The sequence below is a fragment of the Frankia alni ACN14a genome (genome assembly GCF_000058485.1).
Taxonomy (GTDB): domain Bacteria; phylum Actinomycetota; class Actinomycetes; order Frankiales; family Frankiaceae; genus Frankia; species Frankia alni.
Window position 1 is genome coordinate 5223823 of record NC_008278.1, and the last position, 57671, is coordinate 5281493.

45 protein-coding genes (1 of these 45 running past the window's edge) are annotated in these 57671 nt (G+C 73.3%); 16 read left to right on the forward strand and 29 right to left on the reverse strand.

All coding sequences use genetic code 11. The annotated features are described in order from the left end of the window. Positions 1-470: 470 nt before the first annotated feature. Positions 471-779 (forward strand): cupin domain-containing protein, encoded by a 309-nt coding sequence (locus tag FRAAL_RS21065; RefSeq protein WP_050997203.1) that lies wholly within the window; start codon positions 471-473, stop codon positions 777-779. Positions 780-807: 28 nt separating this feature from the next. On the opposite strand, the gene FRAAL_RS21070 is transcribed toward FRAAL_RS21065, so the two are convergent. Further along, complete coding sequence (locus tag FRAAL_RS21070) at positions 808-1344, reverse strand: pyridoxamine 5'-phosphate oxidase family protein (protein WP_011605942.1); 537 nt, start codon at positions 1342-1344, stop codon at positions 808-810. 165 nt (positions 1345-1509) lie between these two features. Here FRAAL_RS21070 and FRAAL_RS21075 point away from each other — a divergent pair, with 165 nt between their 5' ends. The 3 genes from FRAAL_RS21075 to FRAAL_RS21085 all read left to right on the forward strand — a co-directional run bounded on the left by FRAAL_RS21075 (position 1510) and on the right by FRAAL_RS21085 (position 5196). After that, on the forward strand, positions 1510-2550 hold the full coding sequence (locus FRAAL_RS21075; RefSeq protein ID WP_011605943.1) for a zinc-dependent alcohol dehydrogenase family protein: 1041 nt from the start codon (positions 1510-1512) through the stop codon (positions 2548-2550). A gap of 378 nt (positions 2551-2928) precedes the next feature. Continuing rightward, positions 2929-4062: an LLM class flavin-dependent oxidoreductase gene (locus FRAAL_RS21080; RefSeq protein ID WP_011605945.1), complete on the forward strand. Its 1134-nt coding sequence runs from the start codon at positions 2929-2931 to the stop codon at positions 4060-4062. A 225-nt stretch (positions 4063-4287) separates the two neighbouring features. After that, positions 4288-5196, forward strand: coding sequence for an SAM-dependent methyltransferase (locus FRAAL_RS21085; RefSeq protein WP_011605946.1), 909 nt, complete (start codon positions 4288-4290; stop codon positions 5194-5196). Positions 5197-5271: 75 nt separating this feature from the next. On the opposite strand, the gene FRAAL_RS21090 is transcribed toward FRAAL_RS21085, so the two are convergent. The 8 genes from FRAAL_RS21090 to FRAAL_RS21125 are packed head-to-tail and all read right to left on the reverse strand — an operon-like array spanning position 5272 to position 14678. Further along, the gene (locus FRAAL_RS21090) at positions 5272-6633 is read right to left on the reverse strand and encodes an LLM class flavin-dependent oxidoreductase (protein WP_011605947.1); all 1362 of its coding nucleotides are present in this window, start codon (positions 6631-6633) and stop codon (positions 5272-5274) included. Beyond that, complete coding sequence (locus FRAAL_RS21095; protein ID WP_011605948.1) at positions 6630-8132, reverse strand: LLM class flavin-dependent oxidoreductase; 1503 nt, start codon at positions 8130-8132, stop codon at positions 6630-6632. Before FRAAL_RS21095 ends, FRAAL_RS21090 begins: the two co-directional genes overlap by 4 nt. Then, complete coding sequence (locus FRAAL_RS21100; protein WP_231861154.1) at positions 8129-9274, reverse strand: LLM class flavin-dependent oxidoreductase; 1146 nt, start codon at positions 9272-9274, stop codon at positions 8129-8131. The genes FRAAL_RS21095 and FRAAL_RS21100 overlap by 4 nt, the downstream gene beginning before the upstream one ends. A 60-nt stretch (positions 9275-9334) precedes the next feature. Next, a complete protein-coding gene (locus tag FRAAL_RS21105) occupies positions 9335-10234 on the reverse strand; it encodes an ABC transporter ATP-binding protein (RefSeq protein ID WP_011605950.1) in 900 nt (299 codons plus the stop codon). Further along, a complete protein-coding gene (locus FRAAL_RS21110) occupies positions 10231-11115 on the reverse strand; it encodes an ATP-binding cassette domain-containing protein (RefSeq protein WP_011605951.1) in 885 nt (294 codons plus the stop codon). Before FRAAL_RS21110 ends, FRAAL_RS21105 begins: the two co-directional genes overlap by 4 nt. Further along, entirely contained in the window at positions 11112-12164 is a 1053-nt protein-coding gene (locus tag FRAAL_RS21115; protein ID WP_011605952.1) for an ABC transporter permease, read from the reverse strand. The genes FRAAL_RS21110 and FRAAL_RS21115 overlap by 4 nt, the downstream gene beginning before the upstream one ends. Further along, the gene (locus FRAAL_RS21120) at positions 12161-13111 is read right to left on the reverse strand and encodes an ABC transporter permease (protein WP_011605953.1); all 951 of its coding nucleotides are present in this window, start codon (positions 13109-13111) and stop codon (positions 12161-12163) included. The genes FRAAL_RS21115 and FRAAL_RS21120 overlap by 4 nt, the downstream gene beginning before the upstream one ends. A 46-nt stretch (positions 13112-13157) precedes the next feature. Continuing rightward, complete coding sequence (locus FRAAL_RS21125) at positions 13158-14678, reverse strand: ABC transporter substrate-binding protein (protein ID WP_011605954.1); 1521 nt, start codon at positions 14676-14678, stop codon at positions 13158-13160. A gap of 716 nt (positions 14679-15394) precedes the next feature. On the opposite strand from FRAAL_RS21125, the gene FRAAL_RS21130 reads away from it, so the two are divergent. The 3 genes from FRAAL_RS21130 to mscL all read left to right on the forward strand — a co-directional run bounded on the left by FRAAL_RS21130 (position 15395) and on the right by mscL (position 18581). After that, on the forward strand, positions 15395-16504 hold the full coding sequence (locus FRAAL_RS21130; protein WP_011605956.1) for an isopenicillin N synthase family dioxygenase: 1110 nt from the start codon (positions 15395-15397) through the stop codon (positions 16502-16504). Beyond that, positions 16504-17826, forward strand: a complete 1323-nt coding sequence (locus FRAAL_RS21135; RefSeq protein WP_050997204.1) for a bifunctional o-acetylhomoserine/o-acetylserine sulfhydrylase — start codon at positions 16504-16506, stop codon at positions 17824-17826. The genes FRAAL_RS21130 and FRAAL_RS21135 overlap by 1 nt, the downstream gene beginning before the upstream one ends. 221 nt (positions 17827-18047) lie before the next feature. After that, a complete protein-coding gene (gene mscL / locus FRAAL_RS21140) occupies positions 18048-18581 on the forward strand; it encodes a large conductance mechanosensitive channel protein MscL (RefSeq protein WP_050997205.1) in 534 nt (177 codons plus the stop codon). Between the two features lie 22 nt (positions 18582-18603). On the opposite strand, the gene FRAAL_RS21145 is transcribed toward mscL, so the two are convergent. Then, positions 18604-19440, reverse strand: a complete 837-nt coding sequence (locus tag FRAAL_RS21145; protein WP_041939577.1) for an SAM-dependent methyltransferase — start codon at positions 19438-19440, stop codon at positions 18604-18606. A gap of 1180 nt (positions 19441-20620) precedes the next feature. Here FRAAL_RS21145 and FRAAL_RS21150 point away from each other — a divergent pair. The 5 genes from FRAAL_RS21150 to FRAAL_RS21170 all read left to right on the forward strand — a co-directional run bounded on the left by FRAAL_RS21150 (position 20621) and on the right by FRAAL_RS21170 (position 25815). Beyond that, positions 20621-21925 (forward strand): LLM class flavin-dependent oxidoreductase, encoded by a 1305-nt coding sequence (locus tag FRAAL_RS21150; protein ID WP_011605960.1) that lies wholly within the window; start codon positions 20621-20623, stop codon positions 21923-21925. A gap of 182 nt (positions 21926-22107) precedes the next feature. After that, positions 22108-23055, forward strand: a complete 948-nt coding sequence (locus tag FRAAL_RS21155) for an NADP-dependent oxidoreductase (protein WP_041939578.1) — start codon at positions 22108-22110, stop codon at positions 23053-23055. Continuing rightward, positions 23052-23822 (forward strand): GNAT family N-acetyltransferase, encoded by a 771-nt coding sequence (locus FRAAL_RS21160; protein WP_011605962.1) that lies wholly within the window; start codon positions 23052-23054, stop codon positions 23820-23822. The genes FRAAL_RS21155 and FRAAL_RS21160 overlap by 4 nt, the downstream gene beginning before the upstream one ends. Then, positions 23819-25165: a M20/M25/M40 family metallo-hydrolase gene (locus FRAAL_RS21165; protein WP_011605963.1), complete on the forward strand. Its 1347-nt coding sequence runs from the start codon at positions 23819-23821 to the stop codon at positions 25163-25165. The genes FRAAL_RS21160 and FRAAL_RS21165 overlap by 4 nt, the downstream gene beginning before the upstream one ends. 176 nt (positions 25166-25341) lie before the next feature. After that, a complete protein-coding gene (locus FRAAL_RS21170) occupies positions 25342-25815 on the forward strand; it encodes a pyridoxamine 5'-phosphate oxidase family protein (RefSeq protein WP_041939579.1) in 474 nt (157 codons plus the stop codon). An 89-nt stretch (positions 25816-25904) separates the two neighbouring features. Here FRAAL_RS21170 and FRAAL_RS21175 read toward each other — a convergent pair whose 3' ends face one another. From FRAAL_RS21175 to FRAAL_RS21195, 5 genes are all read right to left on the reverse strand, one after another. Continuing rightward, positions 25905-27704, reverse strand: coding sequence for a SpoIIE family protein phosphatase (locus FRAAL_RS21175; protein WP_011605965.1), 1800 nt, complete (start codon positions 27702-27704; stop codon positions 25905-25907). 194 nt (positions 27705-27898) lie between these two features. Next, the gene (locus tag FRAAL_RS21180; RefSeq protein ID WP_011605966.1) at positions 27899-28696 is read right to left on the reverse strand and encodes a FadR/GntR family transcriptional regulator; all 798 of its coding nucleotides are present in this window, start codon (positions 28694-28696) and stop codon (positions 27899-27901) included. Between the two features lie 221 nt (positions 28697-28917). Beyond that, positions 28918-29703: an enoyl-CoA hydratase/isomerase family protein gene (locus tag FRAAL_RS21185; protein WP_085949684.1), complete on the reverse strand. Its 786-nt coding sequence runs from the start codon at positions 29701-29703 to the stop codon at positions 28918-28920. A gap of 534 nt (positions 29704-30237) precedes the next feature. Next, the gene (locus FRAAL_RS21190) at positions 30238-31443 is read right to left on the reverse strand and encodes a bifunctional glycosyltransferase family 2/GtrA family protein (RefSeq protein ID WP_011605970.1); all 1206 of its coding nucleotides are present in this window, start codon (positions 31441-31443) and stop codon (positions 30238-30240) included. Between the two features lie 149 nt (positions 31444-31592). Beyond that, complete coding sequence (locus FRAAL_RS21195) at positions 31593-33749, reverse strand: ArnT family glycosyltransferase (RefSeq protein ID WP_011605971.1); 2157 nt, start codon at positions 33747-33749, stop codon at positions 31593-31595. A 574-nt stretch (positions 33750-34323) separates the two neighbouring features. Here FRAAL_RS21195 and FRAAL_RS21200 point away from each other — a divergent pair. Beyond that, entirely contained in the window at positions 34324-34791 is a 468-nt protein-coding gene (locus FRAAL_RS21200) for a helix-turn-helix transcriptional regulator (protein ID WP_041939581.1), read from the forward strand. A 302-nt stretch (positions 34792-35093) separates the two neighbouring features. Here the strand turns inward: FRAAL_RS21200 and FRAAL_RS21205 are convergent, their stop codons facing one another. From FRAAL_RS21205 to FRAAL_RS21220, 4 genes are all read right to left on the reverse strand, one after another. Beyond that, positions 35094-36338 (reverse strand): ABC transporter substrate-binding protein, encoded by a 1245-nt coding sequence (locus FRAAL_RS21205; protein ID WP_041939582.1) that lies wholly within the window; start codon positions 36336-36338, stop codon positions 35094-35096. Positions 36339-36825: 487 nt separating this feature from the next. Continuing rightward, entirely contained in the window at positions 36826-37554 is a 729-nt protein-coding gene (locus FRAAL_RS21210) for an ABC transporter ATP-binding protein (protein WP_011605976.1), read from the reverse strand. Then, complete coding sequence (locus FRAAL_RS21215) at positions 37551-40724, reverse strand: branched-chain amino acid ABC transporter permease/ATP-binding protein (protein WP_011605977.1); 3174 nt, start codon at positions 40722-40724, stop codon at positions 37551-37553. Before FRAAL_RS21215 ends, FRAAL_RS21210 begins: the two co-directional genes overlap by 4 nt. Before the next feature lie 396 nt (positions 40725-41120). Beyond that, positions 41121-42395, reverse strand: coding sequence for an FAS1-like dehydratase domain-containing protein (locus tag FRAAL_RS21220; protein ID WP_041940830.1), 1275 nt, complete (start codon positions 42393-42395; stop codon positions 41121-41123). A gap of 392 nt (positions 42396-42787) precedes the next feature. On the opposite strand from FRAAL_RS21220, the gene FRAAL_RS21225 reads away from it, so the two are divergent. Then, complete coding sequence (locus FRAAL_RS21225) at positions 42788-43975, forward strand: ABC transporter substrate-binding protein (protein ID WP_041939583.1); 1188 nt, start codon at positions 42788-42790, stop codon at positions 43973-43975. Positions 43976-44312: 337 nt separating this feature from the next. Beyond that, on the forward strand, positions 44313-44975 hold the full coding sequence (locus tag FRAAL_RS21230; RefSeq protein ID WP_083866870.1) for an SDR family NAD(P)-dependent oxidoreductase: 663 nt from the start codon (positions 44313-44315) through the stop codon (positions 44973-44975). A gap of 58 nt (positions 44976-45033) precedes the next feature. Here FRAAL_RS21230 and FRAAL_RS21235 read toward each other — a convergent pair whose 3' ends face one another. From FRAAL_RS21235 to FRAAL_RS21260, 6 genes are all read right to left on the reverse strand, one after another. Beyond that, entirely contained in the window at positions 45034-46095 is a 1062-nt protein-coding gene (locus FRAAL_RS21235; RefSeq protein WP_011605982.1) for an acyl-CoA dehydrogenase family protein, read from the reverse strand. 99 nt (positions 46096-46194) lie between these two features. Next, positions 46195-47382 (reverse strand): acyl-CoA dehydrogenase family protein, encoded by a 1188-nt coding sequence (locus FRAAL_RS21240; RefSeq protein ID WP_011605983.1) that lies wholly within the window; start codon positions 47380-47382, stop codon positions 46195-46197. Positions 47383-47448: 66 nt separating this feature from the next. Then, positions 47449-48591, reverse strand: a complete 1143-nt coding sequence (locus FRAAL_RS21245) for an acyl-CoA dehydrogenase family protein (protein WP_011605984.1) — start codon at positions 48589-48591, stop codon at positions 47449-47451. Next, positions 48566-50110, reverse strand: a complete 1545-nt coding sequence (locus FRAAL_RS21250) for a class I adenylate-forming enzyme family protein (protein WP_011605985.1) — start codon at positions 50108-50110, stop codon at positions 48566-48568. Before FRAAL_RS21250 ends, FRAAL_RS21245 begins: the two co-directional genes overlap by 26 nt. A 250-nt stretch (positions 50111-50360) precedes the next feature. Then, positions 50361-51650 carry an acyl-CoA dehydrogenase family protein gene (locus FRAAL_RS21255; RefSeq protein WP_011605986.1) on the reverse strand — a complete coding sequence of 430 codons (1290 nt, stop codon included), beginning with the start codon at positions 51648-51650 and terminating at the stop codon, positions 50361-50363. 22 nt (positions 51651-51672) lie between these two features. Continuing rightward, on the reverse strand, positions 51673-52908 hold the full coding sequence (locus tag FRAAL_RS21260) for an acyl-CoA dehydrogenase family protein (RefSeq protein WP_011605987.1): 1236 nt from the start codon (positions 52906-52908) through the stop codon (positions 51673-51675). A 296-nt stretch (positions 52909-53204) separates the two neighbouring features. Here FRAAL_RS21260 and FRAAL_RS21265 point away from each other — a divergent pair, with 296 nt between their 5' ends. After that, positions 53205-54203 carry an LLM class flavin-dependent oxidoreductase gene (locus tag FRAAL_RS21265; protein ID WP_011605989.1) on the forward strand — a complete coding sequence of 333 codons (999 nt, stop codon included), beginning with the start codon at positions 53205-53207 and terminating at the stop codon, positions 54201-54203. Between the two features lie 69 nt (positions 54204-54272). Here FRAAL_RS21265 and FRAAL_RS21270 read toward each other — a convergent pair whose 3' ends face one another. The 4 genes in view from FRAAL_RS21270 to FRAAL_RS21285 are tightly spaced (at most 40 nt apart) and all read right to left on the reverse strand, a layout consistent with a single transcriptional unit that may run on beyond the window. Continuing rightward, on the reverse strand, positions 54273-54977 hold the full coding sequence (locus FRAAL_RS21270) for a FadR/GntR family transcriptional regulator (protein ID WP_041939584.1): 705 nt from the start codon (positions 54975-54977) through the stop codon (positions 54273-54275). 40 nt (positions 54978-55017) lie between these two features. Next, positions 55018-55473, reverse strand: coding sequence for a Zn-ribbon domain-containing OB-fold protein (locus tag FRAAL_RS21275; RefSeq protein ID WP_011605991.1), 456 nt, complete (start codon positions 55471-55473; stop codon positions 55018-55020). After that, positions 55470-56666, reverse strand: coding sequence for a thiolase C-terminal domain-containing protein (locus tag FRAAL_RS21280; RefSeq protein ID WP_011605992.1), 1197 nt, complete (start codon positions 56664-56666; stop codon positions 55470-55472). Before FRAAL_RS21280 ends, FRAAL_RS21275 begins: the two co-directional genes overlap by 4 nt. Next, a protein-coding gene (locus FRAAL_RS21285; RefSeq protein WP_041939585.1) for an amidohydrolase family protein crosses the window boundary here: on the reverse strand, positions 56663-57671 show its 3' portion. It continues 119 nt past the right edge of the window; the window shows 1009 of its 1128 coding nt (coding positions 120-1128); the start codon falls outside the window, past its right edge; the stop codon is at positions 56663-56665. Before FRAAL_RS21285 ends, FRAAL_RS21280 begins: the two co-directional genes overlap by 4 nt.

Sequence of the window (57671 nt, forward strand, 5' to 3'; positions counted from 1 at the left end):
TCGAACCGTGGGTGAACGGAGTCCGCGTGCGGGATCTCGCCCGCACAATCGAGCGTCCGTTTGCCGAAGCGAAGGGGCACCGAATCGGGCGGGCGCCTACGCGGGTCTGGGCACCGACCGCGACGTGCGTTGGCCAAGCCGGCACTTCCTCGGCGAACCGCGGATCTCGTGGTTCGGCGACGGCGATACCGTCCTGCTCGGCTGTCGCTGCGGAGAACCAGGTTGCTGGCCGCTGACCGCCGACATTGTGGTGACCCCCGAGACGGTCGGTTGGCAGCATTTCCGAAACGGCCATCGATCCTGGGACCTCCATGCTCTCGGGCCGTTCCGATTCGCCGCCTCGGACTACCTGGCCGCCCTCGAGCGGACCGGCGACGGGCCCGGTTCGACCCGGTGACGGACCTCCCGTCCGTCAGGGTCGACGAGGTCGCCGCGTGGCACGACGCCCCCTGCGGTACTACCGTTCAGGCATGGTGCGGCCGGCTTCCGTAATCGTGGCGAACGGTGCGGTGGCGCCCGCGGAGGCGGAGGCGGCGCTGCGCGGGCAGGGCCTCGACCCGCAGCGCTGGTCGGCCGGCCCCGGCACCTGGTTCGCCGCCCATGCACACCCGGAGCACAAGGTGCTCGTCTGCACAGCCGGGGAGATCACGTTCTTCGTGGGCGACGAGCGGTGGCCGATGGCCCCGGGCGACCGGCTCGACCTGCCCGCCGGGACGCGCCACGAGGCGTCGGCCGGGCCGGCCGGCGTGACCTGCGTCGAAGCGTACCGACCCGAATAGCCGCGCCGTCGAGAGCGCCCGGTCGGCGTCAGGGAGCGCGGTCGGGCGGCGTCGGCGTCCAGACTCCGGCGTGGCGCTCGACGACGACGGGAAGGAGGCCAAACGGATCCGGGTGCAGGCGGCGGGTGAAGTCCATCAGCTCCAGCCGCAGGGGGTCGAGCCGCAGCAGCACGAAGTCGTCCCCGAGCGGGCCGGCGGGGAAGAAGGCGGCCAGACCGTCCTCCCATTTCGCGGCGCGCTCGCGCTCGTCGTCGACCACGCTGACGGTCGCCGCGACACTCAGGTAGGCGAAGGCCGCCCGGTCCTCGACCGCGTAGATCACCTGGATGTCGGGGTTCGCGGCGATGTCGGCAACCTTGCGGGAGCGCGGGCTGGTGCCGATCCACACGACGAGGTCGTCGGTCACGGCGAGGTGTTGGACGAGCCGGACGTGGGGGGCAACCCCGTGGGAGCCCAGGGTGGCGAGGAAGCCGTAGGCATTGCTGCGCAGCAGGGCCCGCGCCGCCGCCAGGGCCTCCTCGACGGGCCCCGCCCCCGGCGCGGGGTCGGCAACGACATCGGCCATGGAACGGACGATAGCGACCGGCCGGGGCAACCGCCGCGGCGCCCCGATCGTCCCGGATCGGATAGCGTCCTGATGGCAGGTACGGTTCCGTCCGGGCCACGGTCGGAGTGCACCGCGACCGCGGCGGGTCATCGCCGCGACGATGCGTCAGGGAGGCATGGGGCTGTGCGAGCGACCCTGCTGGAGGACGTCGGGAAGATCGCGCTGCGGGAGTTCCCCGACCCGGTCGTCCAGCGCCCCACCGACGCGGTGGTGCGCGTGACCGCGAGCTGCATCTGCGGCTCCGACCTGCACCCCTACCGCGGTAAGACGCCCAGCGTGTTCCCGAAGCGCATCGGGCACGAGTTCGTCGGCGTCGTCGAGGACATCGGCGACGAGGTCACGACCGTGCGGCCGGGCGACGTGGTCGTCGCCCCCTTCCTGATCAGCGACGGCACCTGCCGGTACTGCCGCGCCGGCCTGCACACCTCCTGCGAGAACGGCTCGGTCTGGGGAACCGACGACGGGTCCGGCGCCCGCTCCGACGCCTGCCAGGGCGACCGGATCCGCGCGCCGTTGGCCGACGGGACCCTGGTCCGGGTCGGCACCGAGCTGCCCGAGGCGTTGCTGCCCGACGTCCTGGCGCTGTCCGACGTCATGGGCACCGGTCATCACGCCGCGGTCTGCGCGGGGGTGGGTCCGGGTTCCACCGTCGTGGTCGTCGGCGACGGCGCGGTGGGCCTGTGCGCGGTGCTCGCGGCCCGCCGCCTCGGGGCGGAACGCGTCGTGGCGATGTCGCGGACGCCGAGCCGGCAGAAGCTGGCGGCCGAGTTCGGCGCCACCGACATCGTCGCCGGTCGGGGCGCCGAGGGCATCGCGCAGGTGGGCGAGCTGCTCGGCGACGGGGCCGACGCCGTCCTGGAGTGCGTCGGCTCGCAGGAGTCCCTGGAGCAGGCCGCCGCGGTCGCCCACCCCGGTGGACGGCTGGGTTGCGTCGGCGCCCCCCTGGGCAACCTGCCCCTGGGCCCGTTGTTCATGAAGAACGTGCGGCTGGCGGGCGGGGTGGCGCCGGCGCGCGCCTACCTGCCCGAGCTGCTCGACGACGTGCTTGCCGGCCGGGTGCGACCCGGGCGCATCTTCGATCTGGAACTGCCGTTGGACGAGGTCGCCGAGGGCTATCGGGCGATGGACGAGCGCCGGGCGATCAAGGTGCTGCTGCGTCCCTGAGGGCTGCGGCGTTCTCACTTCTCAGCGTGCCTCAGGCCGCACCGTCCGTGCGGCGTTTCACCGGGCGTGGCGATGGACTGGACCCCGGCAGGGGCATACCGTTGGTTCATGCGCGGGGATCCCACTCTGGTCTGCCGCCTGCACGTCGATTTCGCCCGGGTGGCCAGCGCGCTGTGTCGCGCCCCGCGCCGCTCGGTGTCCCCCTGACCGGTGCCGCGGCTGGCCCGTCGAGCGGCTGATTCACCGACAGGATCGCGGGACACACGTCCACCGGTCCGGACGCACCGCCGATGCGCACCTCAGGCCGCCGATTCCTGGCTCAGGCCCGCCGATCCGCCCCTCGCCCGCCCCTCGCCTCCGGCCATCCGGGAGACTCGCGTGAGCGTGCACGCCCACTGGTTCCTGCCCACCTCGGGGGACAGCCGCAACCTCGACGCCGCCGCGGTGAGCGCCAAGGAAACCCCCCACCTGCAACCGGCCGCCCAGCGGCCGCCCAGCATCGGCTACCTCGCCCAGATCGCCGCCGCGGCGGAGTATCTCGGGTACGAGGCCGTGCTCACCCCGACCGGGACCTGGTGTGAGGACGCCTGGCTCACCACCGCGGCCCTGCTGCGCGAGACCACCCGGCTGCGTTTCCTCGTGGCGCTGCGGCCCGGTTTCCTCAGCCCCACCCTCGCCGCGCAGATGGCGGCGACCTACCAGCGCATCTCCGGCGGACGGCTGCTGCTCAACGTGGTCACCGGCGGCGACGCCGACGAGCAGCAGCGCTTCGGCGACTGGCTGAACCACGACGCCCGCTACCGGCGTACCGAGGAGTTCCTGCAGGTCGTCCGGGGGGCGTGGACGGGCCGGCCGTTCACCTACGACGGCGAGCACTACGCGGTGCGGGGCGCCACCGTCCGCGAGCGTCCCGAGCCGACGCCACCGATCTTCTTTGGCGGCGCCTCCCCCGCGGCCGAACTCGTCGCCGCCCGGCAGGCCGACACCTACCTGCTCTGGGGTGAGCCGCCGGCCGCCGTCGCCGAACGGCTCGACCGGATGCGGGCCCTGGCCAAGGACCAGGACCGGGAGCTGCAGTTCGGCATCCGGCTGCACGTCATCACCCGGGACACCGCCGACGCCGCCTGGGCGGTCGCCGACGAGTTGCTCGCCCAGCTCGACCCGGCGGCGATCGCGGCGGCGCAGCGGCGCTTCGCCGGGACCGAGTCCGTCGGGCAGCAGCGGATGGCGGCCCTGCACCGCGGCAGCCTCGACGCGCTGGAGATCTCCCCGAACCTCTGGGCGGGATTCGGCCTCGTCCGCGGCGGCGCCGGCACCGCGCTCGTCGGCAGCCACGCCGAGGTCGCGGACCGCATCGCCGAGTACCACGATCTGGGCATCGAGCACGTCATCCTCTCCGGCCATCCCCATCTCGAGGAGGCCTACTGGTTCGCCGAGGGCGTCCTGCCCCTGCTGCGACACCGGGGACTGCTCGCGCCCGTCCCGGGGCCGGCCGCCGCACTCTCGTCCTGACGACCAGGGCCGCGCGCGCCCCTCCCGACCACGAACCTTCACCGGTGGCGGCCGGTGCGGCGCACGCGACAGGCACTGCGGTGCGTCGGGCCCGCTGCGCAGGCCCTGACCGTGCACAACGCACCGCATCCGGCCCTGGCCCGGTTTCGGCCGCGGGGACGGGATACGTACCGGATGCACCCGCTCCCCCACCGCAGGCGCGCGGTCACCCACTAAGGTGATTCCGTGACAATCCGCCAAGAAGACGGGCATGACGCGACTGAGGGCACCGGCTTCGACCTGAAGGTCGACGTGCCGCATCCCGCCCGCATGTACGACTACTTCCTCGGCGGCAAGGACAACTTCCCCGCCGACCGGAAGACCGCGGAACAGGTCCTCGGCGTGTTTCCGAACTCCCGGATCGTGGTCCGGCAGAACCGCCTGTTCATGACCCGGACGACCCGCTACCTGGCCGCCGAACTCGGCGTGCGGCAGTTCCTCGACATCGGCACGGGCATCCCGACCTCGCCGAACCTGCACGAGGTCGCCCAGGCTGTGGCCCCCGACGCGCGGATCGTCTACACCGACAACGATCCGATCGTGCTCGCCCACGCCCGCGCCCTGCTGGCCAGCACCCCACAGGGACGCACCGCCTACATCGACGCGGACCTGCGCGACACCCGCCGCATCCTCACCGCCCCCGAGCTGCACCAGACCCTCGACCTGACCAGCCCGGTCGCGCTGTCCCTCATCGCGATCTTCCATTTCATCCCGGACGGCGACGACCCGTACGGGATCATGCGCCACCTCGTCGACCTGCTCCCGTCGGGCAGCTACGTCTCGCTGACCCACCTGACCGCCGACCACGACCCGGCGATGCGCGAAGTCGAGCGGGCCTACCTGGCCAGCGGAGTCCCCATGCACCTGCGCACCCGCGCCCAGGTCGAGCGCTTCTTCGACGGCCTGGAGCTCGTCGAGCCCGGACTGCAGGTCGTGCACCGCTGGCGGCCCGAGCTCGCCGACCCGGCCGAGACCGACCCGGCCGGCGACGGCGCGACCGCGACAGACCCGGCCGCCCGGGTGAAGGCCATCCCGCTGTCGGAGCTGACCGACGCCCAGGTGAGCATCTACGGCGCAGTCGCCTACAAGCCCTGAGGGCGGGCCCAGCGCCGGGCGCCGGCGGGATCGACGGGGACCGGGTCGACGGGGACGAGGTCGACGGGGACGAGGTCAGGTCGACGCTACGGAGCGGGAGGCGTAACGGCTCGGTGGGCGCGGGAGGCCTAGGTGCTCGCGCAGGGTGCGGCCGGTGTAGGCGGTGCGGAACAGGCCGCGGCGGCGCAGCTCGGGGATGACCAGATCCACGAAGTCGTTCAACGCGTCCGGCAGATACGGGAAGATCACGTTGAAGCCGTCGGCGGCGCGCTGGTCGAACCACTCCTCGATGTGGTCGGCCACGGTCGTCGGCGTGCCGACCAGCGTCCGGTCGTCCCGGGCGATCTGGTCGGCGAGCTGGCGGATGGTCAGGTTGTTCGCCCGCGCCTGGTCCACGATCTGCCGCTGGCCGCTGAGGCTCTGGTTGGACGGCGGCAGCTCGGGCAGCGGGCCGTCGAGCGGGAACGCGGTGAGATCGAACCCGCCGAGCCGGTAGCTCAGGTCGGCGAGCGCGACCCGCGGGTCGAGCAGCGAGCGCAGCGCGGCGATCTTGTCCTCGGCCTCGGCCTGGGTCCGCCCCACGATCGTGGACAGCGCGGGCAGCACGATCACGTGGTCGGGGTCGCGTCCCGCGGCCGCGGCCCGTGTCTTGATGTCGGCGTAGTACGCCTGCGCCCCCGGCAGGGTCGGATGCGCGGTGAAGATCACCTCGCCGACCCGGGCCGCGAGGTCCCGGCCCGTCTCGGACGCGCCGGCCTGGACGACGACCGGGCGGCCCTGCGGCGGCCGGGCGATGTTCAGCGGCCCGCTGACCCGGAAGTGCGTCCCGGCGTGGTTCAGCCAGTGGATCTTCTCGGGGTCGAAGTAGACCCCGGCGGTCTGGTCGTGCCGGAAGGCGTCGTCGTCGAAGCTGTCCCACAGCCCGGTCACCACGTCGTGGAACTCGGCGGCCCGGGCGTAGCGCAGCTCGTGCTCGACGTGGCTGTCCAGCCCGAAGTTCTGCGCCTCCGCGTCGTTGAGGGAGGTGACGAGGTTCCAGCCGGCCCGTCCACCGGACAGGTGGTCCAGCGAGGCGAACGTCCGGGCCAGGTGGTAGGGCTCGTTGTAGGTCGTCGACGCCGTCGCGACGAGACCGATGCGGGTGGTGGCGGTGGCGAGCGCGGCGAGCAGGGTCGTCGGTTCGAAGGAGTCGTTGACGACGGAGACGCGGGAGAGCACCTCCTGGCTGGTCAGGGGGACGCCGACCAGGTCGGCCAGGAAGATCGCGTCGAAGGTCCCCCGCTCGGCGGTGCGGGCCAGCTCGATCACGTGCCGGATGTTCACCCCGGCGTCGGCGACGGCGTGGGGGTGCCGCCAGGCGGCGAGGAACTCCCCCGGCGGCTTGAGGAAGGCGTTGAGATGGACCTGACCGCTGCGGCGAGGCTGCGTCGACGTCATCGGATTCCCGCCCCGCTCGTCTCGACGCCGGACGCGGCGCCCGATGGGGTGCCTGGCGGGGTGCTGCCTGGCGGGGTGCTGCCTGGCGGGGTGCCGGGTGCCGTGCCTGGTGGAGCGCTCGGCGCGGCCGGGAGGGAGCCGTCGCGGTGGGCGGGGTCGTCCCGCCGCGGGGCGGCGACCGGGCGCGGCAGCCCGAGATGCCCGCGCAACGTGGTCTCGGTGTAGGACTCGCGGAACAGGCCGCGGCGGCGCAGCTCCGGCACGACCTGGTCGACGAAGTCCTCGGCGGCGCCGGGCAGGTAGGGGAAGCCGACGTTGAAGCCGTCCGCGCCGCGCCCGGTGAACCATTCCTCGACGTGGTCGGCGATCGTCTCCGGCGTGCCGGTGATCATGCCGCCGCCGGAGGACCGCCGGGCGAGCCCACGGATCGTCAGGTTCTCGCGGCGGGCGAGGTCGAGCATCTGCTCGGAGCGGCTACGGCTGCGGTTCGTCTCGCCGACCTCGGGCAGCGGCCCGTCCAGCGGATACCCGGAGAGATCCACGTCGCCGACGGTGTCCTGGACGAGGCGACGGGCGACGTCGTCGTGGATGAGCTCCAGCAGCTCGTCGCGCCGCGCGCGGGCGGCGGCCTCGGTGTCCCCGACGATCGGCGCGAGGACCGGCCAGACCAGCAGGTGGTCCGGGTTGCGCCCGTGCGCCGCGGCCCGCGCCTTGACGTCGGCGTAGAACCGCTGGGCACCGGCGAGGGTGCCCTGCCCGGTGAACACCACCTCGCCGTGACGGGCGGCGAAGTCCTTGCCCGCCTCCGACGAACCGGCCTGGAAGATGACCGGGTGGCCCTGTGGGGGTCGGGAGATGCTCAGCGGACCGCGCACGGCGAAGTGCTCGCCGCGGTGGTGCGGGGTGCGCAGGCCGGCGGGGTCGTAGTAGCGACCCGCGGCGGTGTCGCGCCGCACGGCGCCGTCGTCGAAGCTGTCCCACAGCGCGCGGACGACCTCGACGAACTCCTCGGCGCGCCGGTAACGCAGCCCGTGTTCGAGGTGGGCGTCGCGGCCGAAGTTCGCGGCCTCCTGCGGCAGCACCGAGGTCACCGCGTTCCAGCCGGCGCGCCCGGCGGACAGGTGGTCGAGCGAGGCGAACTTGCGGGCGACGTGGAACGGCTCGCCGTAGGTCGTGCTGGCCGTGCCGACCAGGCCGATCCGCTCGGTCACCGTCGACAGCGCGGCCAGCAGGGTCAGGGGCTCGAACCGGACCGACCGGGCTGTGCGGTGCAGCGCGTCCAGGTCCGTCCCCGAGATCGCGACGACGTCGGCGATGAACAGGGCGTCGAAGGTGCCGCGTTCCAGCGTCTGGGCGACCCGGAGGTGATGGTCGAGGTCGAGTTCGCCGTCGGGCGGGGACAGCGGGTGGCGCCAGCCGGCGATGTGACCGCCGGCGCCCTGCAGCACGGCGCCGAGCGTCAGCATCCGCCGCGAACGCCCGTCGGAGGTGGTGGTCATCGTTTCCTCCCAGGTCCGGCGGAGGTCCCCAGGCCGGCCGGTGCCGGCGGGCCGGGCGGGGGCGGGGACGGTGGCGGGTCGGGCACGCGCGGCGCGGCGGGCACGGGTCCGGCCGCGGGTCGCCAGCCCAGCGCCGGGGCGATCTCGGTGGCGATGAGCTCCATGCGGCGCAGGGTCGCGTCGAGGTCGGCCGCCGCGCCGGCCTCGCCCTGCACCGCGGCGATGAAGTAGGACACGGCGGCGGGGCCGACCGGGTTCGTCGCGAGGCTGTGGATCACCACGCCGACCGGGCCGTGGTGGACGTTCATCGCGTCGAGCGCGGCGCCGTCGTCGAGGTCGGCGGGGAACCCGAAGTTCTCCAGCCAGGGGCGAAACCGGGCGATGTCGGGAGCCAGGTCCACCCGGGCGGCCAGGCGGTCCGGCCCCGGGAACACCCCGTGCGAGACGGCGAGGCGCGCGCCCGCGGGATCCCCGCCGACGGCGTGGTGGGCGGCCTGGTGGGCCGCGAGGTAGACGTCGGCGAGGGGACGCTGCGCGGACCCCGCCGGGCCGATGCCCAGCAGCAGCCCGTCGCCGGCCCGCGCCGCCGCCCGCGCCCCGTCGGCGCTCGTCGTCGAGTCCCAGAACCGGCTGGCGAGGGTCGGCGCGGGCGGGTGCAGCCGCAGCCCGTCGGTCCCGGCGATCGGCTGCCCGGCCAGCAGCTCCCGCAGCCGGCCGCGCGCGGCGTCGAACAGCTCCCGGCGGCGGGCGACGTCCCGGTCGAAGGCGCCGAAGGCGGGCGCGCTCGGGCCGCCGGTGCCGAGCCCGAGCTGCAGGCGTCCGCCGCTGAGCGCGTCGAGGACGGCGGCGTCCTCGGCGAGTCGGACCGGATCCTCCAGCGGCAGGACCACGACGGCGGTGCCCAGCTCGATGCGCCGGGTCGCCTGGGCGGCCGCGGCGAGCAGCAGCAGCGGCGACGGCAGCCGGCCGTAGTCGGGAGAGAAGTGGTGCTGGGCGAGCCAGCCGCCGTCGAACCCGAGTTCCTCCCCGGCGACGAACAGCTCCACCACCTCGCGGTAGACGGCGCCGGCCGGGCGGCCACGGCCGTGCACATGGGTGAGGAAGCCCAGCCTGAACGGGCCGGGGCCGCCGGGTGCGGGCATCGCATCCTCCTGGTCGAACCTCATCGGACTGCGGCGAACCTCATCCCCTGCATGCGCCGGTCAGGGCGGCGGCAGCCGTGGCACGGCGGCGAGCAACGCCCTCGTGTACGGGTGGGCCGGCCGGGACAGCACGTCGCCGGTCGCACCCTGCTCGACCAGCGTGCCGCCGCGCATGACGGCGATCTGGTCGCAGAGCCGGGATACCACGCCGAGATCGTGGGAGACCAGCACGAGGCCGAGGCGGTGCCGCGCGGCGAGCTGGCCGAGCAGGTCGAGGATCTGGGCGCGGACGGCGACGTCCAGGGCGCTGACCGGTTCGTCGCCGACGAGGACCCGCGGCCGGGGCGCCAGCGCCCGGGCGATGGCGATGCGTTGGCGCTGGCCGCCGGAGAACTCGTGCGGGTAACGCCCGCGGACGCCGGGGTCGAGGTCGACGGCCCGCAGCACCTCGTCGACCCGCTCGTCATGGTCGCCGGGAACGCCGAGGCAGACCAGCGGTTCCGCGACGGCCGCGCCGACGGTCATGCGCGGGTCGAGCGAACCGGCCGGATCCTGGAACACGACCTGGACCTCGCGGCGAAACCAGCGCAGCGCCCGGGGACGACCGGGGACGACCGGCCGGCCCCGGTAGCGGACGGTGCCGGCGTCGGGCCGGTCCAGCCCGAGAAGCAGGCGGACGAGGGTCGACTTGCCCGACCCGGACTCGCCGACGATGCCGAGCGCCGCCCCGTCGGCGAGGCGCAGGGTCACGTCGCGCACGGCGTGGCGGACGCCGGGTGGGCCGAACGGCGACGTGCGTGGCAGGCGGTAGCTCCGCCGGAGCCCGGTGGCCTCGAACAACGGCCCGGCGGCGTCCAACGACGGATCGGCGGCGTCCAACGACGGCCCGGTGGCGTCCAACGACGGATCGGCGGCGTCCAACGACGGATCGGCGGCGTCGAACAGCGGATCGGCGGTCACGCGATCGTCCCCGTTGTCGTCGCCTCGGACGCCGGGGTGGGGACATCCGACCCGCGCGCGGTCGGCGCCACCGCGCCGCCGCCGGCGGCGGGGAGATCCCCCTGAGTCAGCCGCGCCGCCGCCAGCAGCGCGCGGGTGTACGGATCCGCGGGGGCCCGCAGCACGTCGTCGGTCGCACCGGTCTCCACCACCCGCCCACGGCGCAGCACGGCGAGCCGGTCGGTGCCGGCCGCGACCACCGCGAGGTCGTGCGTGATGAACAGCAGGGCGGTGCCGGTGTCGTCGACGAGCCGGCCGAGCAGGGCGAGGATCTCGGCCTGGACGGTGACGTCGAGTGCCGTCGTCGGCTCGTCCGCGAGCAGCATCGCCGGTCGGCACGCCAGCGCCGCGGCGATGCAGACCCGCTGGCGCTGGCCGCCGGAGAGCTCGTGCGGATAGGAGCGGACGAGCCGCTGCGGGTCCGGCAGCCCGACCGCCGCGGCGAGTTCGACCGCGGCCCGCGCCGCCGCCTGGCGGGAGTACCCGCGGTGCAGCCGCAGTGGTTCGGAGATCTGGCGGCCGACCCGCATCAGCGGGTTCAACGCGGTCGACGGCTCCTGGAAAATCATCGCCAGGTCGCGTCCACGCAGCCGGGACAGCTCCCGGTCCGAGCCGCCGAGCAGTTCGCGGCCGTGCAGGCGAACGCTGCCGGTGACGCTCGCGCCCGGTGGCAGCAGGCCGAGCACGGCGAGCGCGGTCAGCGACTTGCCCGACCCGGACTCGCCGATGAGCCCCACCCGCTCACCCGCGGCCAGGGCGAAGCTGACGCCGTCCACCACGTCGACGCCACCGAGCCGCACCCGCAGATCGGTGACCTCCAGCACCGCCGCGCCGGTCGTCATGTCCGGCCCTCCCCGCGGACCCGGTGCCAGCGCGCTCGCGGAACGGCCCCGGCCATGAGCCCCGCCGAGGCCGAGGCCGCGGGCGCTGCCGGCGCCGGGGGCACGTGCGCCGCAGGGGGAGCGGGCGCCGCGGGGGGAGCGGGCGCCGCGGGGGGAGCGGGCGCCGCGGGGGCCGCGTGCGGGGCGCCGTCGGAGTCCGCGGCCGGGCGCTCGCGCAGCCGCGGGTCGCCGGCCTCGCGCAGGCCGTCCCCGAGCAGGTTGAAGCCGAGGACCGTCAGCACGACCGCGAGGCCGGGCCACAGCAGCGTCAGCGGTCGCAGGGTGAGGTACGGCTGGAGTTCGGCGAGCATCCGTCCCCAGGACGGCGTGGGCGGCGGGGTGCCGAACCCCAGGTAGGACAGCGCCGCCTCGGTCAGCACGGACAGACCGAGGATGAGCGAGAGCTGGACCCACACCGTCGGCGCGATGTTCGCCAGCACGTGCCGGCGCACGATCCGACCGGTGCCGGCGCCGGCGGCCCGCGCGGCGAGCACGTAGTCGGCGCCGAGCACCCGGCGGACCTCGCCGCGGGTGACCCGGCCCAGCCCGATGCCCGCCCCGACGCCGATGGCGACGATCGCGGTCCAGCGCGAGCCGCCGTACACGGCCGCGAGCACCATGGCGAGCAGCAGCACCGGGAACGCCAGCAGCACGTCGACGAGGTGCGCGACCCCCTCGGAGACCGGGCGCGGCGGCAGGGTCGCCAGCAGCGCGAGCCCCACCCCGACGACCGCGGCGATCGCCGTGGCCGCCACGGCGACGACCAGGGTGGTGCGCGCGCCGACGAGAACCTGGCTGAACAGGTCCCGGCCGAGCCGGTCCGCGCCGAACCAGTGCGCGGTCCCGACCGGTGCCCAGGACGCCGCCGGATCCACCCGGGACGGGTCGTACGGCGTCCAGACCAGCGACACGACGGCCGCGACGACGACGAGCCCGGACAGGACCGCGCCGAGGCGCCCGGACCGGCTGCCCCACACGCCGCGGGCCAGCGCCCGCACCGAGCCGGTCACCGGGCGCCGCGCAGCCGCGGATCGAGCAGCCGGTGCGCCAGGTCGACGCCGAAACCGACGACGAGCACGGCCGTGGTGACCAGCAGCACCGTGCCCTGCACCTTGACCAGGTCACGGTTGCCGATGTCGGCGACGAGCATCCCGCCCAGCCCGGGCAGCGCGAACACGTTCTCGACCACCACGGCACCGAGCAGCAACGTCGCGAACTCCAGGCCGAGAATCGACACCACCGGCAGGGCCGCGTTGCGGATCCCGTGCCGGCGCAGCGCCTGCCCGCGGGTCAGGCCCTTCGCCCGGGCGGTCCGGATGAAGTCGGCGTGCAGCACCTCCAGGGTCGCCGAGCGGACGAAACGCAGCAGCACCGCGGCCTCCACCACCGCCAGGGTGACCACCGGCAGCACGAGGGCGCGTACGGCCGCGACCGGATCGGCCCAGCCGTCCGCGGGGAACCCGCCGGCGGGCAGCAGCCGCCAGTCGACCGCGAACACCGTGACCAGCATCAGCCCCACCCAGAACGTCGGGACCGCGAGGCCGAGCTGGCTCAGCGCCGACAGGGCGACCCCGGAGGTCCGCCGGTGGCGGGCGGCCGCCAGGACACCGAGCGGCGCGGCGACCGCGAGCGCCAGCACGGTGGCGGCGCCGACGAGCGGGGCGGTCACGGTCAGCTTCTCGGCGAGCTCCCCCGACACCGTGGCCCCGTTGAGCGCCGAGACCCCGAAGTCCCCGGTCAGCACGCCGCCGATCCAGTCCAGGTACTGCGCGGGCAGGGACCGGTCGGCGCCGATCTCGTGGCGGATCCGCAGCACCTGGTCGGGCGAGGCGGACGTCCCGGCCAACACGTCGGCGGCGTCACCGGGCAGCAGCCGCAGCAGCGCGAACACGAGCAGGCTGGCGACGACCAGGGAGACCGCCAGCAGGCCCAGCCGCCGCAGGAGGATCATCGCCATCGGCGCGCCGCCCCACCCCCACGGCCGCGACCACCACCCGGGCAGGTCACGATTTCACAACCTCGATCTTCGACAGGTCGTAGGTCGCGGAGACGTTGTCGGTCGGGTAACCGGTGACGCCGACCCGGGCGACCTGCCGCGCCTTGGCGAGCAGGAGCCAGTCGGCGATGGCGTCCTCGGAGTAGCGGCGGGCGAGGCCACGCAGGGCCGTGTCGCGCTCGGCGTCGGAGGCGGCGGTGGCACCGGCCTTCGCGAGGTCGCGGGCCTGCGGGGAGCGGTCGCCGAAGTAGTAGCCGGGCTTGACGTAGAAGGCGAGGTCACGCGCCTCGGCGTGGTCGACGATGCTCAGGTCGTAGTCGTGCTTGGTGTAGACGCCGGTGAGCCAGGCGGGGAACTCGACGCGGTGCAGGTCGACGGTGACGCCGATCTCGCGTAGCTGGGAGGTGACGTAGTCGCCGATGCTCGGCGGGTAGATGTTCGGGACGGTGAGGCCGAGGCGCAGCCCGCCGCCGTGCCCCGCCTGCGCGAGCAGCCGGCGCGCGCTCGCCGGGTCGTAGCGGTCGATGCTCGTGAGGTCGGAGTACCACGGGTCCAACGGCGGCACGGGCGAGCCGATCCGGGTCCCGGCGCCGAGCACCTTGATCAGCCCGTCCTTGTCGATGCCCTGGCGGATCGCGTGCCGGACCCGGGCGTCGGCCAGCGGCCCACGGTCCTGGTTGAACGCCAGGGTGAACTTGTCGGTGGTCGTGCCCTCCGCGATGGTGAACTTCGGGTTGCCCCGGTAGGCCTCGATCAGGTCGTTGTCGGAGATCACCCCGACGTCGACCTGACCGGTGCGCACCGCGTTGTTCTGCGCGTTCGCGTCGGTGAGGTAGCGGAAGACCACCCGGGCGACCTTGGCCTTCGGCCCCCGGTAGGCGTCGTTGCGCACGAGGGTGATGCTGTCGCCGCGCCGCCAGGAGTCGAACCGGAACGGCCCGGTGCCGTCGGGATGACCGTCGAGGCCGGTGGCGCCCTCGCGCACGACGACGCCGGCCGGGCCGGTCAGGTTGAACAGCAGCCCGCTGTCACGTTCTTTCAGCGTCAGGACCACCGTGCGCGGGTCGGGGCTGGTGACCGCGGAGAGGGAGGCCAGGTCGCTGGCGTGCGGGTTCGTCGAGTTCGGCCCGATCACCTTGGTCAGCGACGACACCACGTCCGCGGCGCGCACCGGGGCGCCGTCCTGGAAGGCGGCGTTGCCCGCGAGGGTGAACGTGTACGTGAGGCCGTCCGGGGAGATCGTGTAGGACGTCGCGAGCGCCGGGCTCACCACCCCCTTCTGGTCCCGTTTCACCAGCCCCTCGTACACGTTGCCGAGCAGGATCTGGCCGACCGCGACCCCGCTGGTGCGGGTGATGTCGAGGCTCGTCGGTTCGAGGACGGCGCCGATGGTCACGGTGGCGTCGGGATGGGCGCGACCGCCGGTCGACGCCGGGCCGCCGGTCGGGCCGTCCTCGCCGTCCGACCCGCAGGCCGCCAGCGCCAGGCCGGCGACGGCGACAGCGGCGGCAAAGGTTCTGATTCTCATCACGCGCCCCTTTCGAGGCAACAATGACGCCGTCGGGCGCACGGAAATCCCGCGCCCGGCGGCCGGAAGGATGACGGCGGCGGGCCGCGCGACGGCCGCGCCGAGAATGCGCCCCCGCCCGCGGCGGCGCTCCGCATCGGCGACGATCCGCCGACGGAGCACGCCACGAGAACGGGGCACGTAACGAGGAGCGGGGTGACGAGATCAGCCTTGCGTGTCGGCCGCGCGCGGCGGCGTCGACACGCCCAGCCGAACGCACGGCCGCCGGCCGGCCGGCCTGGCGTCGTCAGACGACGATCAACAACAGACCTGGTCGAAGTGGTGCGCGCGACGGGAATTCCAGAACGCGTCCAGAATCACGAACCGTGGCGGCCGTCCAGTTCCCACGGCCTGACTGTAACCAGGTGCGCGCCGATCGGTCCAGAGGCGCGCAGAACACCCCGCAACGCCCCGGGCGGTGGTGGGCGGACGCCGCACGGACCGCTCCGCCGCCTGGCACAGTGGCGGGGTGGCTTTGGTGGCTTCGCGCAATCGACTCACCCGGCGTCGCCCGGTCGATCACATGCTGGTGGCCAGCCGGCTCTGTCCCTGACCGCGCCGTCCCCGACCGCGCCGTTCATGACCGCGCCGTTCATGACCGTGCCGTCCCGACGGCGCCGTCCCCGACGGCGCCGCTCCCCCACCCGTGACACCGACGCGCCGGAAGGCTCACCGCTGTGACCAGCGCCCGCACACTGCCCACGCTCGACATCGGCCCGTTTCTGGCCGGCACCGCCGACCGCGCGCGGTTTCTCGCCGACCTGCGCGCGGCCTGCCACGGGCCGGGCTTCTTCTACCTGACCGGGCACGGGATCCCCGCCGCGCGGACCGCGGCCGTGCTCGACGTCAGCCGCCGCTTCTTCCATCTCGCCGAGGCGGCGAAGCTGGCGATCGAAAACGTGCATTCGCCGCATTTCCGCGGCTACACCCGGCTGGGCCACGAGATCACCCGCGGGAATCCCGACATCCGCGAGCAGATAGACATCTCCGACGAACGCCCGGCCCGGGCACTCGGCCCCGACGACCCGGCGTACCTGCGCCTCGACGGTCCCAACCAGTGGCCGGCCCAGGTTCCCGAGCTGCGCGCGAGCGTGCTGGCCTACATGGACGAGCTCGGCGGGCTGTCCCGGCTGCTGGTCCGGGCCTTCGCCGAGTCGCTGGGGCTGCCGGCCGACCACCTCGACCGGACCTTCGCCGACGAACCCCGCTCGCACCTGAAGCTGATCCGCTACCTGGCCGCACCCCCGGCCCACCCCGCCGGCTACGACCAGGGCGTCGGCTCCCACAAGGACGGTGGCTTCCTCACCTTCGTCCTCCAGGACGACGTCCGGGCGCTGCGCGGAGGGGAGGCGGTCGAGCCGGCCGCGGGGCTGCAGGTCGCCGACGACAGCGGCGGCTGGATCGACGCGGCGCCGCGGCCCGGGACCTTCGTCGTCAACATCGGGGAGATGTTCGAACTGGCCACCCGCGGCTACTACCGTGCCACGGTGCACCGGGTCGTCAGTCCACCGCCGGGCCACGAACGGCTGTCCGTGGCGTTCTTCTTCGGCCCGCGGCTGTCGGCGACCCTCGAACCCGTCCCCCTGCCCGCGGAGCTCCTGCGCGAGATCGGCGACGCTCCCCCGCCCGACCCGCACAACCCGATCTTCGCGCAGCACGGCGTGAACACGCTGAAGAGCTGGCTGCGCAGCCATCCCGAGGTGGCCCGCCGCCACTATGCGGACGTCGCCCAGCCCACCGCCGCCCAGACCCCCGCCGACCAGCCCACCGGTCACGGCGCCTACTGATGTCACAAGAGAGGGATCCCGTCGTGACGACCTCCCCGACCGGCTGGAGCTTCGAGACCCGGCAGATCCACGCCGGAGCGGCGCCCGACGCGGCGACCGGCGCCCGCGCGGTGCCGATCTACCAGACCACGTCGTTCGTGTTCGACGACACCCGGCACGCGGCCGACCTGTTCTCGCTCGCCGAGGTCGGCTTCACCTACACCCGGGTCGTCAATCCCACCTCCGACGCCCTGGAGCAGCGCGTCGCGGACCTGGAGGGCGGGGTCGCGGCGCTGGCGACCGCGAGCGGCCAGGCGGCGCAGACCCTGGCGGTGCTCAACCTGGCCGGCGCCGGCAGCCACCTGGTGTCGTCGACGTCGCTGTACGGGGGGACGTACGCGCTGTTCAAGCACACGCTGGCCGAGCTCGGCATCACGACGACGTTCGTCGACGACCCGGACGACCTGGACGCCTGGCAAGCCGCGATCCGCCCGAACACCGTCGCGCTGTACGGCGAGACGATCGGCAACCCGCGGGGCAACGTCCTGGACATCGCCGGCGTCGCCGAGGTCGGGCACGCCGCCGGGCTGCCGCTGATCGTCGACAACACGCTCGCCTCGCCGTACCTGAACCGTCCCCTGGAGCACGGCGCCGACATCGTGCTGCACTCGGCGACCAAGTTCATCGGCGGGCACGGGACGTCGATCGGCGGCGTCATCGTCGACGGCGGGCGGTTCGACTGGACGGCCGGGCGCCATCCCCGTTTCACCACCCCCGACCCCGCCTACCACGGCCTGGTCTTCCACGAGGCGTTCGCCGAGACCGCCTTCATCGTGCGGGCCCGCGCCCGGCTGCTGCGCGACCTGGGCCCGGCGCTGTCCCCGGTGAACGCGTTCCTGCTGCTGCAGGGGCTGGAGACGCTGTCGCTGCGGATGGAGCGCCACAGCGCCAACGCGGCCCGGGTGGCCGCCTGGCTCGCCGAGCGTCCCGAGGTCAGCTGGGTGGCCTACCCGGGCCTGGCGGACAGCCGCTGGTACCCGGCGGCCCAGCGCTACCTGCCCCGCGGGGCCGGGGCGGTGCTGGCGTTCGGGATCCGCGGCGGCGCGGCGGCCGGCCGGGCCTTCATCGAGGGCCTGGAGCTGCACAGCCACCTCGCCAACGTCGGCGACGTCCGCTCGCTGGCGATCCACCCGGCGTCCACGACCCACGCCCAGCTCACCCCCGACGAGCAGGTCGACAGCGGGGTGAGCGAGGAACTCGTCCGGCTGTCGGTGGGCATCGAGGGCATCGAGGACATCCTCGCCGACCTGGACCGGGGCTTCCGCGCCGCCAAGCAACGCTGAGCCCGGCGGGCCCGCAGGGTTCCCCTTCCGTGCTGGCGACGACCCGCCGGTTCCTCGGGGTTGCCCGACAGAGGCGCTGCCGCCCGACCGGCGGGATTGAATCCGCTTTCGCCGGGCGATAACGGACTCGCGTCGGGCGGGCCGAACGCTCTCCTGGGCGCCGCCCGCCCGCCCCGGGGGGTGTGCCCGACGGGTCCGTACAGAGCTGGCGAGGAGATGGCGTGTTCGGCATCAGGAAGGTGATCGGGCGGGGTCGGGAGGTGGTCGAGCCGTCCGTGCGGCTGATCAAGCCGGGCCTCGGGGGCTTCAAGCAGTTCCTCATGCGCGGGAACATCGTCGACCTGGCCGTCGCGGTGATCATCGGTACCGCGTTCACCGCCGTCGTCAAGGCGATGGTGGACGACCTGCTCACGCCGCTGATCGCCGCGGTCGGCGGAAAGCCGGACTTCGCCGGGTTGTCCTTCAGCATCAACCACAGCGTGTTCCGCTACGGACTGTTCCTCAACACCGTGGTGACCTTCCTGCTCGTCGCCTCGGTCGTCTACTTCGTGGTCGTCCTGCCGCTGGCGAAGGCCAACGAACTGCGCAGGCGCGGCCATCCCGTACCCGACTCCGAGCCGGCGATCAGCGACGAGACGCGCCTGCTCACCGAGATCCGCGACCTGCTCGCCGGCGACGGCCGGCGTCTGCCCGAGCAGCCGAGCGAGGCGACGCAGGCGGGCGCGGTGATCGCCGCCGAGGAGACCCAGCACTGACCCCCACCCCAGCGGGCGGCGCCTACGACTTGCGGGCGATCAGGGCGTAGGCGCTGATGTCGGCGTCGGCGATGAGGTCCGGGTCGCTGCCGGGCTCGGGGCGCCAGCGGTGCAGGACCTCGACGCCGGGCTCGACCAGCTCCCACCCGGCGGGCAGCAGGGCGGTGAGCTCGGCGCGGTCGCGGGTCTGGAACGGGATGCCGCGGCCGTTGTAGACCTCGGCGACCCGCGCCGCGGCCTGCGGCGCGAGCTCGGCCGTGCCATGGCTGACGACGAGGAAGCTGCCGGCGGGCAGCCGCTCGCACAGCCGGGCGACGATGTCCGCGGGCCGGTCGGCGTCGGGGAAGAAGTGCAGGATCGCGATCAGCGACAGCGCGATCGGATGCGCCGGGTCGAGGGTGGCGGCGAACTCCGGCACGGCGATCATCTCGTCGGGGCGGCGCAGATCCGCGTCGACGTAGGCGGTCCGGCCCTGTGGCGTTCCGGTCAGCAACGCCCGCGCATGGACGAGCACGATCGGGTCGTTGTCGACATAGACGATGCGTGCGTCCGGGGCGACCCGCTGCGCGATCTCGTGCAGGTTCGGCGAGGTCGGGATGCCCGTGCCCACGTCGACGAACTGCCGCACCCCGGCCTCGGCCGCCAGGTACCGCACGGCCCGGTGCAGGAAGGCCCGGTTCTGCCGGGCGTAGGTGCGCAGGTGGGGAAAGACCGCCAGCGCCTGCTCGGCCGCCTCCCGGTCCGCCGCGTAGTTGTCCTTGCCGCCGAGGTAGTAGTCGTACATGCGGGCCGAGTGAGGGATGTCCTCCCGCAGGTCGACCGATCGCGCACGTCCGCTCGTCCCCGCGTCTGCCTGCACGTCCCGCCCCGCCCCTCTGCTCCCCGGCACGTGGCCGTGGCGGCCACGCCCCGGCGCGTCGTCCGCCCAGACCGGATCTTTCCATCCCTGCGGGCGGCGCGGTCCACCGGGCAGGACCGGCGCAGACGCGACGTCCGTGGGAGCGATGTCCCTCATCCGGGCGCGCCCTGGAGGGGAGGGTGATCCCTTCCAGGGCCTCCGCGGCCCGCCGGCCGGCCGGCGGTAGACGCCTCGGCCTGCCGGCGCTCCGCCACCTGCGAATGGGGCGCCACGTCCAGACCGGCCGCCACGTCCAGACCGGCCGCCGCGTCCGAGTCGGGCGTCAGGTCCGAGTCGGGCGTCCCCCTCGCCAGGGAGGCCCCATCCGCCCAGGGACATCATTCGCAACAACCCAGGGACATCATTCGCAACAATGAGTGTCAGTGCTGGTGTAGCCCACCCCGCCGAACCCCGGTAGGCGGCCGTCGTACCCGGAAGGGCCGCTGGAGCCGGAAGGGCCGCGGGACCCCAGTAGGCCTATGGACATAGTCGACTTTCGCGATTAGGTTCACCCTGGTCAGGCCTCTGCGCCGGGCCCCAGGGGGGTGCCTCGGGCGGACCGCTCGGTTCCCGGTCGCGGCCGGTCGATCGCCGGCGGTCCTGCGGCGGCTTGGCCGCGTTCCCCAGCGCCCCACGCACGAGCCGGATCCGTGGCCCGGGTCGAGCGCGGGCCCGAGTCGAGGGAGTGGTGAGATGCCGGCGGCATCCGATCGGCGTCCCGCGGACGCACGGTGGGGCCTGCCGCGCAGCCGGTCCACCCGGTGGCGGCTCACCCGGCGGCTCGTGATCGATCTGCGGCGTTCGTCCAGCAGCCGCTGTCCCGGTCCCTGACCGGCCCGGCGACGGTCCGGACCGCCGCGCCGCATCACCCGACCGTCCCCAGAGCCGGGCCGCCCACCGGTGGAAGCCTCCGCGACAAGACCGGCCGCACGGCCGCGCGGGGCCCGGCGCGTCGCGGCGGCCAGCGGCTGGACCGCAGGGCTGGCCGGGGCCGCGCCGATCTCCCGCCCGCAGTCCATGCCGCCGCGATCGGCACCCCGTGCCCGGACGACCGTCGGAGCGACGCCCACGCCCTCGGTCGCACCGCGGCGGCGGCCCGGCACCGGCACCAGCCCCACCCGCCTCGACCGAAAGGCCAGACATGGCAGACATCCCGTTGGCCGTCCTCGATCTCGTTCCGGTCAGCGCCGGTGACAGCCCGAACGACGCGCTGCGCAACACCGTCGACCTGGCCCGGCAGGCCGAGGCGTTCGGGTACCGGCGGTACTGGTTCGCCGAGCATCACCTCAACCCCGGCCTGCTCGGCGTGTCCCCCGCGGTGGCGATCGCGCTGGTGGCCGGGGCGACGTCGACGATCCGGCTCGGCTCGGCGGGCGTGCAGAGCGGGCACCGCACGCCGCTGGCCGTCGTCGAGGAGTTCGGGCTGATCGACGCGCTGCACCCCGGCCGCCTGGACCTCGGCATCGGCCGCTCACCGGGCCGGCCGGCCCCGAAGAACGGCGCGACGCCCAACGGCGCGACCCCCAACGGCGCGGCCCCGGCCGGCGCGGACGGCGGACCCGGCGACGGCGGACCCGGCGACGGCGGACCTGATGGCGGCGGACCCGGGGACGGCGCGGCGACTCCCACCCCGGCGCCGGCCCTCGTCTCGGCCGCGGCGGCCGCCTATCAGGCCAGCCTCGGCGGGGTCGACCACAGCACCGACCAGCGGGCCGCCAACGGCCTGCTGATCCCCCGCCGGTTCGACTTCAGCAGGCTGCTCGGCTCGCCCCGGCTGGGGGTGACCCTGTCGCTGCTGCAGCAGCCGGGCGCCTACACCCCCGAGTACGCCGACCAGGTCGACGACATCCTCGCCCTGCTGCGCGACACCTACCACACCGCCGACGGCCAGACGGCCCGCGCCTGGCCGGGGACCGGCGCGGCGCTGGAGGTGTGGATCCTCGGGGCGTCCGGCGGGTCGAGCGCCTCCGTGGCGGGTTCGCGGGGGCTGCGCTTCGCCGCCTCCTACCATCACAGCCCCAGCACGGTGCTCGACGCGGTCGAGGCGTACCGGGCGGCGTTCGAGCCGTCGGCGGATCTCGCCGCGCCCTACGTCTCGGTCTCCGCCGACGTCGTCGTCGGTGAGGACGACGCCAGCGCGGCCCGACTGGCCGCCGGCTACGGGCTGTGGGTCCGCAGCATCCGCAGCGGTGCGGGGGCGATCCCGTTCCCGACTCCCGAGCAGGCCGCCGCGCACACCTGGAGCGACGCCGATCGGGACCTGGTCGCCGACCGGGTCGCCACCCAGCTGGTCGGCTCCCCGTCGACCGTCGCCGACCGGCTCGAACAGCTCGCGGCGGCGACCGGCGCGGACGAGCTGGCCGTCACCACGATCACCCACCAGCACGCCGACCGGGTGCGCTCCTACGAGCTGCTGGCCGCGGAGTGGACCCGCCGGCACGGCTGAGGCCTCCCCCGGGGCGAACGGGACCGAACCGGGTGACGCGGTGACGGGTCCGGCGCCCCGGCCGACGATGCGGAAGGTGACGGCGACGACCGTTGTTGAAGCGGACCGTCGACGCGGACCGTTGGACCGGACCGCGGGCAGCGGTCCGTTGACGTGGACCAGTGACGAAGGGAAGGACTACGGTGCCGAAGGCATACGTCTATACCGCGAACGGCGGCCCCGAGGTGGAGACGTTCACCGATCTGCCGGCGCCCGAGCCCGGCCCCGGTCAGCTGGCGATCGCGGTGCGCGCGGTGGGCGTCAACCCCGCGGACTGGAAGCTGCGCGACGGGCTGTCGATCCCCGGACTGCCCGACCCGGTGTTCCCCGTCGTGCTGGGGCTGGAGGCGGCCGGCGTGGTCACCGGCCTGGGCCCCCAGGTAACCGGGTTCGCGGTGGGCGACGAGGTCCTCGGGATCACCGTCGGCGGCGCCTACGCCGAGCACGCCCTGCTCGCGGCGGCGCTGGCCACGCACAAGCCGGCCGCGGTGAGCTTCCGCGACGCGGCCGCCCTGCCGGTCGCGGCGGCAACCGCGTACGACGGCGTGCACCAGTTCGCGCTGCCGCCCGGCGCGACCCTGCTGATCACCGGCGTCGGCGGCGGGGTGGGCGTGGCCGCCGCGCAGATCGCCCGGCACGCCGGGCTCACCGTCGTCGGCACGGCCAGTGCCGGGAAGAAGGACCTCGTCGAGTCCCTCGGGGTCGCCTGGGTCGAGCCGGGACCCGGCGTCGTCGACCGGGTCCGCGCGGTCGCGCCGCAGGGCGTCGACGCGATCTACGATCTCGTCGGCGGTGCGGCGCTCGAGGAGATCGCCGGGGTGCTCCCCCCGGCGGCCGGGGACGCCGCCGCCGACGCCCCGCCGCGGCTGGTCACGGCCGCGGACACGGCGACGGTCACCCGCCTCGGCGGGGTGGCCGTGCAACGGGCCCGCAACGCGGACGTGCTCGACGCCGTCGCCGGCCTCGTCGCGGCCGGCGTGCTGGACCCCCACGTCAGCGACGTCTACCCGCTGGACCGGGCGGACGCGGCCCTGCGGGCGGTGGAGACCGGTCACGCCCGCGGCAAGATCGTGATCGAGGTCGCCGGGTGACGAACCGGCACGTCCTGGACAATCCTGCCCGCTCGGCCCTGCTCGGCCCGCAGGCGCACCTCGCCGAGCGGCGCGGGGAGGTGCTGCGCTACCCGGCGGATGTGTGCCCGTTCATCGCCCTGCCCGACGAGCCGGACGAGAACACCTGGCGGGACCTGGCGACGCTGCTCGGTCCGGGCGCCCTGGTGCCGTTCACCGGCGTCGACGCGGACCTTCCGCCCGGCTGGGAGGAGGTCGGCTTCGGTCCGGGGGTCCAGATGATCGACGCCGGCGTCGACGCGGTCGGCGACGACGACGCGGTGCGCCTCGGCCCGGCGGACGTCCCGGAAATGCTCGACCTGGTGGCCCGCACGCGCCCCGGCCCGTTCCTGCCCCGCACCATCGCGCTGGGCACCTACCTCGGCATCCGCCGCGGCGGGGCGCTGGTCGCCATGGCCGGGGAACGGCTGCACCCACCGGGCTGGACCGAGATCAGCGCCGTCTGCACCGATCCGGATCAGCAGGGGACGGGGCTGGCGTCCCGGCTCGTGCGGGCGGTCGCCGCCGGGATCCGCGCCCGCGGCGAGATCCCCTTCCTGCACGCCGCCGCGACGAACACGAACGCGATCCGCCTCTACGAGGCCCTCGGTTTCCGGCTGCGGCGCACGGTGACCTTCCGCGCCGCCCGGGTCCCTGGCGCCGCGGGCGTGCCCGTGCCCGCCCAGGCCGACGCCAACGCCGACGAGCCGTTCGCCGCGCGCCCGGGCGCCGGGGAGCCGGCGGTGTGAGCGCTGCCGACCTGTCGGCGGGGCGGCGGGTCGCCGCCCGCGAGGCGGTGGCGATGGCCAGCGACCTCATCGCGTTCGACACCAGCAACCACGGCGACCCGCACGTCCGGGGCACGGAGCGGCCCGCGGCCGAGTACGTGGCCGGCCGGCTCGCCGACGTCGGCTACGACGTCACCTACCTGGAGTCCGGCGCACCCGGGCGCGGCAACGTCGTCGCCCGGCTGCCCGGCGCCGACCCGTCGCGGGGCGCCCTGCTTCTGCACGGTCACCTCGACGTCGTCCCGGCGGACGCGGCCGACTGGTCGGTGCACCCGTTCTCCGGCGAGGTGCGCGACGGCTACGTGTGGGGACGCGGCGCCGTCGACATGAAGGGCGCGGTGGCGATCATGCTGGCGGTGGCTCGCCGGCTGCGCCGCGAGGGAGCCATCCCGCCGCGGGACCTGATCTTCGCGTTCGTCGCCGACGAGGAGGCCGGCGGCTGGCACGGCGCCCGCTGGCTGGTGGACAACCGCCCCGACCTGTTCGAGGGCGCCACCGAGGCGATCGGCGAGGTCGGCGGCTTCTCCGTCACCCTGGGCTCCGCCACCGGCGGCGAGGACGTGCGCGCCTACCTGGTCCAGACGGCGGAGAAGGGCAGCATGTGGCTGCGGCTGGCGGCTCGCGGCCGCGGCGGGCACGGTTCGATGCTGCACGACGACAACGCGATCGCGACCCTGGCGGCGGCCGTCGCCCGCCTCGACGTCCACCGCTTCCCGCTGGTGCTCACCGAGCCGATCCGGGCGCTGCTCACCGGGATCGCGGACATCACCGGAATCCCGTTCGACGAGGCCGATCCGCAGTCGGCCGTCGACCGCCTCGGCCCGCTGGCGCGCCTGATCGGGGCGGCGCTGCGGGACACCGCGAACGTGACCCTGTTCGACGCCGGCTACCGCTCCAACGTCGTTCCCGTCACGGCCCACGCCACCGTGGACGGCCGGTTCCTGCCCGGGCGGGAGGAGGCGTTCGGCCGCGAACTGGTCGAGGTGCTCGGCCCGGGGGTGCGGGCCGCGTGGGACACCCTGCCGCCCGTCCGGACGGACGTCGACGGCGCCCTGATGGCGGCGATCGCCGCGGCGATCGAGGCGGAGGACCCGGGCGCGCGGGTCCTGCCGTACCTGCTGGCCGCGGGGACGGACGCGAAGTCGTTCCAGCGGCTGGGGATCCGCCACCTCGGGTTCACGCCGCTGCGCCTGCCGCCGGAGCTGGATTTCAGCGCCCTGTTCCACGGGGTCGACGAACGGGTTCCCGTCGCGGCCCTGGAGTTCGGCACCCGCGTGCTGGATCGGCTGCTGCGAACCTGCTGACGCACCGCGTGCGGCACCGACCGGACGGGCACACCCGTGCCGGAGGGCCCGGCAGGCGGACGACGATCGGCCCTGAACTCCCGATGCGCACCGACCTACCGTCGAACCGGGCATCGCCGAAGCGGTCCGGGCGCCCCGTCGGTCCGGACGCCCACCAGCGGACGAGGGGAAGACACATGACATCGACGAGTGTGGGCGCGCCAGGTTTCACCGCCAGCGCCAGCGACAAGACCACCGTCACCCTCGACCATGCCGGAGGTGGTGTCCTGCCCGCGGCCACCTGCCTGTGGCTGCTCGCCGGCGAGCAGGTGGGCCGGGTCGCGTTCCGCGCGGACGGGGAGATCCTCGTCCTGCCGGTGAACTACGTGCTGGACGGGGACGCGATCGCGTTCCGCACGGCCACCGGCTCCAAGCTGGCCGCGGCGCTCGAGGAGGACGCCGTCGGATTCGAGGTCGACGGCCACGACCCGGTGGCCCGGGCGGGCTGGAGCGTCCTGATCAACGGCAGGGCGGTGGCGGTCACCGACCGGCAGACCCTGGCCCGGCTGGAGAAGACCGGGCTCGCCCCGTGGGCGGACCGCATCGAGCACCCGCACTGGGTGCGCATCCTGCCCGAGTCGATGACCGGCCGGGTCGTCGCCCACTCCTGACCCGCCCACACCTGACCCCCACGCGCCCGCGCCGGGCGGCCGGCCGGACGGGCGGACGAGCGGCCGGGCGGACGGCAGCCGAGCGGGTGTCAGTCCAGGCCGACGGCGAGCAGGCAGACGTCGTCGTCGCGCCCGGCGGGGGTGGTGATCTCGGTGAGGATCCCGTCGCACAGGTCCTCCAGGCCACCGCCGCGCCCGGGCTGGCCGTCCGCGCCGGGGCCGGATGCGGCCCCGGCGCTGGCAGCGGCGGCGAACGCGTCGAGGCCCAGCGACAGCGACGCCCCCCGCCGCTCCACCAGCCCGTCGCTGTAGAGCAGCAGCCGGCAGCCGGGCGGCAGCGACAACTCGCTCTGTCCGTACTGGTGACCCGGCACTGCGCCGAGAATCGGACCGTGCACCTGTTCGAGGTAGCGCGTGGACGATCCGGCGATCAGCAGCGGCGGCGGGTGGCCCGCGCAGGACCAGGTCAACCACCGCTCGCCCGGCGTGAGGTGGGCGACGACGGCGGTGGCCAGCGTCTCGTCGCCCTGACCGGCGAGGTTCGCGGCGAGCTGGGTGGTGATCTCGGCCGGGCTCCGGCCCTGCAGCGCGTATGCCCGGGTGGCCTGGTGGAGCTCCGCCATGATCGCGATCGCGCCGAGGCCGTGGCCCCCGACGTCGCCGACGACGACCATGAGCGCGCCGTCCGGCAGCACGATGGCGTCGTACCAGTCGCCGCCGATGCCGACGTCCCGACTCGCCGGCAGGTACCGGGCGCTGAGTCGCACTCCGACCGGATCGGGCAGCCGCTGCGGCAGGATCGCCCGTTGCAGGACGGCGACCAGTGTCGTCTGGCGCTCGTACAGCCGGGCCCGTTCGAGGGCGTGGGCGCAGATCCCGGCGAGGGTCTGCAGGAAAGCCTGATCACCCGGGTCGAAGTCGCGGGGCAGGTTCCAGACGAGCACGAGGACGCCGATGAGCCGGCCGGAGACGACCAGCGGCAGGTGGGCGCTGGCGTTCAGCCCGAGGACCCGCACCGTCTGGACCCGGTCCGGGTAGTCGGCGAGGTACTCGGCCCGGCTGCGGTGATAGCGGGGCCGCCGGTCGCGCACGACGTCGGCGGCGGCGGCCGGCCCGCGGATCGGCAGGGCCTGCCACATCGCGAGGACCGGCGAGGTCTCCGGGTGCACGATGCTGCGGTAGAGCTCGCCGTCCTCACCGTGGAGCATGACCGCGGCGAAGACGATCCCGAGGTCGGCGGCGGCGGTGTGCACGACCACGTCGCCGAGTTCGTCGACGGTCAGGGCCTGCCCGATCGCGTGGGTGAGGTCGAGCAGGCGGGCGGCACGCCACAGCGCGGTGGAGCCGGGGCCCCCGCCGTCGCGGTCCGTCTGCACCGAGCTGACGTCGCCGACCAGCCCGACCATCCGCGCCGCGCCGTCCGTGCCGTCCCGTACCACGGCCCCGCGGGCCTGGATCCAGCGGATCGAGCCGTCCGGGCGCAGGATCCGGTACTCCTCCAGGACGGCGCCGGCGGTGCGGGCGGCGTCGGACAGCGTCGTGCGCACGTCCGCCACGTCCTCCGGGTGGACCGTGGCGAGGGCGGCGTCGATGGTCCCGTCGAACTCGCCCGGGGCGAGACCGCACAGCGCGGCCGCCTGTTCGTCGCAGACGAGCCGACCACTGGCCGGCTCCCAGCTCCACACGCCGATCCCGGCGCCGGCCAGGGTCAGCGACAGATCGGCGACCTCGGCGGTGGGACGCACCACCGCCGGGCCCGCCGGGGCGGTGTGTCCGGCGGTGGTGCGTCCGGCGACGGCGTCGGCCAGATACCGCGGGTCGCCCGGGCGGCTTCGTCCCGGCCAGCGGCCCCGCAGTGCACGGACCGCGCGACCTGCCCGCAGTCCCACCTCCGCGCCGCCCTCTCCCCTCGCAACGACGCCCGGCCCGTGGCCGCGACCTGGGCGGGCCGGAACCGATGCTCCGGCCTGCCCGGTAATCCTCCCCCGGCGCACCCCTGGGCACACTGTGGGGCCCGTAGCCGACCGACCCGGCAGCGACGCTCGCGTCGGCGGAACCGAGCGTGGGCCCGCTGCGCGCGGGACTATTCGAGAATGTCGATGACACCGGCCGCGTCGAAGCCCCGCAGCAGCGACTCGTTGGCGGAGATCAGGTGGCGACGCCAGAACCGCTCGGCCTCGTCCGCCTCGCCGGCGCGGACCAGGCTGATCAGCTTCTCGTAGGCCCGGACCGCCCGGCGGTACTGCAACTGCACCTCGTCCGGCTCGGACTCGAAGTGCGACCTCGTCGCGGTCGCCATGTGCCGGGCGAGGATCTCCTGGATCATGCCGGCCGTGACCACGAGCGCCCGGTTGCCGGACTGCTCGACGACGACCTCGTGGAACCGGGCGAAGCCGGCTCCGACGGCGCCACCGCTGTCGTCCTGGGCCAGGTTGGCGGTCAGGTCGTCGAGCGCCGCGACGAGCGCCGCGATCGCGTCGTCGGAACCCCGGTCGGCGACCAGCCATGCGGCCAGCGGTTCGATCCCGAGGCGCGCGACGAGCACCTCACCGAGGGTGGTGCCCGCGACGGCGAGCAGCAGCCCGGCCGGGCGGGCGACCATCTCGGGGCCCGGTACCCGGATGCGGGCGCCGGTGCGGGAGCCACGACGGACCTCGACGAGGGACTCGGCCTCCAGCACCCGCACGGCCTCGCGCAACGTCGGGCGGGAGACGCCGAAGTGAGCCATGAGCTCCGCCTCGCGGGGCAGGTAGTCGCCGTCGCGCAGCTCGCCCGTGACGATCATGCGGCGCAGTCTGCGGGTGAGCAGTTCGGCCGTCTTCGGGGACCGCACGTCCGCCCCGGACCGGCCCTCCGGCAGAGAGAAGACCGGCGCGGCCATGGGATCGACTCCTCGCATTGCACAGAACGTCGGACGCCGCGGATGACCGCCGCACTTCCGGTCAGGGCCGCGGGATCGCGGCAACACAGCCATGCTACTACAGAGTAAACCTAGTTAGCTTTGAGGCGATTGCGACCCCGGTGACCCGTGATGCGTGCCCGGTCGCAAAACGATACCTGCCGGATCGGACCGGGCGGCGGGCGCGCCCGACGACGTGACCATCACCGCACCTCGTACCCGCCGCGGGTCGTCGGCTGGGTGCGTGACGTGCCCGGCGGGGTCGCGACCTGCACGTAGAGCAGGCCGGTGCGCAGGGCCTGCGTCCGTGTGGAGTCCAGGGACTCCCAGATCGCCCGCACGGTCTGCTGGACCGCCACGGTCGGATGGCGGGCGATGCGCTCCGCGATGTCCTGCGCCCGCGACCACAGCTGGTCACGGGGGACGACCTCACTGACGAAACCGATCTCGTGGGCCCGCCTGGCCGACATCCGCTCGTCGTTACCGAGCAGCGCCATGCGCAGCACCTCGCCGATCGGGATGCGCCGCGCCAGCCCGATCGGCTCCAGCGCCGCGGTCATGCCGAAGGTGACGTGCGGGTCGAAGAAGGTCGCACCCTCGCCGGCGATGATGATGTCGGCCTCGTTCAGCCAGTACAGCGCCCCGCCCGCGGCCATGCCCTGCACCGCGCACACGAGCGGCTTCCAGCACTGGTTGAACTTCGGGGAGAGGTAGGCGGCCGGGTCGACCTGCTTGAGGGGCTCCTTCGCGAGGTCGTAGCCCTCGACCACGTCGACGCCGGTGCTGAAGGCGCGCTCCCCCTGCGCCCGCAGGACGACGACGTGCACGTCGTCGGTGACGGCGGCGAAGTCCCAGATCGCCCGGAAGTCGTCCAGCACCTCCTGGTTGAACGCGTTGAGCCGGTCAGGCCGGTTGAGGGTCAGGGTGAGGACATGATCATCACCGAGCGTGACGAGGACGCTCTTCAACACGGGTACCTCGGCCGGCATGGCGTTGCCTCCTCGTATCGGCGATCCGCCGGCGCCTCGGCGGGCCAGACGGCGCACAGGGCGCGGCCCCTACGGCGACGCACTCGAGGAACATATATAACTCAGTAGGCGAAGACGGTTCAACCCTTCCGGGTCGGTGCCCTCACGGCGACCTGCGCCCGCCGCCGCAATCGTCCTCCCTACGGGCTTCCAGGTAACCTTTCCCGCCAGCCCGCCGAATGTCCTGCCGGACGGACGGACGGACGGGCGGGCGGCCCGGCCGGCCAGGCGGCTCTGATATGCGAAGTTCTCGGCGGGCCCACCGCGCGACGCAACTCGCCGGATCAGTACGTACCTCCGTGATCAGCGAAACCGACCGGGCCCGTCGGGATGAATCACACAGGCCGGACAACTCGCCACACTCTGTGCCACCGCCACACCGGCGAGAGGTCCCGATTTGCCGCCGCAGTCGGCGTCGCGCACCACCGACGGGCTCGGAACCGCCTCGCCGGCACCACATTCTCGACAGCAGCCCACCCAAACCTCGACGGACGGTCAGCCACGATCCGGATGGAACACCCACGCCCGCAGGAGCATAAACCGGACGATAGTGGCCAGAACGCCGCTGGCCAGCACGGTGACTATCTCCGAGAGCACCCCCGAGGTCTGCCACAGCAGATGCAGAATGGCCAGCGCCGCACTGGAGATGATCAGGCCCACCCCGAAGACCATCGCGGACTCCACGAACTGGCGTGCCCACCGCTGACGGCCGGTGCGACGGAACGTGAAGCGGCGATTCGCCCAGGTGTTTCCCACCACCGTGACGCACAGGGCGAGGAGGTTGGCGTCGAATGCCGACAGGACTGCCCTGAGTAGGGCGTAGAGGACGACGTACGACAGGGTCGAGATGGTTCCGATGATCGCGAACGGGCCGAGCTGGGCCCTCATCCGGGCCGGCAGCCGCGCCGAGGCCAGCTCGGCCGGCAGCTCGACGCGCCCCCGACCAGCGAGGATGCGCAGCCCCACCCCCCACATCCCACGCAGGTCCTCCAGTGCGGTGGCGACGACGTCGACCCGCGAGTCCGGGTCGTCCACCCAGTCGACGGGCACCTCGTGAATCCGCAACCGATTACGGTCGGCCAGCAACAGCAGCTCGGTGTCGAAGAACCAGTTATCGTTGCGGACCGCGGGCAGCAGTATCCGGGCCACGTCTGACCGCATTGCCTTGAAACCACACTGGGCATCCCGGAACGAGCTCCGGAAGAATACCCGAAGCAGACTGTTGTAGCAGCGGGAGATGATTTCCCGCTTCGGGCCGCGGACGACTCGGGCGCCGCGCCGAAGTCGGGATCCTATGGCAATCTCGGAATGCCCGGACAACAACGGTGCCGTCAGCGGGAGGAACGCATCGAGATCGGTGGAAAGGTCAACGTCCATGTAACAGACAATATCGGCGTCCGATGCCGACCACGCCTCGCGCAGCGCCAGACCCCGACCTTTGACATCGAGATGACGAACCTGGACTCGAGGCAGTTCCTCTGCCAACCGGTCGGCGACGATCAGTGTTCGATCCGTACTGGCGTTGTCGACGATCGTGATGCGCCACTCATAGGGATACCGGTCGGTCAGATAGGTGTGCAGGCGACGCACACTTTTTTCCAGCACCGCCTCCTCGTTGTAGACCGGAATCATCACCTCGACGAGGTTCAGGGCGGGGGGTTTCGACGTGCGCGGCGCAACCGCGCCAGTCAGCGACTGCATGGTTCCTCCTTGGGCGGCCAGATGGCCGGGGCCGGCATTTACGGCCGGCGAAGGCGGGCGGCGAAGGCGGGCGGCCCGGGACGGCCGATGGGGACGGCTGGGATCACCAGCCGAACGAACGCGGGCGAGGCCGGTCGATCCGGGTCGGCCTAGGCCGTCGGCGCCTGGCAGTCGTAGAGGTTCAGCGAGAAGGCGTCCGCGAGAATGCGGAAGTCCTGCAGGAGTTCCACCGGCGAAATGTCGATGGCGGGCTTCGGGATCCCGCCGGCACCGAACGGCGAGGCCGGCGCACCACCCGTTGCGGCACCCCCGACGCCAGGGACACCCGGCGCACCACCCGGTGCCGCCTGGCCGAGCAGCGACACCAGGCCACTGCCCCCGCCGTACTTCGCCGCGGGCACGAGGGTGCAGGAGTGCCGCACCCAGGCGTCCCGCTCCCCGGCGATCGGCGCGGCCAACGCGCTTATCAGGCTCCCGCCGGAGGCACCCCCGCCGAGCAGCAGCACGTGGCGCAGGGCATGGGAACGGACGAGGGCGGCGAGACCAGAGACGGTCGGCGCCGGGTCGCTGCCGAGGAAGCCGCCCATCGGCATCACCGCCTCGCCGGTGTGGGCGATGGTCGGCGCGGCCAGCGGATCGGTGTCGACCGCGACCAGGAACTTCGCGCCCTCTCGGTGGGCCCGCAGGTAGGCGAGCAACGAGGGGGTGACCAGGTCGACGGACAATCCCCTCGTCACCGGCTGCGCCGACCGGGTGAGCTGGGGGAACGCCTCGGTGAGCTGACGCAGCGCACGGAGGGCCGGGTTGTCCGCCAGCTGCGCCGGAAGCGCGAGGTCGAGTGGGCTGGACGTGGTCCTCGGCGGGCCGACGACGGGGTCGCTGCCCTGGCTCGGATGGCGCAGCGGGGTGAGTGCGAACGCCGTGGGCGCGGCCAGCACGACGGCCAGGGCGAGCACGCCGGCGAGGGCCGCGGTGGCCGGTGCCGCGCGCCCGCGCGCCGGTTCGCCCGGGCCCCCCGCGCGCCGGGCGGCCCAGGCGGCGAGCGCCAGCATCCCGGCGCTGATCACCGCGGCGACGATCAGAGTGGGCCGCAACCAGGCGTTCCACGTCGGGGTGCGCCGCAGGACCAGCACGGCGACGGCCACGGTCGAGACCAGGCCGGCGACGGCGGCCAGGGTGGTGGGCACCCGCCCGCCGGCACCCACGCCCCCGGCCGACCAGGCCGCCGCGGCCAGGGCGAAGCCCACGCCGACCAGAGCGGCGAACGCCGGGGCCGCCTCCCCGACGTAGTACGGGTGGAACGCGCCCCGGGCGAAGCTGAGGACCAGCCAGCACAGCAGCGCCCAGGTTCCCCAGAGCAGCACCGCCGCGCGGGCCGGGTCGGTCCGCGGGGCCCGCCGGCGCTGCCACAGGCCGAGCAGCGCCGCTGCCACCGCCACCGGGATGAGCCAGGCGATCAGGCCGCCGGTGGTGGCGTCGAAGAACCGGCCCGGCCCCCGCCGGGAGCCGAGCACCGCACCGAAGGCGCCCTGGCCGCCGCTGCCGTCGACCCGCCCCAGCCCGTTGTAACCGAAGACCAGATCCCGGACGGTGTTGTCGGTCGAACCGCCCACGAACGGGCGGTGTGCCTTCGGAGTCAGGTCGACCAGGGCCATCCAGGCCCCGCTCGCCACCACCAGCGCGAGCGTGGCGGCGCCGAGCAGGGCCAGCCGGCGGCGCAGCCCGCCCGGGGCCGCAACCAGGTAGACCAGGCCGAGGGCGGGCACAACGAGGTAGGCCTGCAACATCTTCGCGTCGAACGCGAGGCCCACGCAGACGGCGGCCAGGGCGAGCAGCCGGCCGCTGTCCTGGCGCACGGAGGCGACCAGCGCCCAGGCCGCCAGCACCAGCAGCATCACCATGAACGGGTCGGGGTTGTTGAATCGCGCCGTGCTGACGAACACCGGGGTGACGGTCAGGGCGAGGGCGGCGACGAGCCCGCCCAGGGCGCCGACCTGCGCGCGCACCGCGTGGTACAGGGCGAACACCGTCACAGTCCCGGCGGCGGCGGCCGGCACCAGCAGGCTCCAGCTCGACAGGCCGAACATCCACACGCTCGCCGCCTGCACCCACAACGCGAGCGGCGGCTTGTCGACGGTGATGAAGCCGGCCGGGTCGAGAGCGCCGAACACATAGTTGTGCCACGAACCACTCATCGAACGGGCCGCGGCGGCGTAGTAGACGTTGCCGTAACCGTTGCGGTCCAGCCGCCACAGATTGAGCACCGCTCCGAAGATCAGGACTGCGGCCAGTGCCGCCCATTCCACCGGGCGACTCAGGCGGATTCCCGTGCATCCGCTCGCTTCGTCGCCCGCCGGCTCGGAAAATAAGGACGGGCGCTCATCGGATAGCCTGGTAGAGCTGTTTTCACCGCCGGCCCTCGCGTCGGTGATCTGCGTGTCCCGGGTGGCCTTCATGAAACTCCTTCCGTACCCCTCGCATACCGCTGAGACGGTAGAGCGACGGTGTGACCCGCCGCATCCGAAGGAACCCCGTTCGGGGTAGGAATCAGGATCCTCATCCGGGTCTTCCCCGCCCCTCCGCGGGAGTCTGTTCTCGCACATCGGAGCGGGCGGCATTGACGGCATGGCCAGGCTGCGGGATAACCTTTTCGATGTAGCCGACAGTGGGGTCCGGTGAAGGCATGCCGAGCCCGGGTGGAGTGGGTGTGGCGGCGCACTCACTCCACCCGGGGCCGGATCATGCACGGCCTCCCACAAAGGTGGTGTACGGCTGATCCCCTGCCCGACCCTCGGATGAATTTCCGGACTGTCGGCGATGGGCCGGTGATGCTCCTCCGGAGCGGTCGGGTAAACCGGAGTGGACAGGGAGAGGAGCACGATGGGCCCAGTGGTTTCGGACTCGTCCGCCGTGCAGGTGCGCCTGCACCGGACGATGACCGCCGCCGGCTTCGACCGAGCGTCGGGTCCTTTCACCACCGAGAACCAACCGACCGACGCGCGGACCCAGCGGGAACGGGTTCGCCTGGCCCAGATCGAGCTGTTGGAGCTCAGCGCGCAGCTCACAACGCCCCACCTGCGACGCCAGATCCTGCGCATCTACTCGCTGCTACGCAGTGAGCCGGTGACGCAGAGTCCGGCGAAGCCACCGCCCTTCCGTCTCACTCTGCGTGAGATGGAGGTGCTCACTCTGGTGGCCACAGGCTGCTCCAACGTCGAGGCGGCGGAGCAGCTCACCATCCGGGCCGAGACGGTCAAGACCTACATGCGCAGCATCATGCGCAAGATGGGCGTCCGGAACCGGACCGCGGCGGTGCACACCGCCCGGCAGATCGGTCTGCTGGACTGAGCAGTCTCCGATCGGGTCGGCGAGGCGGTACAACTCCCACCGCCGGCGCCGCCCCATCTCAGCAACACCGGCATCTCAGTGCCACCGGCACCACCGGCACTGGCAGGCGCCACCACCGACGGGCCACCGCAGGCACCGCCCCCCGCGGGCCACGCCGCGATCCGTCGGTCCGCTCCGGCACCCCCTCCATGCCGGATCGCGACCACTCCGGAACATGACACAGGGCTCGGATCGGACGACGTCGTCCGATCCGAGCCCCGGTCGTCGGCGCCCGAGGGCACCGACGGGCGCGACGGCCCTGGCTAGCCGGCGGCGAACAGGCTGGCCGCGTCGACCGTCTTGACGTCGGTCGCCTTGGTGCCCTTGAGGGTCGCCTCGACGGAGCTGGCCGAGCACAGCGCCTTCAGGCTGGGGATGGCGCTGCCGTCGCAGGAGAACGTCAGCCCGTGACCGGCGGGCATCGCGATGTTCTTCGCCGCCTTCAGAGTCGAGGTCACCGAGGCCGGGGTGACGTCGCCGCTGATGCCCTTGAGCGCCCGCGCGAGGCCGAGCACCGTCTGGTAGCCGGTGACCGCGTAGCCGTCGGTCTGCGTCTTCGGCGTGTACTTGGCCATCACCGTGCGGTACAGCTTCGCCTCCGTGTCGTCGGAGTCGGTGTCCGACGGCGTGAACAGGACGGAGCCGTCGAGCGCGCCCGGCGCCGCGTCGTCGACGGCCTTCGACACACACGGCTGGATCACGAACTTCGGCTGGGTCGCCCCCACGGCCTGGAATGCCTTGAACACCGAGGTGCAGTGGGTGGCGTCGCCGACGAGCGCGAGGGCGTCCGGCTTCTTGGCGATCGCCGAGGTCACCTGGGAGGTGGCGTCGGCCGCGCCCCGGGGGATGGAGATCACGTCCAGGTCCACGCCGGACTTCTGGAACACCGGCTTGCCGAGCGCGTTCGCCCCGGTGATGGCGGCAGGCACGTCCGTGACGAACAGCGCCACCCGCTTGTAGCCCTTCGCCTTCGCGTAGCTCGCCATCGTGCCCAGCGTGGCGGGGAAGGCCCCGGTCCAGGAGAACACGCCGTCGGTGGCGAACTCGGAGCCGGCGGTCGCGGTGCCCGTCACGTACGGGATCTTCGCGCCGGCGATGATCGGCACGAGGGTGTCCCCGAAGCCGGTGGTTCCGGTGCCGACCGCGATGACCTTCTGTTCGACCATGTCGTTGGCGCAGGTGCGGGCGGAGGCCGCGTCCTCCTGCGACTTGCAGACGACGAGCTGGATCGGCCGACCGCCGATGCCGCCGAGATAGTCGTTGGCGTAGGCGGCGGCGGCCTGGGCGCCCTCGCGGACCTCGGGCAGGGAAACCGCGCTGCCACCCTCCGCGGTGATGAAGCCGATCTTCACCGCCGCACCGGCCGCCTTCGTGCCCGGCGGCAGCGTCACGGCGGCCGCGGTGGCCCCGGCCGAACCCCCCGAGTCGCCAGCGTCGCTGCCGCTGCTGCCGCAGGCCGCCGGTAGCACTGCCAGGCCGAGGACTAAGAACGCCGCTCCCACCCGCACGCCGCGGCGTCCGTCATGTCTATGCCTGATCCTCGTGCCCACTGCTCCTCCATCTCACGTCGGGCCACCCGACAGCAGGCGGGTGGCCCCGCCCACCGAGCGGCCCGGTCAGCCCTGGTCAGTCCTGGTCAGTCCTGGTCCGGCCCGTCCTCGCCGGCAGCGGGGGCCGCAGCCACCCGAAAGCGCAACATAGCTTACTTGGTGAGCTATGTTATTGGGGTCACCGAATTCGTCAAGGGAACGGAGGCGATGACCGCCATTTCGCGCAGGACTATCCGCGCCAACCGGGACGCGCTCATCCCGGTTGGGACATCGGCGGTCGCTCGACACGAAAGTCCCCCGCCACGCCGGCACCGCCGAGCCAAAACGACCCGTCGGCCGGCACGCCTCCGGCCCGCACTCCGGCAGGCACTACTGAAGCACTACCGAAGAATGACCCCGACCCAAAAGCAGTATTGGCGACCCACCGAAGGCAATACGCCAACGCTCAGGCGGCTACCTCCCGCGGAGCATGCCGCTCGCTGAGATAGGCCCGTTCCAGCAGCTCGGGATTTGCCCGCAGCTCGGCCGCCGGTCCGGACAGCACCTCCTCGCCGTGCGCGAGCACGATCGCGTGGTCGGCGATGCCCATGACGAGGTGCACGTGCTGCTCGACGAGCACCACCGCCGCCGACGTGTCCGTGGCCACCGCTCGCACGACCGGCAGGAGCTCCTGCACGATCACCGGGGCGAGACCCATGCTGAGCTCGTCGATCAGCAGGATGCGCGGGCGCTGCACGAGCGCCCGTCCGATCGCGAGCATCTGCTGCTCACCGCCGGAGAGCATCCCCGCCCGAACGTCGAGCCGCTTGCGCAGCGCCGGAAAGTAGTCCAGCACCTCGTCGACGCTCAGCCCACCCTTGACCCGCCCGAGCTGGAGGTTCTCCCGGGAGGTCAACGTGGTGAACAGGGACCGGTCGTCGGGCACGAGCACCACGCCGAGCCTGGACAGCGCGCGCGGGCTGGCCCGGTGCACGTCCTGCCCGTGCACGGCGACCTCGCCGCCGAGCGCGGGCAGCAGCCCGGCGAGCGTCAGCAGGACCGTGGTCTTGCCCGCGCCGTTCGGCCCGAGCAGGGCGACGACCTCGCCCTCCCGCAGCGTCAGCTCGAAGCCGCGCACCACCGGCACCCGGTCGTAGCCCGCGTTCAGTCCGCGGGTCTGCAGCAGGACGCTCAACCGACGCTCTCCTTCTCCAGCGGTGCCGACGGTCCGGGCGGGGTCGCCGCGGTGGACGTGGTCGTACCGGCGCCGGCGTCCGCCGGGTCGGCGGCCGCGCCGGCCGACGCGGACACCTCACCGGCCGACGCGGCCGCATCGGCGGGCGCGGCCGCATCGGCGGGCGCGGCGGCGGGCGCGTCTGCCGCCGTCGCGGACTGCGACGCGACGGGCGCGCTGCCGAGGTACGCCTCGGCGACCGCCGGATGGTTCTTGATCTCCTCGGGCGTGCCGCTGGCGATCACCGCGCCGAGGGCCAACACGACGATCCGGTCGCAGACGCCGAGCACGAGGTTCATGTCGTGGTCGACGAGCACGATCGTCACCCCGGTGCGGGCCACCTCCCGCAGCCGTTCACCGAGCCAGAGGCTCTCGGTGCTGTCCAGACCGCCGGCCGGCTCGTCGAGCAGGAGCACCCGCGGCCGGCCGGCGAGCGCTCGGGCGATCGAGACGAGCTGGCGGTGGCCCTGCGACAGCTCGCGGACGGGGCGCTCGCGGACCTCGTGCAGCTGCAGCGCGCGGTAGAGCCGGTCGAGGTAGTCGGCGTGGTCGGCGGGCAGCCGCCCGCCGCCGCCGCGGGCCGCGGTCTCCCCGACGGAGACGTTTTCGGCGACCGAGAGGTCCTCGTACAGCTCGATGCCCTGGAAGGTACGGCCCAGACCCTTGCGGATCCGGTGGTGCGGCTTGAGCCCGTCGAGCCGGACGCCCTCGAACTCGACCTCGCCGCTGGCGGCGGTGAACCCGCTGATCGCGTCGATCAGAGTGGTCTTGCCCGCGCCGTTCGGACCGATCAGGCCGATGACCTGGCCATGGCCGAAGTCGAGGCTGACGTCCTGCACGGCCCGCACGCCGCCGTACTGCACCCCGACCGAGCGCAGGGTGAGCAGGATCCGCTCGGCGTCGGCGCTCGCCGCCGCCGCGACGGAGGCGGCGGCGACCGGCACCACCGCGGGGGCCGCACCCGGCTCGGCGGCCGAGGCGGGCTCGGACGCCAGAGCGGGCTCGGACGCCAGAGCGGGCTCGGTGGCGGGTTCGGCGGCGGCGGGGGCGGGTTCGGGGGCGGGTTCGGCGGGGGCGGGGGCGGGTTCGGTGGCGGGGGTCGATGCGGTCGCCGGGGCGGCGGCGTCGGCCGGTTCGCCCGCCGGGATGATCGCCGGGATGGCGTCGGCGGTGGGCAGGACCGGCGGCTCGGCGCGCAGCCGCTTCGCCCGCTGCGCCGACCACCAGGCGTGCACCGGGCCGACGGCGCCCTCCGGGTTGAGCAGCACCGACAGGACCAGGGCGACACCCGTGATGACCTGGTACCAGCTCCCGAGGTCGACCGCCTTGTCCAGCGCGACGAACAGCAGACCGCCCGCACCGAGCACGCCGGCGAGCAGACCGCCGGAGACCGAGGTGATGCCGGCCAGGTAGGCGGTGGCGAACAGGGCCAGGCCGCCGACGACGGAGAAGGACTCCGCGTCCACGAGGGTCTGCTGGTAGGCCATCAGCGCGCCGCCGAGGCCGGCGATGAACGACCCGATCGCGAAGGCCGCGATCTTGACTCGGGCGACGTCGATGCCGGCGGCCGCCGCCGAGCGTTCGTTGGCACGCACGGCGAGCATGGCCGCGCCGAGCCGGCTGCGCCGAAGCTCCGCGACAGCCAGCCCGACGAGGATGAGGACCACCAGGCAGAGCAGGCCGAACTGGATGCGAGGGTAGTTCTCGCCCGCGCCTATGCGCAGGTTGAGCCCCCACAGCTTCGGGTCGGCGACCTTCGCTCCGCCGGTCCCGCCGTTGACGTCCGGGTTGCGGAACCAGATCGACTCGACCGCCATACCCAGGGCGAGCGTCACCACGGCGACCGGAAGGCCGCGGATGCGCAGCGCGGGCAGGCCGACGACAACCCCGATGATCATCGCGCCGAGCGCGGCGAGCAGCGGGGCGAGAGGGAACGGGATGTTCCAGTCCGTCGACATCCGGCTGACGAGGAAGCCGCCGACCCCGGCGAGGGTGAGCTGCGCGAGCGAGACCTGGCCGGCGTAGCCGGTGACGACCACCAGGGACAGCGTGACGATGCCGAGCAGCATCGAGGTGACGACCGCGGCCCGCATCGAGCCCGAGGTGACGACCAGCAGCACGACCGCGACCGCGGCCGGGATGACGACGTTGAGCAGCCGGTGCCGCGGCCGGGGGGCCTGGCCGAGGTTGGCGCGGATGAGCATGCCACGCGTCGGCAGCGGTCGGCCGCGCAGGACCAGGTACCCCAGGATGACGACGAGCGGAACGAGCTGGCCCAGGCCCTGCTGCGGCAGCCAGGAGTGCTGGGACTGCAGGTACTGCAGCTCGGACTGCACCATCCCGATGAGCAGACCGGCGCCGACGGCGAGGCCCAGGGAGTTGAAGCCGGCCACCAGCGCGGCGGCGAGCGCCGGCACGATGAACAGGGTGTAGGAGACCGGGATGAGCGGCACGATCGGCGAGATCAGGATGCCGGACAGGCCGGCGACCACGGCGCCGATCGCCCAGTTGGCCAGCGCGATGCGGTCCGGCGACAGGCCGGTGACCAGCGCGCCCTTCTCCGTCTCGGCGGCGGCCCGGGTGGCCAGGCCGAAGCGGGTGAAGCGGAACACGCCGGCGAGGGCGATCGCGAGGACGACGATCGTCAGCGCGAACCACAGCTTGTCACCCTGGATGCGCAGGTCGCCGATCGTGTAGTTGTCGCTGGGCAGGATCCGCTTCACCGACACGGGCGTCGTGCCGACCCGCTGGGCGAGCAGCGCCTGGAACACGATGAGCAGCCCGATCGAGGCCACGGCCTTGGCGACCGGCGGCGCGGCGCGCAGCCACCGGAACACCAGCACGTAGAGCAGGACTCCGAGCAACGCGGCGATGACCAGCGAGACGCCCAGGGCGGGCCACAACCCCCAGTCGGAGCCGACGGAGACGGTCTTCGGTAAGCCGGGGATCGGCAGCAGCAGCTCGCCCCGGCGCAGGAACGCATACGTGTAGGCGGTGTAGAGGGCGATCGCGCCGGTGGCGAAGTTGACCACGCCCGAACTGCGATAGGTGACCACCAGGCCGAGCGCGAGCGCCCCGAAGACGGCTCCGCTCCCCAGCCCCAGTAGCAGGAAGACTATGTGTTGGGTCATCGCAGGCGATGTCTCCCCTCACCCTCCGTCGGCACGGCCGCGAAGTGATCGAGTGCAGTGGGTCCGGGCGGCCTGACGCGCCGGCCCGCACGCCGCAGGGACGCCGGGGCCGGGTGGATGGAAGTCCGGTTCGGGCCGGGCGCGCGGCGATCCGATCGGGACGGGGCGGCCCCTCGGGGATCGACGCGTCCGGTCGACGATCGGTGAGACGTGCGGCACACCGCTATCTTTGTAAACTAGGTAGCCGATCTGGTCAAGCGAGCGGCGATCCGTCGTGCCGCGCCTGAGGGGCTGGCCGGGCCGCCTACCAGGGCGTTCGACCCCAAAACGGCAAACGTCCCCACCGGGCGAAGGACTGCCTTCGTCCGGTGGGGACGTCTCACGTGCCCGGGAGCGTCAGGAGCCGGCGTCCGCCTCCGCCGCGATGCGGTCCATCTCGTAGCGGACGATGCCCTCGGCGGAGTCGGCCGGCGGGGCGGGCAGGATGACCTGGCCACCCGTCCGGCTCGGCAACAGCACCACCGCCTTCGCCGGCGACGTCGTCACCCCCCGCTGGTTCTCCGCCCACACCTCGACGTCGACCTCGTTGCGGACCTCGGCCCCGTCAGGCCCGGGCACCTGCCGCTTGTCCGTCACCCGCCCCTTCAACCACGTCGTGTCCCCCACGAAGTTGAACCGGCGGTGCTGCACCGACAGCTTCCACAGCCAGCCCTCGTCGCCGATCCAGTCGGTCAGCAGATGGCACAGCCACGTCTCCCGCATGCCGCCGTAGTCGTAGGACGTCGGCAACCCCAACTCCTGCGCCCGCGCCGGCTCCCAGTGCAACCGCTGCACCGTGTCGGGAACGTTCAGGGCGTTCGCCGGATACAGCCCCGGCGCCTTCGCCCGCACCCGGTACGCCAGCCGGAACGCACCCGGCGGAGTGAGCTGCATCCCCCAGCCCAGGTGCCACACCACCACGTCCGTCGTCGTCAACGGACCCTTGACCTTCGTCGGCAACTCCTCGCCGACCACCACGTCCTCGAAGTACCGCGGCTGCCCACCCCGCCGCGACTCCGCCGCGTACAGGGCGTCGATCTGCGCCAACTGCTCCGCCGAGTACGGCTCCGGCAGATCGTGCTCCTTCTTCCGCTCCCGCGACGTGTGCCGCTCGGCGTTGATCCAGGTGCCGCGCTGCAGGCAGGTGGGCTCCCCGTGCTGGTTGGCGAAGATGAAGTCGTGGGTGACGTGCGCGGTGCGCCCCCCGAAGGAGCTGGGCTTGGCCGCCACCCCGACCTGGGTACGCAGGCAGCGCGCCCGGTCACCGAGGGCGAACGGCCGCCACCACTCGAACTCCATCACCGCCTGGTAGGACCCCAGCCCCGCGAACGGGTCGCCCCTGAGCAGCGCCTTCGTCTCCGGATCCGGCCTGGGCGCCGCGTCCTCACCCATCGTGTACAGGAAGGTCGGCGGCGCGATGAGCGTCCCCCAGCGGGTGCCCTTGCCGTAGTCCGGATCGCAGTACAACGGGTTGTCGTCGCCGTAGCCGTAGGCGAAGTGCCGGGAGGCGTCCCAGGTCACCTCGTAGTTGTGCGGCGGGTTCGGCAGGGGCTGCGGAACCCCGATCCGCCTGCGCGACCGCTCGAAGGCCGCGTCCGTCAGGACACCGAAGCGCTCAGCACTCTCATCCACCACCTAGTTATAACAGATAACTATGTCCTCATCCCGGCTCTCCAGGGAGAGCGCCAGGAGACGCCGGGGATGTCCCGTCCCTCCCGGCCGGCGCACCCTCCCGGCCGACACAGCCACCTGGAGCCCGGCCGTCCGCGGGGATATGACTGCCCGGCATCACAGATCCCTTGTCGTAGGATCGATCAAGGCTTACTAAGTTACCTACGTTATGACGGTGCGCCGGCCGCTTGGATCACTCCCTCCGATGGGCGTCCCCGCCGTGGCAGGCACGACCGGACGGGGAACGACCCCGCGCACCAGCGCCCGGTACCTCGCCAGCACCAGCACCAGCACCAGCACGGCCATCGTCTCCAGGGGGATCTGTGTCTTCGTCTCGGAAGGGCCGCTTACGGTTGGCCGCCGGCATCCTCGGCCTGCTCGTGGTGGGCGCCGGGTGCTCGACGGCCAGCCCGCCGGACGCCGACGGATCCTGCACCTCCCCCGGAGTCACCAAAGACCAGATCAAGCTGGGATTCATCTACCCCGACACCGGAGTCGGGTCGACGCTGTTCGCCTCGGCGAGGGCTGGCGTCGACGCCCGGCTGGGACTCGCGAACGCCGAGGGCGGGGTGAACGGCCGCCGCGTCACCTACGAGTGGCGCGATGACGCGGCGGACCCGGACACGAACGCGCGGGTGGCGCGCGACCTCGTCGAGGACGCCGGAGTCTTCGGGTTGATCATGTCGTCCACGAACGTCTCGGGCAGCGCGAGGTACCTCAGCGACCGCGGCGTTCCCGTCACCGGTCTCGATGCGGAACCGGTGTGGTCGCAGTACCAGAACATGTTCTCCTTCGTCTATCCGACCCAGTCCGCGGTCGACACGTTCGGCACCTACGTCCGCCAGAGCGGCGGCAGGAAGGCCGTCGTGCTCACGCAGCCGCTGTCCGGCGCCGTGACGAGCTTCGGCGACAAGGTCATCCGGAGCATGCGGGCCGCCGGCATCGAGGCGACCGGGCTCACCTACACCGCGGGTGTGGACGACGCCGCCGCCACCGGCCGCCGGCTCGCCGCCGAGGGCACCGACGTCCTGCTCAGCCTGCTCGACGCCCGCTCTCTCGCCGAGATTCTGGGCTCCATGCGGTCAGCCGGCGCGGCGCCGACGGCCACCCTGTCCTTCACCGGGTATGACACCGGCCTGCTGCGCCAGCTCGGCCCGGTGATGGCCGGGGTGTCGATACCGCTGTACTTCCTGCCGTTCGAGGCCGGCGGCCCACCGCTGGAGGAGTACCGCAACGCCGTGCGCCAGTACGCGCCCCAGCTGACCTCGCCCGACCAGGAGTTCGCGCTGCACTCCTACATCGAGACCGACCTGTTCCTGCGCGGCCTGGCCGACGCCGGCGCCTGCCCGACCCGCGCGTCCTTCATCCACAGCCTGCACCGCGTCACGAACTACAACGCGCGCGGGCTGATCGCGCCGATCAGCATCGCCGACGACTTCGGCCGGCAGCAGATCTGCTACGCCTTCGTGCGGGCGAACGCCACGGCGACCGCCTTCGAAGTGACCCAGAAGCAACTCTGCGGAAGGATCCTGCCGGACTGACCGCCGGAAGCCGGCGATCGCCCGCCCCGCTCACCCGCTCACCCGCGCAACGGCGCGACCGCGCCCATCGCCTCGTCGAGCAGCGCGGCAAGCGATGCGTGGCCGCCGGCGTCGCACCACGCGCTCTGGGCGGCGTTGAGGCAGGCCAGGGCGGCCGCGACGACCGCGGCGGCCCGCCGCTCGACCCCGCTGACCCGCCGCTCGACCCCGCTGACCCGCTCGTCGGCCTCCGGTGGACCGGCCGGAGGCTCCGTCCCGGCCGAGGGAACGGGCCTCGCCGACAGATCAGACCGACCGACCGACCCGGCCGGCGCGTCCGCGCGGGTGAGCTGATGCGCTGGACGTCACGGACCGGGCCGCCGTCGACGCCGCGGTCAAGGCGGCGATCGCGCACTTCGGGCGGCTCGACGTCGTCGTGAACAACGCGGGCTACGGACACTTCGGCGCGGTCGAGGAGCTCACCGAGAGCGACATCCGCGACCAGCTCGAGACGAACTTCTTCGGTGCTCTGTGGGTCACTCAGGCGGTGCTGCCGCAGCTGCGGTCGCAGGGCAGCGGGCACATCATCCAGATCTCCACGATCGGCGGGATCGCCGCCTTCCCCTCGCTCGGCGCCTACCACGCGTCGAAGTGGGCGCTGGAGGGACTCAGCGAGGCCCTCGCCCAGGAGGTGGCCGACTTCGGGATCAAGGTGACCCTCGTCGAGCCGGGCGGTTTCAGCACCGACTGGGCCGGTTCCTCGGCGGTGCACTCGGCCCCGTCGCCCGCCTACGACAACCTGCGTAAGGCGATGGCCGAGCGGCGTGCCAACGCCGGGTCCGCGATCGGCGACCCGGCGGCGACCGGCGCGGCCCTACTGAAGATCGTCAACGCCGAGAACCCGCCGCTGCGGGTGCTGTTCGGTATCCCGCCGACCCAGATCGTCAAGGCGGTCTACCAGCAGCGGCTGGCCACCTGGGCAGAGTGGGAGCAGGTCTCGATCGAGGCCCAGGGCAACTAGCGGGACGCCCCCGCGGCGACGTTCCCGGGCCGACGTCCCCGGGTCGACGTCCCCGGTGTCAGCCGGCGGTGGCGATCAGGTGCTCGCGGTGCTGGCGGGGCGTGCCGCGGACCAGCTCGTCCACCTTGACTCGGCGCAGGAACAGGTGCAGGTCGTGCTCCCAGGTGAAGCCCATGCCGCCGTGGAGCTGCAGCGCCGTGCTGGCCGCGCGGCTGGTCCCCTCGGCCACGGAGCCGGCGACCGCGACGGCGGTTGCGGCGGCGACCAGATCGCCGCTGTCGAGCGCGCGGGCGGCGTCATGGGCGCACAGCCGCGCCGCCTCGATGTCGACGGCCATGGTCGCCGCATGGTGCTTGACCGCCTGGAACGAGCCGACCGGACGGCCGAACTGCTCACGTTCCTTGACGTACCCGACGGTCATGTCCAGCAGGCGACCGGCGGCGCCGACCGCGTCCAGGATGTGGATGATCGCCAGGGCCTGGTCCAGGGCGTCGGCGACGTCCGCGCCGACCCGGGCCCAGTCACCCGCCGGGACGGTGACGCCGTGCAGGTCGACGGCGGCGATGTCCCGGCTCAGGTCGAGGGTGGTGCGGGCGGTACGGGTGGCGTTCGCGGCGGGAACGAGCGCCAGGGCGCGGTCCCCGTCGACGGCGGCGCCGACCAGGAGCCACGCCGCGCCAAGGCCGCCGACGACGGCGGCCGCCCGGCCGGCGAGGGTGAGCGTGCCGTCGGATCCGGGCAGGCCGCTGATCGCGGCGTCGTCCGGCTCGGCCGTCGCCGGGACCGCGAGCGCCGCGCCCTCGGCCACCGCGTCGGCCACGGCCGCCCCGATGCCGATCTGGTCCAGCAGCCGGGCGACCAGGGCGGCCTGGCCGAGCGGCAGCGGCGAACCGGCGCGACCGAGTTCCTCCACGACGACCGCGAGATCGGCGAAGGTCCCCCCCTCCGCGGGCCGAAGCAGCGAGGTGAGTCCGAGTTCGGCGGCGGCGCGCACGTCGTCCGCGGAGTAGAGCGCCGCGAGCGCCGCGCCGTCGGCACGGGCCGCCGACAGATCGGTGCGTTTCGCGAGCCAGTCGCGGGCCGCCTCGGCCAGGCTTTCCTGTTCGTCGCTGAGAAGCATGTCGCCGGATCCTTCCCCCGACCGCAGCGGTCGGGCGCGCGGGTCGTCGGGCCAGCAGGTCGTCGGGCCAGCAGGTCGTCGGGCCAGCAGGTCGTTGGGCTAGCGGGGCAGGCCGAGGGCGCGTTCGGCGATGAGGTTGCGCATGATCTCCGAGCTGCCGCCGGCGATCGTGTACGCGCGGGCGTAGAGATAGGCGTCCTGCCAGCGGCCGCCCTCGACCGCTTCGACGTCGCCCTCGGTGAGGATGCCGCGCGCGCCGAGCAGGTCCACGGCGAACTCGTGTAGCCGCAGGTTGAGCTCGCTGAACCACAGCTTGCCCGCCGGGGCGTCGATCACCCGTTCCCGGCCGACCCGCCAGCGGGCGAACGAGGACTGCCCGAGCAGCGCACAGGCGCGGATCTCGGCGCGCAACGCCCCCAGGCGCTGGCGGATGTCGGCCAGCTCCAGCGCCGGCCGACCCTCGATCTCGATCTTCTGCGCGAGCGCGTGGAGGTCCTCCCAGGCGAGCTGGAGGTCGACGACCGCGGCGCTGACGCCGTTGCGCTCCTCGGCCAGCGACGCGTTCGCGACGATCCAGCCCTGCCCGGGCGTGCCGATCACGGCGGAGGCCGGGATGCGTGCCCCATCGAAGAACACCTCGTTGAAGTCGGAGGTGCCGGTGAGCTCGCGCAGCGGCCGGACGTCGATGCCCGGGGTGTCCATGTCGATCGCGAACGCGGTGATGCCCTTGTGCTTGGGCACGTCCGGGTTGGTGCGGGCGAGCAGATACCCGCGGTTGGCCCAGTGGCCGTTGGTGGTCCACACCTTCTGCCCGGTCACGACGTAGGAGTCGCCGTCGGCGACCGCGCGGGTCCGCATCCCGCCCAGGTCGCTGCCCGCATCGGGCTCGCTGAAAAGCTGGCACCACAGGTCTTCGTTGGAGCGGATGGCGGGCAGCAGCTTCGCCTTCTGCTCGTCGGTGCCGTAGCGGATCAGCGCGCTGGCGGCGAGCCCGTTCGCTCCGGAGTGCATGGGCGCGCGCGCCCGGGCGATCTCCTCGGAGACGACGACGTCGCGGCGCGGGTCGTGCTCGGCCTCGCCACCGAACTCCACCGGCCAGTCAGCGCCCAGGTAGCCTGCCTCGAACAGCGCGGCAGTCCAGCGCCGCAGTTCCGCAAGCTCCTCGGCGGTCTCGGGGCTGCGCACCCCCGCCTTGGCCTGCCGCCCGGGCGCGTGGCCGGCGATGAACGCCCGCACCTGCGTCCGGAACTCACCGAGTTCGGTCCCCGAACCCCAGTCCACGCCCATGACTCCTGCTCCTACCCGAGGACGATGGTTGCGGCGGCAATCCGCCCGTGTGTCTGAGCCGAGCCGTCACACGCCCAGCGAACGACCGATGATCTCCTTCATGATCTCCGTCGTGCCGCCGTAGATGGTCTGAATGCGCGCATCCGTGAACGCCTTGGCGACGGGGTACTCCGTCATGTAGCCGTACCCCCCGTGCAGTTGCAGGCAGCGGTCGACGACCTTCTGCTGCAGCTCCGTGGCCCACCACTTCGCCTTGGAGGCGTCGACGGTGGTGAGCTTCTCCTCGAACGACGCCTTCAGGCAACGGTCGATGTACACCTGGGCGATGTCGATCTCGGTGGCGAGCTCGGCCAGCAGGAAGCGGCTGTGCTGGAAGCCGCCGATCGGCTGGCCGAAGGCGGTGCGGGTCTTCGTGTACTCCAGCGTGGAGTCGAACACCGCCCGGGCCCCGGCTACCGCCGAGATCGCGATCGACAGCCGCTCCTCGGGCAGGTTCTCCATCAGGTGGACGAAGCCGCCGCCCAGCCTGCCCAGCACGTTGCGGGCGGGCACCCGGACGGCGTCGAAGAACAGCTCGGCGGTGTCCTGCGCGTGCAGGCCGATCTTGTCGAGATTGCGACCGCGGGAGAAACCGGGCATGTCCCGCTCCACGACGAGCAGGGAGATGCCCCGGCTGCCCGCCGCCGGGTCGGTCCGCGCCACGACGATGACGTAGTCGGAGTGGATCCCGTTCGTGATGAACGTCTTGGCGCCGGAGACGAGCCAGTCGTCCCCGTCGCGCACCGCCTGTGTCCGGATTCCCTGCAGGTCGCTGCCGGCACCCGGCTCGGTCATCGCGATCGCCCAGATCGCCTCGCCGGAGGCGAAGCCGGGCAGCCAGCGCGCCTTCTGCTCGTCGTCGGGCAGCCGGCTCAGGTAGGAGCCGACGACGTCGTTGTGCAGCAGGAAACCCGGACCGGTGACGAACGCGGCCGCGAGCTCCTCGGCGACGACGGCGTTGAAGCGGAAGTCGCGGACCCCGCCGCCGCCGAACTCCTCGGCGACGTTGAACCCGATGACGCCGTGCTTGGCGGCCTTGGCGAACACCGCGCGGTCGACGATCCCGTCGGCCTCCCACCCCGCGTGATACGGGGTGATCTCGCGGGCGACGAACTCCCGGACGACCTCCCGGAACTGCCGGTGCTCATACTCGAAGATCTCGCGTTCCACGGTCGTCTCCTTGCTCGGCGAACAACGCCAGCAGGTCAGGCATGCTGACCTTCTGGGACACTCCGCGGGGCAGCTCCGGCACGGTCAGCGCCCGCGCCGGCACCTCGTAGGGCAGCATCCGGGGCCGGCACCAGTCGCGCAGCTCCTGCTCGCCGATCGGCCCGGCGCCGGGCGCCAGCTCCACGACGGCGACGGGCACCTGGCCGAGGCGCTCGTCGGGCAGGCCGAACACCGCCGCCTCGGCCACCGCGGGATGCTCCTCCAGCACCTCGCGGACGGTGAGCGGGCGGATCTTGAAACCGCCTCGGATGATCACGTCGTCGGCGCGACCCTCGATGTAGAGGAAACCGTCGTCGTCGAGGTGCGCGAGGTCGCTGGTCCGGGTCCAGCCGTCCGCGTTCGCCCGGGCACCGGCCTGGTCGGTCCTGATCTCCAGCAGTCCGCTGGACCCCGTCGGCAGCACCTTGCCGTCCTCCGCCACGACGCGCAGCCCCACCCCGGGGAAGGCGCGCCCGACGCTGCCCCGCTTCTTCGCCCACCACTGCCGGTGGTCCGGCAGCGACCAGCCTGCCACCGCGCCGGAGAACTCGGTCGCGCCGTACACGCCGAGCACGTGGATGCCGTAGCGCTCCAGCACCGCGTCGACCAGGTCGGGCGACACCGGGGCGGTGCCGCAGGTCAGTGCCCGCAGACTGGCGAGATCCTCGGCGGGCACGTCCGCGTTCATCAGGGTGCGCAGTGCCGCCGGCGGCAGCGCGCCGAGGCGGGGCCGGTGCTCGCGGATGACGTCGAGCCACCGGTCCAGGGTCCAGCGTTCCAGCAACACGATGCGCCGCGCGTCGCTCAGGGCCTGCAGCGCCCCCCACAACCCCCCGATGTGCACCAGCGGCACGGAGACGATGGCCACGCCGCCCTCGAACCAGGATCGCTCGCCGCCGCCGGGCTTCATGTGGCCCCGGGCGGACCCGACCGACGCCTCGAGCTGACGGTAGGTCAACGGGATGCGTTTGGGCGGGCCGGTGGTGCCCGAGGTGGTGAGTTCGACGGCGACGCCCGGCGCGTCGACCGCGGTGACCGCGGCGTCGGCACGCCCGGCCCGCACCACCGCGATTCCCTCGGGCGAGGTGTGGAGAAGACTGATGCCGAGCCGTTCGACCGGCTCCGCGAGCCCCGAGGACGCCCAGGCCCGCACCGGCACGATCATCACCGGCGGGGTCGCCCGCTCCAGGTCGCCGGCGAGTCGCTCGGCCGGCTGCAGCGGGTTGAAGACCGTCAGGCAGCGCTCGGTACCGAGAATTGCGAGGATCGCCGCGATGGACTCGGGCCAGTTCCCGAGCAGGACGCCGACCCGAGCGCCGCGACCGAGGCCGAGCCCGTCGAGGCTGCGGGTGATCTCGTCGGCGAGCGCGCGCACGGTCCCCCAGGACACCCAGGCGCCGTCGACCTGGAGGACGGGGGCGGAGTCGGGCGCCTGCCACAACGCGCGCAGGCGGCCCGGCAGGTCGGCGGGCTCGGTCATCGGGCGTGGCCGCGGGCGACGACATCCGACCCGAGAGGGGCACGCGGGAGGCCGGGTTGTCCGACGACCTCGATCACAGGGTCCCGCATCATCGCTCCTTGCCGCCCGGGCAGATCGGTGCGGGCTCCGGACGGATCCGCAGACCCGCCGAGAGGGCCCGTTCGCCCAAGCTACCGCTAGATGAGTTTATTAGGTTGAATGAATTGATGTCGATCGGTCGTACGACCCGGGCGCCGGCGCCGGCGCCGTCTCAGCGTCGGGCGGCCGCGACCAGCCGGGACGCGGCCTGCTCGCGCAGCCGGTCCGGCGCCGCGATCAACGCCTCGCTCGACTTCGCCCGGCGCAGGTAGTGATGCACGGGGTGCTCCCAGGTGAAGCCGATCCCGCCGTGCACCTGAAGGCTGCCCTGGGCTGCGCCGACCCCGGCGTCAAGTGCCTCGGCGGCGGCCAGGGCCACCGCCACGTCCAGCTCACCGGCGTCCGCCGGCCCATCCGCCGGGCCCCCGGCCTCGTCGAGGGCCTGCGCGGCGGCGGCGACCAGGGCGCGAGCCGCCTCGGTGCCGACGAACATGTCGGCGCAGCGATGGGAGATCGCCTGGTAGGTGCCGATCGGACGGCCGAACTGGTGCCGGATGCCGGCGTAGTCGACGGCCAGTTCGGTGCAGTACACCGAGACCCCGACCGCCTCGGCCGCCAGCAGTGTCAACGCCACCCGGCGGGTGGCGGCGAGCACCCCGGCAAACGCGGCAGGCCCGGCGAGCAGGGTCGCGGGCGTGTCCAGGGTGACTCGGGCGAGCGGGCGGGTCGCATCGAGGACGTCGAGCGGTTCGACCCCCACCACGGCCTGCGCGAAGCCGCCCTGGCTGCCGACTGCCCCGCCACCGCCGGCACCGCCGGCACCGCCGTCGGCGGCTCCATCACCGCCGGGGGCACCGTCACCGCCGCCGGCTCCATCACCATCACCGCCGCCGGTCGGCGCGGGGACGTCGACGGCGAACAACGCGGGACCGGTCCCGGTCGTGGCGGCGACGAGCAGTACCCGCGCGGCGGTGGCGTCGGCGACGACGGGAGCCGTCCCGGTCAGCCGCCACCCGCCGGCGGCCTCCTCGGCGCGCACGGTCGCCAGCGGCGTCCACCCGTCGACGGTGCGCCCGACCGCGACGGTCGCGGGCGACCGGCCCGACGCGATCGCCGGCAGCAGCGCGCCCGCGGCGGTCGCCCCGGGTGCGCCCCCCGCCACGACGGCGAGCAACGCCGCCTGAGCGGTCGCGCTGGACAGCAGCGGCACCGGTGCCAACCGGCGGCCCAGCTCCTCCTGGGCGACGGCGAGCAGCGCCAGCCCCGCCCCCTCCCCGCCATGCTCCGGCGGGGCGGCGAGCCCCACCACTCCCATGGCCGCAAGCTCCGACCACAGCTCGCGGTCCCAGCCGCCCGGCGCGGCCGCGATCCCCCTGACCTGCTCGATGTCGCAGTGCTCGCGTAGCAGCCGCGCCAGCGCGTCGCGCAGCTCGCCCTCCGCCTCGGCGGTGTCCACGGTCACCTCACTCCTCGTCGTCCCGCGGTCATCCCGCGCCCCCGGCGCGGCGCCCGGCGCCGCCGTCCTGGCCCGTCACCGGTGCCCGGTGCCCGGCTCCCGGCGCCGGCGGGGGGGCGGGCAGCCCCAGCACCCGCTCGGCGATCGTGTTGCGCTGGATCTCGGCAGTGCCGGCGCCGATCGTCGACGACCGGCTCATCAGGTACCCGTAGGTCCACCGGCCGCCCTCGGGCGCGGTCGGCTCGCGATTGCCGAGCACCGCGTCGGGGCCGATCACCCGCAGGGCCACCTCGTGCAGGCGCTGGTCGAACTCCGCGCGCATCAGCCGGTTGACCGAGGAGGCGGGCCCGGGATCGCGCCCGGCGAGCACCGTCTCCAGGGCTCGGCGGCTGTTCGAGGCGAGGATGCGCACCCCGGCCTCCATCCGCGCGAGGTCCTGGCGCACCACCGGGTCGTCCCCGGCCGGCGAGCCGGCGGCGAGCGCGATCAGCTCGCTGACCACCCGTCGGTACCGGAACTCGTCCGACAGGAACGCGGTGGCGCGCTCGTGGCCCAGGCTCGTGCGCGCGATCGACCAGCCGTCGTTCTCCCGGCCGACGAGATTCTCGACCGGCACGCGCACCTCGTCGAGGAACACCTCGGCGAAGTGCGTTCCCCCGCTGATGTCCCGCAGCGGCCGCACCGTCAGCCCCGGCGACGTCATCGACAGCAGCAGGTAGCTGATCCCCTTCGGGCCCGGTTCGCCGGTGCGCACCAGCGCGAACATCCAGTCCGCGAGGTGCGCCTGGCTGGTCCACACCTTCTGGCCGGTGACGACGTAGTGGTCGCCGTCCCGCACGGCCTTCGTCGACAGGGCCGTGAGCTCGCTGCCGGCGCCGGGCTCCGAGAAGCCCTGGCACCAGAACTCGTCCGCGCGCAGCAGCGGACGCAGGAAGCGGTCCTTCTGCGCGGCTGTGCCATGCCGGATCAGGGTCGGGGCCACGATGAACGACAGGCCGCACGGGTGGCGGGGGGCCCGGGCCCTCGTCATCTCCCGGTGGTAGGCGATCTGGTCGGGCAGCGAGAGGTCCATGCCGCCGACCTCCCTCGGCCATCCCGGCGCCGCGAGCCCGGCGTCGGTCAGGTCGGCGTGGAAGGCGCGGGCCCAGGCGAGCCGCGCGCTGCCACCACGGGGCGGCGGGCCCGCGTGAGCGGCCAGGAACTCCCGCAGTGGGCCGAGGAACTCGCCCTGGCGGGGCCGGTCAACGATCTCGACCGCTGTCACCGCGCCTCCTTCTCGTCGGCGGACCGCGTCCATCGGCGGACCGCGTCCATCGGCGAGCCCTGTTCGTCGGTCGGGCCGGGCTCGTCGCCCACACCCCGCCCATCGGGGCCCGGTGCTCCGACGGGTCTCGCCTGCGGCGTCGGACGCCGCCACCTGGACATCGCTGCAAGGTTACATGGTTTACTAAGTTCGCGAGGAAGACAAGAACTGGAGCGACGGTACTCACCGGCCGATCGGCACCGTGGCGTCCGCGGCGCCGCCGGGGCGCCGGGCTCCCGAGGCGGAGGTGGCGACACGTGCAGTGGGGACTTCCCTGGCCGGGCCCGCAGGTCGCGGAGCTGGCCGAACAGGCCGGAGCCACCGCCTTCTGCGCCGGCGAGTTCGCCGACACGAACTCCTACCTGGCGACGGGCGAGATGGTCGCCGCCACCCGACGGGCCCTGGTCGGGCCGGGCATCGCCTACGCGTTCGCCCGCTCACCCTTCGTCCATGCCTCGGCGCTGCGACATCTGTCCGCGCGTGCCCCCGGACGGATCTTCCTCGGCCTCGGGTCCGGCACCTACCGGATGAACACCGAGTGGTTCGCGACCGCGGCCAGCGAGCCGGTGCGGCGGATGGAGGACCTCGTCGGGGCGATCCGCGCCTACCTGACCGCGGAGAACGGTCGGCCCGTGGTGCACGACGGCGAGTTCTACCCGATCCACGCCGACATCCGCGCCCCCGTCCTCGGCCGGCTCGACGTGCCGATCCTGCTCGGCTCGTTCAACCGTCGGATGGTGGCTGCCGCCGGGCGGACCGCGGACGGCGTCCTCGGGCACGGCATCTTCACCGACCGGTGGTGGACGGAGACGATCCGTCCGAACCTGCACGAGGGCGCCACCGCGGCCGGGCGGGACCCGGAGTCGCTGCGCCGCTGGGGCTGGCTCATCACCGCCGTCGACGAGGAGGACCCGGAGCGGGGACGGCGCGACGCCCGGCTCCAGATCGCCTTCTACCTGACGGTGAAGACCTACGACACCCTCGTCGAGCTGCACGGCTGGGGCGACGAGGTGGCCGCGATCCGCACCGCGTTCCGCTCCGGGGACATCCCGGGAATGGCCGCGGCCGTCAGCGACGAGATGCTTGACGCGATCGCCGTGTGCGGCGACCTCGAGGAGGCCGCCCAGCGCCTGGCGGCCCGCAAGGCGCTGCCCGACCTCGCGTTCCTGTCCAGCCCGGCCTTCATGGTCGGCGACCGGCGCCGCGCCCGTTACGCCGAGTCGGCGGTACGTCTCATGAGCTCCGTCGCCGCCTGAGCGAGCGTCCGGCCGCCTGAGCGAGCGCCCGCCGCCTCGGCGCGGACCACCACGGATGGCGCCGGAGCCCTACCAGCCGAGGAGGTCCTCGGGGAGGTCGCGGATGTAGCGGACCCGCGCGTCGCCGTGCGCGCGGGACAGCGCCGCGGCGGTGTCGGCGTCACCGTCGCGGACCGCCTCGGCGACCTGCCGCCACTGCTCGCAGGCCAGCGCGATGCTGTCCGGGTCCAGCAGGAGGGGCCGCGAGGTCGGGTACCGCGACAACGAGCCGAGCACGTCCTCGAACAACTGCAGCGTGGGACTGCGCGCGAGCTCGGCGAGCAGGATCCCCCACTGCACCCGGGCCCGGGCATGGTCACGCTGGTTGCCGCCGACGGCCTGCTCGACGAAGGTCAGCAGCCGACGGCGCTCGACCCCGTCCGGGTTGAGGGCGGCCAGCCGGGCACACTCCGTGGTGATCAGGGTGTAGGTGGCGCTGATGTCGGCGAGGGAGGCCCGCCGGGTGCGCAGGAACACCGAGGCCACGTGGGCGACACCGGCCGCGTCGGGCCGCTGCCCGTACAGCCCGCCGTGGTGGCCGCGGCGGACGGTCAGGATCCCCTCGGCCTGTAGCAGCCGCACGGCCTGGCGCAGCGACGGCCGGCTGACCCCGAACCGGGCCAGCAGCTCGTCCTCCTGCCCCAGGTAGAGATCACCATCCTGGCGGCTGAGAATCTCCTCGCGCAGCACATGGGCGACCGCCGACGCGGTACTCACCGCGGCCACCCGTTCCATGCGCCCCCCTCCCACGCGTGACGTAGGCGACATAATACTTTCAGGTACCTGAGAGGGTCGCGTCCTCGGCGGCGGAGTCGACCCGGAACACCGGCAGTTTCCAGCCGTCGGCGATCTCGACGAAGTCGACGGTGAGCGGCGTCCCAATCCGGACCGCGTCCGGATCGGCGTCGACGACGTTGCTGACCAACCGCGCCCCCGGTGCGTCGGGCAGGTCCACGACGGCGGCGGCCAGGGTCAGTCCCGGCTGGCCGGGCACGCCGTTGACGATGCTGAAGCTGTACACCGTCGCCCGTCCGGACAGGGTCACCCAGTCGACGTTCTGTGACTGGCAGGTCGGGCAGAACGGCGAGGGCGGCAGCCGGAAGGTCCCGCAGTCGGCGCACTTCGGCGCGACGAGCCGGTTCTCCTTCGCCGCCTGCCAGAACGGCTCGGTCGCCGAGTCGGTGGTGATCTGGATGCCGGCGGGCGGCAGGGTCGTCGTCAGGGTGCTCATGCGATCTGTCCCAGGATCAGGCCGCTGACCGGCAGGGCGGCCGGGCCGCCGGTGACCAGCGCGAGCTTCGCGTCCGGCACCTGGTTCACGGCGGTGCCGCGGATCTGTTCGACGCCTTCCACGATGTGCGTCATGCCGATGATGTAGGCCTCGGAAAGCTGGCCGCCGTGCGTGTTGACCGGAATCGAGCCGCCCTTGTAGCGGATCGCGCCGGACTCGACGAACGGGCCGCCCTCCCCCTTCTTGCAGAAGCCGTAGTCCTCCAACTGCATGAGGACCATGGGGGTGAAGTGGTCGTAGATCAACGCCACGTCGATGTCGTCGGGGGTGATCCCGGCCCGGTCGTAGAGCCGCCGGGCGATCGGGGCGTGCCCGGAGGAGGCGAAGTACTCGCCGGGCATCCCGTACCAGGCGAACGCCCGGCCCCACTCGCGCACGCCGCCGTGCGCCGCCGCGACCACGCCGACGGGCGTGCGCCGCAGGTCCCTCGCCCGCTCCGCGCTGGTCGTGAGGACCGCGACGGCGCCCTCGGTCTCCAGGCAGAAGTCGAACAGGCACAGCGGATCGGCGATCATCCGGGCGTTGAAGTAGTCGTCCAGCGTCAGCGGGGTGCGCATGATCGCCTTGGGCCGGGTGAGCGCGTTCTCCCGGCTGGACAGGGCGATCTCGGCGAACGCCTCCCGCCGGGTGCCGTAGTCGTGCATGTGCCGACGCGCCAGCACGGACATCAGATGCCCCGGGCCGACCAGGCCCGACGGCTGCAGGAAGGAGTTCTCCGGACTCGGCGCGACCGCGCCGAAGACGGTGCCGAGACGCTGCTTGACCTGCTGCAGCGCCATCACGGTGACGACGACGGTGGCGTCCCCGGCGAGGATCGCCGCGCGGGCCAGGCCGATCGACCCCGCCGACCCGCCGCCCCCCGAGGTGAGGGCGGCGGAGAAGGTCACCTCGGGGATGCCGAGGGTCTCCATGAACGTGGCGGTGTCCATCGACTGGCCGTAGCCGGCGCCCGCCCCCGAGTAGTAGGCGAAGCCGTCGATGTCCCTGACCGACAGGCCGGCGTCCTCGCACGCGGCGAGGATCGCCTTGCCGGCGAGCTCGGTGATGGTCTGCGGGGCGGAGCCCCCGCGCCGGTAGTACGGCGTGGCGCCGACACCGACGATCGCCGTGTCGAACGGACCCGATGCGCTCACGCGGCCGCTGCCACGGCCGGCTCACCGACACCCGGGAACAGCTCGAGGAAGGTGTCGATGGTGATCCGCTTGCGGACGTCGTCCGACACGCCGTCGAACAGCCCGTGCAGCGTCTCCTGGGTGTGGCCGAACGTGCCCTCCATGTGCGGGTAGTCGCTGCCCCACATGACGTTGCGGTAGCCCATGCCGGTCAGCGCGGCGACCGCGGAGGCGTCGTGCTGGAAGGAGGCGTAGACCTGGGAGTAGAGGATCTCCTTGGGGCTGCGCTTCAGCTTGGGCCGCACCGCCATGTGGTGCTGGCGGTAGCCCTCGGTCATCCGATCGGCCAGGAAGGGCACCCAGGTCGCGCCGCCCTCGGCGACGAGGATCCGCAGATCCGGGTGCCGGTCGAGCGCGCCCGAGGCGACGAGCTTCATCGCGGCCCGCTGGCCGGAGAACGTGGTCTCGGTGTAGTTCAGCACCGCGCCGCCGGGGCCGCGGTAGACGACGCCGACCTGCTGGCTGCCGATGTCGATCGGATCGGTGCCGACGTGGAAGGCGAGCACCATGTTCGCCGCCTCCGCCGCCGCCCAGAACGGCTCCCAGGAGTCACGGTTCCAGTCGTCGGCCAGCGGGTGCGGGGTGGTCGGCAGGAACACCGCGCGGTAGCCGAGCTCGGCGGTGCGCTCCAGCTCGGCCACCGCGTCGTCGACCTGCAGCGTGGAGACCTGCGCGGTCGGGACCAGCCGCGGCGAGACCTTCATGATCGCTTCAATCGCCCAGTCGTTGCTGACCCGCAGTGCCTCGCGCAGCACCTCAGGGGTGCGGAACGAGGAGCTCCACAGGCCCAGCGACGGGAACACCAGCTCGCCCCAGACGCCCTCGGTGTCGAGGTCGGCCAGGCGCAGGGTCGCATCCCGCGCGCCGGGCGCCCGGCTGCTCTCGTCGAGGAACTCCTGGGCCTGCACGTTCGGCAGCTTGCGCCGGAAGGACTGGCCGTCGACGTAGACGGTCTCGTAGGTGCCG

Excerpts from the sequence above, each read along its gene's own strand:
- FRAAL_RS21065 (WP_050997203.1), top strand. The coding sequence starts at position 471 with ATGGTGCGGCCGGCTTCCGTAATCGTGGCGAACGGTGCGGTGGCGCCC.
- FRAAL_RS21070 (WP_011605942.1), bottom strand. The coding sequence starts at position 1,344 with ATGGCCGATGTCGTTGCCGACCCCGCGCCGGGGGCGGGGCCCGTCGAG.
- FRAAL_RS21090 (WP_011605947.1), bottom strand. The coding sequence starts at position 6,633 with ATGACGTCGACGCAGCCTCGCCGCAGCGGTCAGGTCCATCTCAACGCC.
- FRAAL_RS21095 (WP_011605948.1), bottom strand. The coding sequence starts at position 8,132 with ATGACCACCACCTCCGACGGGCGTTCGCGGCGGATGCTGACGCTCGGC.
- FRAAL_RS21100 (WP_231861154.1), bottom strand. The coding sequence starts at position 9,274 with ATGCCCGCACCCGGCGGCCCCGGCCCGTTCAGGCTGGGCTTCCTCACC.
- FRAAL_RS21110 (WP_011605951.1), bottom strand. The coding sequence starts at position 11,115 with ATGACGACCGGCGCGGCGGTGCTGGAGGTCACCGATCTGCGGGTGCGG.
- FRAAL_RS21120 (WP_011605953.1), bottom strand. The coding sequence starts at position 13,111 with ATGGCGATGATCCTCCTGCGGCGGCTGGGCCTGCTGGCGGTCTCCCTG.
- FRAAL_RS21125 (WP_011605954.1), bottom strand. The coding sequence starts at position 14,678 with ATGAGAATCAGAACCTTTGCCGCCGCTGTCGCCGTCGCCGGCCTGGCG.
- FRAAL_RS21135 (WP_050997204.1), top strand. The coding sequence starts at position 16,504 with ATGTCACAAGAGAGGGATCCCGTCGTGACGACCTCCCCGACCGGCTGG.
- FRAAL_RS21150 (WP_011605960.1), top strand. The coding sequence starts at position 20,621 with ATGGCAGACATCCCGTTGGCCGTCCTCGATCTCGTTCCGGTCAGCGCC.
- FRAAL_RS21170 (WP_041939579.1), top strand. The coding sequence starts at position 25,342 with ATGACATCGACGAGTGTGGGCGCGCCAGGTTTCACCGCCAGCGCCAGC.
- FRAAL_RS21180 (WP_011605966.1), bottom strand. The coding sequence starts at position 28,696 with ATGGCCGCGCCGGTCTTCTCTCTGCCGGAGGGCCGGTCCGGGGCGGAC.
- FRAAL_RS21185 (WP_085949684.1), bottom strand. The coding sequence starts at position 29,703 with ATGCCGGCCGAGGTACCCGTGTTGAAGAGCGTCCTCGTCACGCTCGGT.
- FRAAL_RS21190 (WP_011605970.1), bottom strand. The coding sequence starts at position 31,443 with ATGCAGTCGCTGACTGGCGCGGTTGCGCCGCGCACGTCGAAACCCCCC.
- FRAAL_RS21200 (WP_041939581.1), top strand. The coding sequence starts at position 34,324 with ATGGGCCCAGTGGTTTCGGACTCGTCCGCCGTGCAGGTGCGCCTGCAC.
- FRAAL_RS21215 (WP_011605977.1), bottom strand. The coding sequence starts at position 40,724 with ATGACCCAACACATAGTCTTCCTGCTACTGGGGCTGGGGAGCGGAGCC.
- FRAAL_RS21235 (WP_011605982.1), bottom strand. The coding sequence starts at position 46,095 with ATGCTTCTCAGCGACGAACAGGAAAGCCTGGCCGAGGCGGCCCGCGAC.
- FRAAL_RS21240 (WP_011605983.1), bottom strand. The coding sequence starts at position 47,382 with ATGGGCGTGGACTGGGGTTCGGGGACCGAACTCGGTGAGTTCCGGACG.
- FRAAL_RS21250 (WP_011605985.1), bottom strand. The coding sequence starts at position 50,110 with ATGACCGAGCCCGCCGACCTGCCGGGCCGCCTGCGCGCGTTGTGGCAG.
- FRAAL_RS21270 (WP_041939584.1), bottom strand. The coding sequence starts at position 54,977 with ATGGAACGGGTGGCCGCGGTGAGTACCGCGTCGGCGGTCGCCCATGTG.
- FRAAL_RS21275 (WP_011605991.1), bottom strand. The coding sequence starts at position 55,473 with ATGAGCACCCTGACGACGACCCTGCCGCCCGCCGGCATCCAGATCACC.